General features: G+C 62.1%; 47 protein-coding genes, 1 tRNA gene and 1 pseudogene (1 of these 49 running past the window's edge). 23 read left to right on the forward strand and 26 right to left on the reverse strand.

From position 1 onward, the window contains the following. Positions 1 to 6: 6 nt before the first annotated feature. The 4 genes from X265_RS22930 to X265_RS22945 all read right to left on the reverse strand — a co-directional run bounded on the left by X265_RS22930 (position 7) and on the right by X265_RS22945 (position 4,691). Complete coding sequence (locus X265_RS22930) at positions 7 to 1,212, reverse strand: MFS transporter (protein WP_128966855.1); 1,206 nt, start codon at positions 1,210 to 1,212, stop codon at positions 7 to 9. Between the two features lie 146 nt (positions 1,213 to 1,358). After that, positions 1,359 to 2,186 (reverse strand): 3-oxoadipate:acetyl-CoA acetyltransferase, encoded by an 828-nt coding sequence (locus X265_RS22935; protein WP_128966856.1) that lies wholly within the window; start codon positions 2,184 to 2,186, stop codon positions 1,359 to 1,361. Positions 2,187 to 2,304: 118 nt separating this feature from the next. Then, positions 2,305 to 3,702 (reverse strand): MFS transporter, encoded by a 1,398-nt coding sequence (locus X265_RS22940; protein ID WP_128966857.1) that lies wholly within the window; start codon positions 3,700 to 3,702, stop codon positions 2,305 to 2,307. Between the two features lie 260 nt (positions 3,703 to 3,962). Further along, positions 3,963 to 4,691, reverse strand: a complete 729-nt coding sequence (locus X265_RS22945) for an NUDIX hydrolase (RefSeq protein WP_128966858.1) — start codon at positions 4,689 to 4,691, stop codon at positions 3,963 to 3,965. A gap of 99 nt (positions 4,692 to 4,790) precedes the next feature. Here X265_RS22945 and X265_RS22950 point away from each other — a divergent pair, with 99 nt between their 5' ends. Next, entirely contained in the window at positions 4,791 to 5,834 is a 1,044-nt protein-coding gene (locus tag X265_RS22950; protein ID WP_128966859.1) for an SPFH domain-containing protein, read from the forward strand. Next, positions 5,818 to 6,753: a diacylglycerol kinase catalytic domain-containing protein gene (locus tag X265_RS22955; protein ID WP_128966860.1), complete on the forward strand. Its 936-nt coding sequence runs from the start codon at positions 5,818 to 5,820 to the stop codon at positions 6,751 to 6,753. The genes X265_RS22950 and X265_RS22955 overlap by 17 nt, the downstream gene beginning before the upstream one ends. Positions 6,754 to 6,758: 5 nt before the next feature. Here the strand turns inward: X265_RS22955 and X265_RS22960 are convergent, their stop codons facing one another. From X265_RS22960 to X265_RS22970, 3 genes are read right to left on the reverse strand one after another with little or no spacing between them, the layout of a single operon-like run. After that, on the reverse strand, positions 6,759 to 6,962 hold the full coding sequence (locus X265_RS22960; protein ID WP_128969370.1) for a hypothetical protein: 204 nt from the start codon (positions 6,960 to 6,962) through the stop codon (positions 6,759 to 6,761). A gap of 10 nt (positions 6,963 to 6,972) precedes the next feature. Further along, the gene (locus X265_RS22965; RefSeq protein ID WP_164938746.1) at positions 6,973 to 8,310 is read right to left on the reverse strand and encodes a PQQ-dependent sugar dehydrogenase; all 1,338 of its coding nucleotides are present in this window, start codon (positions 8,308 to 8,310) and stop codon (positions 6,973 to 6,975) included. After that, a complete protein-coding gene (locus tag X265_RS22970) occupies positions 8,307 to 8,759 on the reverse strand; it encodes a DUF2231 domain-containing protein (protein ID WP_128966861.1) in 453 nt (150 codons plus the stop codon). The genes X265_RS22965 and X265_RS22970 overlap by 4 nt, the downstream gene beginning before the upstream one ends. A 156-nt stretch (positions 8,760 to 8,915) precedes the next feature. On the opposite strand from X265_RS22970, the gene X265_RS22975 reads away from it, so the two are divergent. Further along, positions 8,916 to 9,779: a formate/nitrite transporter family protein gene (locus tag X265_RS22975; protein ID WP_128966862.1), complete on the forward strand. Its 864-nt coding sequence runs from the start codon at positions 8,916 to 8,918 to the stop codon at positions 9,777 to 9,779. A 38-nt stretch (positions 9,780 to 9,817) separates the two neighbouring features. Here the strand turns inward: X265_RS22975 and fcl are convergent, their stop codons facing one another. The 8 genes from fcl to X265_RS23015 all read right to left on the reverse strand — a co-directional run bounded on the left by fcl (position 9,818) and on the right by X265_RS23015 (position 20,189). Continuing rightward, positions 9,818 to 10,771: a GDP-L-fucose synthase gene (gene fcl / locus X265_RS22980; protein WP_128966863.1), complete on the reverse strand. Its 954-nt coding sequence runs from the start codon at positions 10,769 to 10,771 to the stop codon at positions 9,818 to 9,820. Continuing rightward, a complete protein-coding gene (gene gmd / locus X265_RS22985; RefSeq protein WP_128966864.1) occupies positions 10,752 to 11,822 on the reverse strand; it encodes a GDP-mannose 4,6-dehydratase in 1,071 nt (356 codons plus the stop codon). The genes fcl and gmd overlap by 20 nt, the downstream gene beginning before the upstream one ends. Positions 11,823 to 12,031: 209 nt before the next feature. Then, complete coding sequence (locus X265_RS22990; protein WP_128966865.1) at positions 12,032 to 12,979, reverse strand: ABC transporter substrate-binding protein; 948 nt, start codon at positions 12,977 to 12,979, stop codon at positions 12,032 to 12,034. 146 nt (positions 12,980 to 13,125) lie between these two features. Next, positions 13,126 to 14,166, reverse strand: a complete 1,041-nt coding sequence (locus X265_RS22995; protein WP_128966866.1) for an ABC transporter permease subunit — start codon at positions 14,164 to 14,166, stop codon at positions 13,126 to 13,128. Then, positions 14,159 to 15,682, reverse strand: a complete 1,524-nt coding sequence (locus tag X265_RS23000; RefSeq protein WP_128966867.1) for a sugar ABC transporter ATP-binding protein — start codon at positions 15,680 to 15,682, stop codon at positions 14,159 to 14,161. Before X265_RS23000 ends, X265_RS22995 begins: the two co-directional genes overlap by 8 nt. Before the next feature lie 119 nt (positions 15,683 to 15,801). Then, on the reverse strand, positions 15,802 to 17,247 hold the full coding sequence (gene xylB, locus X265_RS23005; protein WP_128966868.1) for a xylulokinase: 1,446 nt from the start codon (positions 17,245 to 17,247) through the stop codon (positions 15,802 to 15,804). A 151-nt stretch (positions 17,248 to 17,398) separates the two neighbouring features. Continuing rightward, positions 17,399 to 17,472: transfer RNA gene (locus X265_RS23010), tRNA-Gly, on the reverse strand. A 323-nt stretch (positions 17,473 to 17,795) separates the two neighbouring features. After that, positions 17,796 to 20,189 carry an ATP-binding protein gene (locus tag X265_RS23015; RefSeq protein ID WP_128966869.1) on the reverse strand — a complete coding sequence of 798 codons (2,394 nt, stop codon included), beginning with the start codon at positions 20,187 to 20,189 and terminating at the stop codon, positions 17,796 to 17,798. A gap of 330 nt (positions 20,190 to 20,519) precedes the next feature. Between X265_RS23015 and X265_RS23020 the strand changes: the two genes are divergently transcribed. Continuing rightward, on the forward strand, positions 20,520 to 21,233 hold the full coding sequence (locus X265_RS23020; RefSeq protein ID WP_128966870.1) for a substrate-binding periplasmic protein: 714 nt from the start codon (positions 20,520 to 20,522) through the stop codon (positions 21,231 to 21,233). 10 nt (positions 21,234 to 21,243) lie between these two features. On the opposite strand, the gene X265_RS23025 is transcribed toward X265_RS23020, so the two are convergent. Then, entirely contained in the window at positions 21,244 to 21,429 is a 186-nt protein-coding gene (locus X265_RS23025; protein ID WP_128966871.1) for a hypothetical protein, read from the reverse strand. A 203-nt stretch (positions 21,430 to 21,632) separates the two neighbouring features. Here X265_RS23025 and X265_RS23030 point away from each other — a divergent pair, with 203 nt between their 5' ends. After that, positions 21,633 to 22,019: a YciI family protein gene (locus X265_RS23030; RefSeq protein WP_128966872.1), complete on the forward strand. Its 387-nt coding sequence runs from the start codon at positions 21,633 to 21,635 to the stop codon at positions 22,017 to 22,019. Between the two features lie 9 nt (positions 22,020 to 22,028). Here the strand turns inward: X265_RS23030 and X265_RS23035 are convergent, their stop codons facing one another. Beyond that, the gene (locus X265_RS23035; protein WP_128966873.1) at positions 22,029 to 22,643 is read right to left on the reverse strand and encodes a TMEM175 family protein; all 615 of its coding nucleotides are present in this window, start codon (positions 22,641 to 22,643) and stop codon (positions 22,029 to 22,031) included. Positions 22,644 to 22,767: 124 nt separating this feature from the next. On the opposite strand from X265_RS23035, the gene X265_RS23040 reads away from it, so the two are divergent. From X265_RS23040 to istB, 7 genes and pseudogenes are all read left to right on the forward strand, one after another. Then, positions 22,768 to 24,825, forward strand: coding sequence for an ATP-dependent helicase (locus tag X265_RS23040; protein WP_128966874.1), 2,058 nt, complete (start codon positions 22,768 to 22,770; stop codon positions 24,823 to 24,825). A gap of 56 nt (positions 24,826 to 24,881) precedes the next feature. Beyond that, positions 24,882 to 25,862, forward strand: a complete 981-nt coding sequence (locus X265_RS23045; protein WP_128966875.1) for an NADPH:quinone oxidoreductase family protein — start codon at positions 24,882 to 24,884, stop codon at positions 25,860 to 25,862. 96 nt (positions 25,863 to 25,958) lie between these two features. Continuing rightward, complete coding sequence (locus tag X265_RS23050; RefSeq protein WP_128966876.1) at positions 25,959 to 26,990, forward strand: LLM class flavin-dependent oxidoreductase; 1,032 nt, start codon at positions 25,959 to 25,961, stop codon at positions 26,988 to 26,990. A gap of 1,017 nt (positions 26,991 to 28,007) precedes the next feature. Next, complete coding sequence (locus tag X265_RS40685) at positions 28,008 to 29,543, forward strand: integrase family protein (RefSeq protein WP_244659392.1); 1,536 nt, start codon at positions 28,008 to 28,010, stop codon at positions 29,541 to 29,543. A 302-nt stretch (positions 29,544 to 29,845) separates the two neighbouring features. Further along, the gene (locus tag X265_RS23060; RefSeq protein WP_128966877.1) at positions 29,846 to 31,015 is read left to right on the forward strand and encodes an ATP-binding protein; all 1,170 of its coding nucleotides are present in this window, start codon (positions 29,846 to 29,848) and stop codon (positions 31,013 to 31,015) included. Between the two features lie 334 nt (positions 31,016 to 31,349). After that, positions 31,350 to 32,840 (forward strand): annotated as a pseudogene (istA, locus tag X265_RS23065) (IS21 family transposase); the annotation flags it as partial. Between the two features lie 8 nt (positions 32,841 to 32,848). Further along, positions 32,849 to 33,712, forward strand: a complete 864-nt coding sequence (istB, locus tag X265_RS23070; RefSeq protein ID WP_128963210.1) for an IS21-like element helper ATPase IstB — start codon at positions 32,849 to 32,851, stop codon at positions 33,710 to 33,712. Between the two features lie 179 nt (positions 33,713 to 33,891). On the opposite strand, the gene X265_RS23075 is transcribed toward istB, so the two are convergent. Next, positions 33,892 to 34,077: a PRC-barrel domain containing protein gene (locus X265_RS23075; RefSeq protein WP_128966878.1), complete on the reverse strand. Its 186-nt coding sequence runs from the start codon at positions 34,075 to 34,077 to the stop codon at positions 33,892 to 33,894. A gap of 200 nt (positions 34,078 to 34,277) precedes the next feature. Here X265_RS23075 and X265_RS23080 point away from each other — a divergent pair, with 200 nt between their 5' ends. After that, a complete protein-coding gene (locus X265_RS23080; RefSeq protein WP_128966879.1) occupies positions 34,278 to 34,565 on the forward strand; it encodes a hypothetical protein in 288 nt (95 codons plus the stop codon). A 128-nt stretch (positions 34,566 to 34,693) separates the two neighbouring features. Here the strand turns inward: X265_RS23080 and X265_RS23085 are convergent, their stop codons facing one another. Further along, on the reverse strand, positions 34,694 to 35,254 hold the full coding sequence (locus tag X265_RS23085) for a ZIP family metal transporter (RefSeq protein WP_244659303.1): 561 nt from the start codon (positions 35,252 to 35,254) through the stop codon (positions 34,694 to 34,696). 276 nt (positions 35,255 to 35,530) lie between these two features. Beyond that, positions 35,531 to 35,950 carry an RNA polymerase sigma factor region1.1 domain-containing protein gene (locus X265_RS23090; RefSeq protein ID WP_128966880.1) on the reverse strand — a complete coding sequence of 140 codons (420 nt, stop codon included), beginning with the start codon at positions 35,948 to 35,950 and terminating at the stop codon, positions 35,531 to 35,533. Between the two features lie 276 nt (positions 35,951 to 36,226). Here X265_RS23090 and X265_RS23095 point away from each other — a divergent pair, with 276 nt between their 5' ends. The 4 genes from X265_RS23095 (at position 36,227) to X265_RS23110 (ending at position 40,817) form a co-directional block, all read left to right on the forward strand. Continuing rightward, the gene (locus X265_RS23095; RefSeq protein ID WP_128966881.1) at positions 36,227 to 36,601 is read left to right on the forward strand and encodes a hypothetical protein; all 375 of its coding nucleotides are present in this window, start codon (positions 36,227 to 36,229) and stop codon (positions 36,599 to 36,601) included. Positions 36,602 to 37,005: 404 nt separating this feature from the next. Next, complete coding sequence (locus X265_RS23100; protein WP_128966882.1) at positions 37,006 to 37,773, forward strand: gluconate 2-dehydrogenase subunit 3 family protein; 768 nt, start codon at positions 37,006 to 37,008, stop codon at positions 37,771 to 37,773. 9 nt (positions 37,774 to 37,782) lie between these two features. Then, positions 37,783 to 39,549, forward strand: coding sequence for a GMC family oxidoreductase (locus X265_RS23105; RefSeq protein WP_128966883.1), 1,767 nt, complete (start codon positions 37,783 to 37,785; stop codon positions 39,547 to 39,549). Between the two features lie 11 nt (positions 39,550 to 39,560). Continuing rightward, positions 39,561 to 40,817: a c-type cytochrome gene (locus X265_RS23110; protein WP_128966884.1), complete on the forward strand. Its 1,257-nt coding sequence runs from the start codon at positions 39,561 to 39,563 to the stop codon at positions 40,815 to 40,817. Positions 40,818 to 41,082: 265 nt separating this feature from the next. On the opposite strand, the gene cax is transcribed toward X265_RS23110, so the two are convergent. Further along, complete coding sequence (gene cax / locus X265_RS23115; RefSeq protein WP_208764255.1) at positions 41,083 to 42,192, reverse strand: calcium/proton exchanger; 1,110 nt, start codon at positions 42,190 to 42,192, stop codon at positions 41,083 to 41,085. Between the two features lie 7 nt (positions 42,193 to 42,199). Further along, positions 42,200 to 43,246, reverse strand: coding sequence for an AI-2E family transporter (locus X265_RS23120; protein WP_128966885.1), 1,047 nt, complete (start codon positions 43,244 to 43,246; stop codon positions 42,200 to 42,202). Positions 43,247 to 43,810: 564 nt separating this feature from the next. On the opposite strand from X265_RS23120, the gene X265_RS23125 reads away from it, so the two are divergent. From X265_RS23125 to X265_RS23135, 3 genes are all read left to right on the forward strand, one after another. After that, entirely contained in the window at positions 43,811 to 44,185 is a 375-nt protein-coding gene (locus X265_RS23125) for a sensory rhodopsin transducer (RefSeq protein WP_128966886.1), read from the forward strand. Positions 44,186 to 44,477: 292 nt separating this feature from the next. After that, positions 44,478 to 45,281: a Crp/Fnr family transcriptional regulator gene (locus X265_RS23130; protein WP_128966887.1), complete on the forward strand. Its 804-nt coding sequence runs from the start codon at positions 44,478 to 44,480 to the stop codon at positions 45,279 to 45,281. Positions 45,282 to 45,477: 196 nt separating this feature from the next. Beyond that, a complete protein-coding gene (locus X265_RS23135; protein ID WP_128966888.1) occupies positions 45,478 to 46,800 on the forward strand; it encodes an MFS transporter in 1,323 nt (440 codons plus the stop codon). 478 nt (positions 46,801 to 47,278) lie between these two features. On the opposite strand, the gene mdoH is transcribed toward X265_RS23135, so the two are convergent. The 3 genes from mdoH to X265_RS23150 form a co-directional block, all read right to left on the reverse strand. After that, complete coding sequence (gene mdoH, locus X265_RS23140) at positions 47,279 to 49,393, reverse strand: glucans biosynthesis glucosyltransferase MdoH (protein WP_128966889.1); 2,115 nt, start codon at positions 49,391 to 49,393, stop codon at positions 47,279 to 47,281. After that, positions 49,381 to 50,760: a glucan biosynthesis protein G gene (locus X265_RS23145; RefSeq protein WP_373291625.1), complete on the reverse strand. Its 1,380-nt coding sequence runs from the start codon at positions 50,758 to 50,760 to the stop codon at positions 49,381 to 49,383. The genes mdoH and X265_RS23145 overlap by 13 nt, the downstream gene beginning before the upstream one ends. A 439-nt stretch (positions 50,761 to 51,199) precedes the next feature. Beyond that, the gene (locus tag X265_RS23150) at positions 51,200 to 51,361 is read right to left on the reverse strand and encodes a DUF2934 domain-containing protein (RefSeq protein WP_128966891.1); all 162 of its coding nucleotides are present in this window, start codon (positions 51,359 to 51,361) and stop codon (positions 51,200 to 51,202) included. A gap of 2,141 nt (positions 51,362 to 53,502) precedes the next feature. Between X265_RS23150 and X265_RS23160 the strand changes: the two genes are divergently transcribed. After that, positions 53,503 to 54,453: a helix-turn-helix domain-containing protein gene (locus X265_RS23160; protein ID WP_128966892.1), complete on the forward strand. Its 951-nt coding sequence runs from the start codon at positions 53,503 to 53,505 to the stop codon at positions 54,451 to 54,453. A 227-nt stretch (positions 54,454 to 54,680) separates the two neighbouring features. Continuing rightward, positions 54,681 to 55,607 (forward strand): catalase family peroxidase, encoded by a 927-nt coding sequence (locus X265_RS23165; protein ID WP_128966893.1) that lies wholly within the window; start codon positions 54,681 to 54,683, stop codon positions 55,605 to 55,607. A gap of 5 nt (positions 55,608 to 55,612) precedes the next feature. On the opposite strand, the gene X265_RS23170 is transcribed toward X265_RS23165, so the two are convergent. Further along, a complete protein-coding gene (locus X265_RS23170; RefSeq protein ID WP_128966894.1) occupies positions 55,613 to 56,542 on the reverse strand; it encodes a helix-turn-helix domain-containing protein in 930 nt (309 codons plus the stop codon). A gap of 449 nt (positions 56,543 to 56,991) precedes the next feature. Here X265_RS23170 and X265_RS23175 point away from each other — a divergent pair, with 449 nt between their 5' ends. Continuing rightward, on the forward strand, positions 56,992 to 57,671 hold the 5' portion of the coding sequence (locus X265_RS23175; protein WP_244659302.1) for a helix-turn-helix transcriptional regulator. 301 nt of this gene lie beyond the right edge of the window; the window shows 680 of its 981 coding nt (coding positions 1-680); it begins with the start codon at positions 56,992 to 56,994; its stop codon lies beyond the right edge, outside the window.

Raw genomic sequence — 57,671 nt, forward strand, 5'->3', positions numbered from 1 at the left:
ATGACCCTAAGTCGCGCCGACCGCGACAGCTCCCGGCCGACGCCGCCCGAGCAGGACCAGGATCAGCACCGTCGCGCAAGAAAACACCAGGGTGAGGCCAAGCGCGCCGCGGCTGCCGAACTGGGTGAGCAGGCCGGCGAGCAGCGGCGGCGAGATCGCCGAGGCCAGGTTGAGCGGCAATGCGATCATCGACATCGCCTTGGCGAATTCAGCCTGATCGTAGAACACGAGCGGGATCGTGGCACGCGCCACCGCCATCGCGCCGCTGCCGGCGCCATAGAGCAGGATGAAGGCCGCAACCGCCCAGGTCGCGCCCTCGCTCAGCATCAGCAGCACCATGGCAATGGGAAGCGCCGCGCCGGCGACGAGGCCTGTGGTGATGCCGTCCCACCGGCCGCCTCCGAGGAAGTCGAGGCCGCGCGCGCTGACCTGGATCACGCCCAGCATCGAGCCGAATGCAAGCGCCTGCGCCGGCGCAAGGCCTTCCGCCCGCAACAGCTCGATCAGGATGGCGCTGATGCCAAAATTGACGAAAGCATTCATCGTGATCACGCAGACGACAAGACCGAAGGTGCTTCTCGGAATTGCAGGCGGCGGCGCAGCCTTGACGGCCTCGCCGTGATCGTCCGTCGCGATCTTCCGGCGCGGCGCAATCAACCCATAGAGCGGAAGGTTGATGGCGAGCATCATCGCCGCATAGACCAGACAGGTGCCGCGCCAACCGAGCAGGCCGCTGAGGAACGAGGTGGTCGGCCAGAAGATGCTGCTGGAGAGGCCGGTCACCAGCATCAAGGCGCCAATGGCATTCTTGGCGCCGCGTCCGACCACTTCGTTCAGCAAGATATAGGCGCCGGTCGACAAGGTGGCGCTGCCGCCCATGCCGAGAATCACCCAGCCGGCGAAATAGAGAACCGGCTCGCGTGCGAAAAACAGGACGACAAACCCCGGCGCAGAAACGACAGTGCCCACCATCATCACCCTGCGCGCACCGTGCCGCGCAAAGGCCTTGGCAAGCCAGGGCGCGCACAGGCCCATGGTGACGTAGAGCACCGAGCTGCCCGCGAACACCGCCGGCAGGCTCATGCCGAGATCGGCCCCGAGGTCGCGGCCGATCACGGCCGGAAGGCCGATCGTACCCCATCCAATCAATTGGGTGATCGCAAGCACCAGCAGGACCCCGATGAGCCTGCTGTCAGATTTCAAGAACCGCATTCCAGCCGTCGCCTGCCCGGCAGGCGCCGATCACGCCTGTGAGCCGCTGTCTTACCCGCAGACTCAGCACGCGGGAACGCCGCGCGCCGAATGGCAGAAGGCATCCGGGAGCATGTCAGGCAGACGTCAGGTGCGCACGAACGTCCCTACCCCGCCATTCCGAGCAGGGATCGCGCTTCGGATGCGGTCGCGACGCGGCGGCCGTGGCGCGTGACGGCTTCAGCGGCGATGGTCACGAGCTCGGCATTGCTGGCGGCAAGGCGCGTCTTGTCGATCCTGATATTGTCCTCGAGCCCGGTGCGAACCGCATCGGCGCCGCGCGCCAGCGCCCAATCCATGACCTCGGCTTGATGGCGCCCGATTCCGGCCGCGGTCCACGTCGCCTTGGGGATCAACCGCCTGAGCTCGGCCAACAGGATGTCGAGCACGTGCTCGTCGGCCGGCATCGCATTCTTGACGCCCATGACGAACTGCACGTGCGGACGCGCATCGATCAGCCCCGCCTCGATCAGGCGGCGGGCGCCGTGCAGATGCGACAAATCGAAGATCTCGATCTCCGGACGGATGCCATTTGCCTTCATACCAGTGGCGAGCGTCTCGACCAGGGCGGCGCTGTTCTCATAAACGATGGTCGGGAAGTTCACCGATCCGGTGGAGAGCGAGGCCATGTCGGGTTTCAGATAGAGCGACGATCCGCGCGCCGAGGGATCGCGGCCGCGCCCGCCGGTCGAGAACTGCACGATCATCCCAGGACAATGCTTCTTGATGCCCTCTTGCACGAGCGCAAAGCGCTCCGGGTCCGACGAAGGCGACTCGTCGTCGTTTCGCACATGGATATGCGCGAGTGTGGCGCCGGCCTCGAAGGCCTGGTGCGTCGATTCGATCTGTTCGGCCGGCGAGATCGGCACCGCCGGATTGTCCTTCTTGCGCGGCACGGAGCCGGTGATGGCGACGGCAACTACAGCGGGGTTCATCCTGCAACCTCATCATGATCGCGCTGACGCGCACGAAACTTCTACCCGGAGACAAACTATACAGCGAACCGCTGCCGCTGCGAACATCATCGCAGCGGCACTGCTCCTCCTGTACAGGTCAGGTCTGAACCGCAGCAGCACTATTCGCCGTGTCTGCGCGCTGCCGCTCGTAGTCGGCTCGTGCCATAGGAACTGCCGCGGGATTGCCGAGATCGTCGATGTGGACCCGATAGGTTTCCCGGGCCGTGACCGCCGCAAGCGCCGCGATAACAGTGATGCCGAAGGCGATCGCCCCCACCGTCATTGGAATGTTGGCCGAGCCGGGAGGCGCCACGGTCGCAAACAGAGCCGGCAGCAGGGCCGTGATGGTCGTCCCGATGTTCTGCGAGATCGCCATTGCCGATACGCGGGTGCGCGTCGGGAACAGCTCCGGATAAAAGCTCGGGAAGATCGCGTTATAGCCCTGATAAACGACGCCCCACATCAACAGCGAGACCAGGATCGCCAGCGGCACGTTCCTGACGCTGATGGCATAGAGATAGAGGAAGGCGAGCAAGCCGGACAGCAGCGCACCGACGATGATCGGAGGCTTGCGACCGATCCTGTCGGAGAGATGGCCGACGAAGGGAATGACGAACACGGCCACCATGTTTCCGAGGACCGGGATCCACAGATAAACGTCCTTGGCAAAGCCGATGCCGTAGGCCGGCTGGACCGCGTAGGCCGCACCGAAGATGGTCGCAACCACCGGGATGACGTTCATCAGCGCCATACAGATGACCCTGAGCATGTCGGGCCAGCTCAGCTTGATCGCCTGGACGACCGGAGCCCGCGGCGTTTCTCCCCGGCTCTCCTCTCGCGCAAACGCAGGCGTCTCGTCGACCTCGCGGCGAATGATGTAGCCTGCGACAATGACGAAGAAGCTGAGCAGGAAGGGAATGCGCCAGCCCCAGCTGTTGAAAGCTTCCGTCGGCATATAGGCCGCCAGCGGCAGAAACACGGCGGCGGCCAAAATCTGCCCGGCTTGCACGCCCTGCAGGGCAAAGCTTGCAAAGAAGCCGCGGCGACCGAACGGCGCATGCTCCAGGATCATCGAGCTCGCGCCGGAGATTTCGCCGGCGACGGCAAAGCCCTGCACCAGGCGCAGGATCACGAGCAGGATCGGCGCAAGAATGCCGACCTGCTGATAAGTCGGCAGGACGCCGACGGCCATGGTCGAGAGCCCCATCAGGAACATGCAGACGAGGAGAATGGTCTTGCGGCCATGGGTGTCGCCCCAATGTCCGAGCACGAAGGCACCGATCGGGCGCGCCACATAGCCGACGCCATAGGTCGCAAGCGATGCGACGATCGCGACAGTTGGATTGTCCGACGGGAAGAAGATCTGCGGGAAGATCAGCGATGCCGCAGTCGCGTAGATGAAGAAATCATAATATTCGAGAGCCGACCCGATCCAGCCGCTTGCGGCAGCCTTCCTGGACTGACTCATGTCATGGGTCGCGCGCGTCGTAGCCATCAGAAAACTTCCTCCCGATCTGTTGTTTGTTGACGTCCCGTTGGCGGGCTTCGTTGAACAATTGGACAGCAATCCCCGGACGCTTCCGCGGAGCTCCGCGCGCGCTTGGCACTGCCGGTCGGTGTCTTGAGTGAGACGACAATAGGCTTTCGCCGGGCTAACACAATTACCCAGTTATGCGATAAACCTAACATGATGTTATGGAGGGGCGTGTAGCGACCATGGCCGCAAACCCGCGGCGGTCACGGCGCCGCGCGATCTTATTCCGGTGGATTGAACGTCCGCACGAAATAGACGGGCTCCCTGCCCTTCTTCAGGCGATAGAGCTGCGCCGGCCGGTTCGGGCCACGCCGCATTTTCGCGACCGGCTCGATCACGTCGGCGGACAGGATCCTGGTGCGGAAGGCGCTCTTCTCGAGCGGACGGTCGAGCACGATCTCGTAGACGCGCTGCAGATCGGGCAGCGTGAATTCCACCGGCATCAGGTAAGCGGGCAGCGAGGTATACTCCACCTTGTTGCGCAGGCGCCGGATCGCGCTGGCCAGGATCTCGCCGTGGTCGAAGGCGAGCTTCTCCTTCAGACTTCCGCCTTGAATCGGACACCAGCGCGCATCGCTGGTGAGCTCACTTGCGTCGGCCGGGATCAGCGCGAAATAGGCGTGTGTCGCCGACCAGCCGCGCGGATCGCGCGTCGCGCTTCCCCAGCTGCCGAGCTGCTCGAGATAAGGGCTGGTGACCCCGGTCTTCTCCTTCAGCTTGCGCACCGCACAGGCCGCCAGATCGCGGTCTTTGGCGACGTCAACGAAACCACCCGGCAGCGCCAGGCCCAGTGGAAACGGTTCGCCTTCTCCCGCCGGACGCTGCACCAACAGCACCTGAAGCTGGTCGTCGAGAATCGCAAAGATCACGACGTCGACCGTGGTCAGGGGCCGCGGGAAATCCAATTGTGTTGATCGTCCAGACCCTTCGGCCAGATCCTTGCCCGCCATCGGCAGCCTCCCCTGTTCGGCCTTGACAGTAGCACAGTTAGTTGTACAGTCCAACTTACTTAGTTGCTCAGACCAACTTACAACCATTTGGAGGCAGCCATGTTCGGCATCCGATTCATCAAGGCCCAGCCCACCACCTATCTGATGAAGTATCGCGCCGGCGCCGTCGTTGCCGAGGGCACCGGCCTCTCCGCGCTGTACTACGCCCCGGTGACCACGCTCGTCGCCGTGCCCGTGGGCAGCCGCGACGCCTCTTTCATTTTCCAGCAGATCGCGCGCGACTTTCAGACGCTGACCGTCCAGGGTCACGTCACCTATCGCGTCAGCGAGCCCAGGAAGGCGGCCTCGATGCTCAACTTCACCCTGAAGCCCGACGGCAAGACCTACGAGACCGACGATCCCGAGAAGCTCCCCGAACGCATCCTCGGCACGGTCGAGGTGCTCGCCCAGCAGGCGATCAAGGAGCTGACGCTGAAGGACGCGCTCCAGGCATCCGACCGCATCGCCGAGATCATCGCGGGAGGTTTGCGGGGACGCGCCGACATAGAGGCTCTCGGCCTCGAAATCCTGGGCGTATCGATCCGCGGCATCAAGCCGACGCCCGATACCGCCAAGGCGCTGGAGGCGCAGGCGCGCGAAGCAATCCTGAAGAATGCGGACGAGGCGATCTTCGCGCGGCGCAACTTCGCCGTCGAACAGGAGCGCGCCATCCGCGAAAGCGAACTCGACACCGAGATCGCAGTCGAGCAGAAGAAGCGCTCGATCCGCGAGACGCAGATGGACGCCGAGGCGAGCGTTGCCGCCAAGCGCAACGAGCTGCGCCAGGCCGGCATGGCTGCGGATATCGTGCTGGAAGGCAAGCGCAAGGACTTCGTCGGCCTGAACGCCGAGAATACCCGCACGCTGGCCGATGCCGAGGCCTATCGCGTCGGCGCGCTGATGAAGATCTTCGAGGGCGTCGACACCCGCGTGATCCAGGCGCTCGCCGCCGCCGGCATGCAGCCGGGTCAGCTGATCGCGCAAGCCTTCTCCGGCATCGCCGAGAAGGCCGAGAAGATCGGCCAGCTCAACGTCTCGCCCGACCTGCTGAGCCAGTTGATCGAGAAGCCGAAGCCGGAGGTCGCCAATGTCCGCCGCCAATGACCGCAAGATCGTGCTGGTGACGCGCAAGACCAGGCTGGAGGACCTGGTCGCGCGTTACCTGACAGCGGCACAGGCGCGTTTCTACGTCGAGCATCTCGGCGCCGACTTCTCCGACTATGAACGCGAGCACGAGGTCTATCAGACGCAGCGGCACGCGACGCTTCAGGTGCTGGAGCAATGGGGGCGCTATCAGGTGATCGAGCGCGGCTTCCTGCCCAACTTCATCTTTGCGCCCGATGACATCGTCGTCGCGCTCGGCCAGGACGGCGTCGTCGCCAACACGATGAAATATCTCGACGGCCATCCGTTGATCGGACTCAATCCCGACCCCGCGCGCTACGACGGAATCCTGCTTCCCTTTGCGCCGCGCGATCTCGCAAAGCTGCTGCCGGAGGTCGCCGCCGACAAGCGCAACAGCCAGGCCGTGACGATGGCGGAGGCCAGGCTTGGCGATGGGCAGGCACTTCATGCCGTCAACGACCTCTTCATCGGCGCCCGCACGCACGTCTCGGCGATCTACGAGATCGCGGCCGGCGGGACGACGGAGCGGCAATCCTCGAGCGGGCTGATCGTCTCGACCGGGCTCGGATCGACCGCCTGGTTCAAGAGCATCGTCACCGGGTCCCTGGCCATCGCCGGAAGCTTTGGTCAGCCCTCCTCGCGCGGCGACTACGACGCCCTGCCCTGGGACGCAGCGGAGCTGCGTTTCGCCGTGCGTGAGCCTTTCCCGAGCCGCTATTCCCAGACCAATCTCATCTGCGGCCGCCTCGTCTCGGAGGAGCGGATGCGCATCCGCTCATTGATGGCGGAGAACGGCGTGATCTTCAGTGACGGCGTGGAAGCCGACCGTCTCGACTTCAATGCCGGCGCCGAGGTGACGATTGGAATCGCCCGGCGGCGCGGCCGGCTGATCGTGTGACGTGGCTAGATTCCGAGCGCGTTCTCGCCCGCCTCACGCCCGGGCACGCTGAGATGAATCTCGTGCCCCTGGCGTAGTGCCAGCGAGGCAGCGGCCACCGCGGATTCAAATGCCGCTTCCTTGGTGGCGTATTTGCTTTTGACGTCACCGTCGTGCAGCACGCCCCACTCGTCCTGGACCGGTACGATCGCGTATTGGGCAAGGCCCATCATCCCTCTCCTATCGTTGCGTGACCTGCGGATGCGCGGCCGTCACCCGCCACACCGTATTGCCGCTGTCATCGGCCACCAGCAGCGCGCCTGATTTGTCGATGGCGACGCCGACAGGCCGGCCGCGCGCATGGTTATCCTTGTTGAGGAAACCGGTGACGACGTCCTGCGCGGGGCCGCTCGGCTTGCCGTCGGTGAACGGCACATACACGACCTTGTAGCCGTTCAGAACCTGCCGGTTCCAGCTGCCATGCTCGCCGACGAAGGCGCCGTGCCGATAGGCATCAGGCAGGCTGCTGCCGCTGGAGAACGCAAGCCCGAGCGGGGCGACGTGCGAGCTCAGTGCATAATCCGGCACGATCGCCTTGGCGACCAGATCCGGCCGCTGCGGCTTGACGCGGGGATCGACGTGCTGGCCGTAATAGCTGTAGGGCCAACCATAGAAGCCGCCATCCTTCACCGAGGTCATGTAGTCAGGCACGAGATCGGGCCCGAGTTCGTCGCGCTCGTTCACCACGGTCCACAGCGTGCCGGTCTGCGGCTCGAAGCTGAGACCGTTCGGATTGCGCAGGCCACTGGCAAAGATCCGCCAGCGGCCGCTGGCGCGATCGACCTCGAGGATATCGGCGCGATTGTGCTCGGCCTCCATGCCGTTCTCGGTGATGTTGCTGTTGGAGCCGACGCCCGCATAGAGCTTCGAACCATCGGGGCTCGCCACGAGGCTCTTGGTCCAGTGGTGGTCGATTGGCCCGCCCGGCAGCGGGGTCAGCACCGTGCCCGGCGCAGTGATCTTGGTGTCGCCTTCGGTGTAGGGATATTTGACGATGGCATCGGTATTGGCGACATAGAGATCGTTGCCGACCAGCGCCACGCCGAACGGCGAGTTGAGGTGGTCGAGGAATACGCTCTGCGTATCGGGCACGCCGTCGCCATTGGTATCGCGCAACAATGTGATGCGATTGCTGTCGCCGGTGTCGCCGCCGGAGGTCGCCCAGGATTCGATGAAGCCCATCACGATCTCCTTGGGCCGCTTGATCGCGGCGGCTTTCGGCGCCTTGGACTCGACCACCAGCACGTCGCCGTTGGGCAACACGTAGAGCGAGCGCGGATGCTGCAGGCCGGTCGCGAACGCCTTGGCCTGCAAACCTTGCGCGACATCAGGCGCCTCGTCCTTCTTCCAGCCGACGATGCGGGCGATGTGCATCGGCGGCAACAGATATTGCTTGATATCGGGGAGGACCGGATTGGCGCCGATCTGGGCATTGGGATCGCCGCTGCCGTCATTGCAGCCGGCGAGCAGGCCCAGGAGCGAAACGGACAACAGCGCGCGTGTAGCAAAGGATATCATCGCGCAACTCCCACGCCGTGCCGGTACACCATGGCCCAGCCGAGCCAGCCGGTGACCGGCAGGACAAGCACGGTGAGCACCGAAAGTACGAGCCCCCATGGCCATACCGAAGTCCAGGCGTCGCGCGTGTGAACCAGCGCATTGATGATCGCCAGGATCATCGCCACCACGTTGCCGATCAGATGCGGCCAAGCCGGCGCCTGCGCGCGCACGAGGCGATTGCCAAGGAAGTCGGTCAGGCCGGCGATCGCAGCCAGCACGCCGAAGATGACTCCGACGAGGAGGAGCCAGGCGGAGAAATCCGCCCACATGATCTCGGCGGACACGACATAGGTGATGTCGGTCAAGAGGGCGCCGATGAAGCACGCGATCGGGATCGGCACCAACATCGGATGAATGGGATGACCCGCGATTTGCGCGGTCGAGCGCACGCGCACGATGTCTTGCACTGACGGCCTCGTGTGACTTTTCGTCCTGTCCCTGCGGCCAACTCCTGCTTGCAGTGAAGGTTCCTAGCCTCCCTGCGCTGCACACTCCCACGAGGGTCTAGGAACTGATGGAAATTGGTCGCCTTGAATTCGACCGGCATATTCGGAGACAAACGAGTGGATCAGCCTGACGATGGCGCCTCCTTCAATCCAGCCTCCAAGCTCGACGGCGTCTCGCAACGCCAGACCGAGCAGATCGAATCCCAGAGCCGGCCAAACGCCGCCCTGATCCATGAGACGATCCGCGCCGAGGGCGAACAGGAGCTGGAGCGGCGATGGTGGGCGATCCTGCTGTCCGGCCTCGCTGCTGGCCTTTCGATGGGATTGTCGCTGATCGTGCAGGGCGAGTTTCACGCACTGATCTCGGACGAGGCTACGCGCCGCCTAGTCGATCCACTTGGCTACACCGTCGGTTTCCTGGTCGTGGTGCTGGGACGGCAGCAGCTCTTCACCGAGAACACGCTGACACCGATCCTGCCGCTGTTGCACAACCGGAACCTCGGCACCTTGGGCAGCGTGCTCAAGCTGTGGGCTCTCGTTCTGGTTTCCAACATCACCGGAACCTGGGCAGTTGGATCCGTGCTCGCCCATACCAGCATCTTCGAGCCGCGCATCGTGGACGGCTTCGTCGATCTCAGCCGCCACACCGTCGAGGGGACGTTCACCACGACTCTGGTTCGCGGGATCTTTGCCGGTTGGCTGATCGCCCTGATGGCATGGCTGCTTCCAGCCACCAAGGGATCGCGCGCGCACATCGTCGTGGTGATGACCTATGTGGTCGCGCTCGGCCAGTTCGCGCACATCGTCGCGGGCTCGGTCGAATGCGCCTTCCTGGTGCAAAGCGGCCGGGCGTCATTGGCCCAATATGCCCTGGATTTCTTCCTGCCGACCCTGCTCGGCAACATCCTGGGTGGAACGACCCTCGTCGCTCTGCTGAACTACGGACAGGTCGCCGCCGAAATCGAAGACCACAGGCAATAGATCGAGCAGATAGATTGCTTCTTGAAGGGCTCACGCTATCAGGCAGGCAGCGGCTTTGCCGCAAGGTAGGCCGCATAAGCGAGCCTTAATCCATCGTGAAGCGACGTCGTCGCCCGCCAGCCGAGCTTGTCGAGGCGGCTGATGTCGAGCAGCTTGCGCGGCGTGCCGTCGGGACGCGAGGGGTCGAAGGAGATCTCGCCGCGATAGCCGACGATCTCGGCGACCACGCGCGCGAACTCGGCAATGGCGATGTCCTCGCCGGTGCCGATGTTGATCAGCTCGCTGCCGGAGTAGGTCCTCATCAGGTGCACGCAGGCATCGGCCATGTCGTCGACATAGAGGAACTCGCGCCGGGGCGTGCCGGTGCCCCAGACCGCGACGGTCCTGGCGCCCGATAGCTTCGCCTCGTGAAAGCGCCGGATCAGCGCCGCGACCACATGGCTCAATTCAGGGTGATAATTGTCGCCAGGGCCGTAGAGATTGGTCGGCATCACGCTGATGAAGTCGCTGCCATATTGGCTGCGATAGGCCTCCGCCATCTTGATGCCGGCGATCTTGGCGATGGCATAAGGCTCGTTGGTCGGCTCCAGCGGACCTGACAGCACGGCATCCTCGCGCAGCGGCTGCGGCGCCAGCTTCGGATAGATGCAGGACGAGCCGAGGAACATCAGCTTCTCGGCCCGGTTCAGATGCGCGGCGTGGATCACGTTGGCGGCGATCGCGATGTTGTCGTAGATGAACTCGGCGCGCAGCGTGTTGTTGGCGACGATGCCGCCGACCTTGGCGGCGGCGAGGAAGATCACCTGCGGCCGCATCTTCGCGAACCAGTCGAACACGGCCGCCTGGTTGCAGAGATCGACCTCGCGCCGCTCGACGGTGACGAGATCTACGTTCTCCCGCGCCAGCCGGCGCACAATGGCGCTGCCGACCATGCCGCGATGGCCGGCGACGTAGACGCTCTTGCCCTTCAGCTCAAACGGTACGCTTGCCATTCGCAATGTCCCGTTTGGCCTCGGCCAAGTCGCCCGCCATCATCTCTTCGACGAGCTGCGCAAAGCTCCGCTTCGGTTTCCAGCCGAGCACCTTTTGCGCCTTGCTGGCGTCGCCGACGAGGAGGTCGACCTCGGTTGGGCGGAAATAGGTCGGATCGATCCTCACCACGATCTTGCCGCTCTTGGCATCGACGCCGGTCTCGTCCACACCCTTGCCGCGCCATTCGATGCGGCGGCCGACCTGGGCAAAGGACAGTTCGACCAGCTCGCGGACCGAGCGCGTTTCGCCGGTGGCGAGCACGAAATCGTCGGGCTTGTCGGCCTGCAGGATCATGTGCATGCCCTCGACATAGTCCTTGGCATGGCCCCAATCGCGCTTGGCCTCGAGATTGCCGAGATAGAGCGTCTGCTCCAGCCCAAGCTCGATCCGGGCCACACCGCGGGTGATCTTGCGGGTGACGAAGGTCTCGCCGCGGATCGGGCTCTCATGGTTGAACAGGATGCCGTTGCTCGCAAACATGCCGTAGGCTTCGCGGTAGTTCACCGTGATCCAGTAGCCATAGAGCTTGGCGACGCCATAAGGCGAGCGCGGATAGAACGGCGTGGTCTCCTTCTGCGGGATCTCCTGCACGAGGCCGTAGAGCTCGGAGGTCGAGGCCTGGTAGAACCGCGTCTCCTTCTCCATGCCGAGGATGCGGATCGCCTCCAAAAGGCGCAGCACGCCGATGGCATCGGCGTTGGCGGTGTATTCCGGACTCTCGAAGCTGACGGCGACATGGCTCTGCGCGGCGAGATTGTAGATCTCGGTCGGGCGGATCTGCTGCACCAGGCGGATCAGGTTGGTCGAATCCGTCATGTCGCCGTAATGCATCAGGAACGGCACGTTGCCGACATGCGGGTCCTGGTAGAGGTGATCGACGCGCGCGGTGTTGAACGAGGACGAGCGCCGCTTGATGCCATGCACGACATAGCCGAGCGACAGCAAATGCTCGGCGAGATAAGCCCCGTCCTGCCCGGTCACACCGGTGATGAGAGCGACGCGCTCAGCCATATTCACAAATGCTCCCAAAGTGCCCCAGCGGCTTGTGTCAAGCTCCGGGCAAAACCTGTCCCTTCTCTGACATATCGTCCGGCGGGGTCAACCCACTACGACTCTAATTCTTTTTCCGAGCATTCCCGCGTTGAAGCGAGCGATCCAACAAGCGTCAGGCAAAGGGGGCGGCGACCCATCAGAGGGATCGCCGCCCTTCGCAGTCTGCCCTACTGCGAACGATCCGAGGTCCAGCCTTTGTAGTCCTTGATATTGTCGCGGGTCACGAGCTTCGACGGCAGCAGCTCGACGGTCGAGGCCGGCTTCTGCCCGTTGAGGATGCCGACGCCGATCTGCACGGCGCGCCGCGCCATGAAGAACGGATCCTGCGAGGCTGACGCCTGGATCTGCGGCGATGCCGGATCCTTGAGTGACGCCTCGATGTCAGGCGCACCGTCGACCGAGGTGATGATGATGCCGCTGCGGTTTTGCTGTTTCGCCGCAAGATCGGTGCCGATCGCCTGCGGATCGTTGATGGCGAAGATGGCGTCGATCTTGGCGAAGCGCGTCAGATAGCCTTGCGCAACGGTAAGACCGCCTTCGCGCGAGCCCTTGCCGTCCTGATCGCTGGACAGAACCTTGATGCCCGGATTCTTCCCAAAGACGTTCTTGCAGCCGGTGACGCGGTCGATCACCGCGGAGACCTGCGGTCCGTTCTCGATGATGACGTCGCCTTTGCCGCCGAGCTTGTCGACGATGTACTGACAGGAGATCTCGCCGGCCTGGACGTTGTTGGTGGTCACGGTGGCATCGGCGCCCTCGGCCGCGGTGTCGACCGCGACGACGACGATGCCCGCCGCCTGGGCCTTCTTGATCGCAGGCCCGATCGCCTTGGGATCGCCGGGGTTGAGCAGGATCAGGTCGACGCCGGCGGCGATGAAATTGTCGATTTGCGTCACCTGCTTGCCGAGGTCGTATTCGAAGCCGACGGTGGTGATCTTCACGTTGGGATTGGTCTTCTTGGCCTCGAACTCGGCGCCCTTCGATAGCGCCACGAAGAACGGATTGCCCATCGACCCCAACGAGACGCCGATCGATTTGAGCTCCTTGGCAGAGGACGGCGCGGTGGTCAGGGCGAGCGCCATCGCGGCGCCGGCGAGCGAGATCGTCTTCAACATTTGCTTCCTCCCTGGTCTGTCTTCAAACCCGGCACGGCAGACCAGTTGCCGCAACGGATTTCGCATGACGTCATGATCCCTTCGGGTTCTGACGGAGCCTTCTCAAGTTCTGGCGGAGCCCTTTTCAGGTTCTGGCGGAGCCTCTTTTAGGTTCTGGCGGAGCCTTGCAGCCGATAGCGGTCGAGCGCCACCGCGCCGATGATCACCAGGCCCTTGATCACATATTGCCAGATGTCGGAGACGCCGACGAGGATCAGGCCGTTCGAGAGCACGGCGATGATCAGCGCGCCGATCAGCGTCCCCCAGATCGAACCGATGCCGCCGACGAAAGACGTGCCGCCGAGGATGACTGCGGTGATGGCGTCGAGTTCGTAGCTTTGGCCGAGCTGCAAGCCGTTGGCCGCATAGAGCCGCGCCGCCTGCATGGCGCCGCCTAGTCCCGCCAGCAAGCCCGACACGCCATAGACGAAAATCAGGACGGCCCAGACCTTGATGCCGGCAAGCCGCGCCGCGCTTTCATTGCCGCCGACCGCATAGATGTGCACGCCGAGCACGGTCCGGCGCAGCACGAGCCACGAGACAAAGATGACGAGCAGAGCGATCACCGAGAGCCACGGGATCGATGCGACGCCGGGCACGAGCGTCAGCGAACCGTTGCCGATGAAAGCGTAGGGAATGGACGGATTGAAAACCGTGGTGTCGGCGCCGAGCAGCCGCGCCAGGCCGCGCACGGCGGTGAGCGAGCCCAGCGTGACGATGAAGGGTGGCAGGCGCAAGAGCGCGATCAGCGCGCCGTTGACGACGCCGAATCCGAGGCCGGTGAGGACGGCGACCGGCAGCCACAGCGCGCCCAGTTCCGGCAGTTTCGAAATTGTCAGGCCCGCCATCGCCGAGGCCGCCAGGATCGAGCCGACCGACAGGTCGATGCCGCCGGTGAGAATGACAAAGGTCATGCCGGCAGCGAGCACGGTATTGACGGCCGCCTGCTGGAGGACGATGCCGAGATTCTGACCGGTGAAGAAACGGCCCTCGGACAGAAAATGGAAACCGATGCAGAGGATCAACAGCACCGGCAGCATGCCGAGTGCGCTGATCAGGACCCTCACCCGCTGGCGTTTGGTCTCCGCGGCAGCACCATTGGTCCGCGTCAGTGCGGGCTGGGCCTTCGAGGCAGCATTGTCAGGCATCGAGATGCTCCATCCCAGTGGCAAGCGCCATGATGTCTTCCTGTGTCAATGGCGAAGCCGGGCCGCGTACGACCTCACCCGCGATGAGCCCTGACCGCATCACCAGGACGCGGTCGCAGATGCCGATGATTTCAGGCAGATCGGACGAGATGACGAGGATCGCGGTGCCGACCTTGGCGAGATTGTCGATGATCGAATAGATCTCCGATTTGGCGCCGACGTCGACGCCGCGCGTCGGCTCATCCAGGATCAGGACCTTTGGCGCAATGGCGAGAAGCCGCGACAACAGCAGCTTCTGCTGGTTGCCGCCGGAGAGACCACCTGCGGGCGCGCCGACATTGGCGGCGCGGATGCTGAGCCCTACGAAAGCCCTGTCCGCGCGCTCGCGCGCCTTGTCGCGGTCCAGGAACCAGCCGAGCTTGGCATCGCGCCCCAGCACCGCGAGATTGATGTTGTCCAGGCACGACATGTCGAGAAACAGACCGAGCGCCTTCCGGTCCTCGGTCAGATAGGCAATGCCCGCCTCGAGCGCTTCGCCGGGCGTGCGGATGTCGATTGGCTGGCCCTCGAGTTCCAGACGGCCCGAGATCTTCGGGGCGGCGCCGATGATCAGTTGCGCAAGCTCGGTGCGGCCGGCCCCGATCAGGCCGGCAAGCCCCACCACCTCGCCCGCGTGCACCGTGAGCGAGCAGCCCTTGACGCGCCGCCCGTCGGCCATGTCGATCGCGGTGAGCACGGGATGTCCCTTCCCGGCATTGGGATCATGGTCCTTCTTGTAGAAAGACGAGACGTCGCGCCCGACCATCATGCGGACGATGGCGTCGGCGCGGATGTCCTGCTTGTCGAGCGAGCCGACCAGACGGCCGTCGCGCAGCACGGTCACGCGGTCGCCGAGCGCATAGACCTCGTCCATGCGGTGCGAGATGTAGATGATGGCGAGTCCCTCGGCGCGGAGCTGACGGATCAGCGCAAACAACCGCTCGCTCTCGCCGGCTGACAGCGCGGTGGTCGGCTCGTCCATGATCAGGATTTTCGATCGCGCGTGCAGCGCGCGCGCGATCTCGACAAGCTGACGCTGGCCCATCGAGAGATGGGCCACCAAGGTCGACGGCAGGAAGTCCGCCCCCAGCCGCTCCAGGATCGGACCAACGCCCTCGCGCATGGCGCCCCGTGCCAGCAAACCTGAACGCGAGATCTCGCGGCCGAGATAAATATTCTCCGCAACGCTCAAATTGGGGGCCAAAGACAGTTCCTGATAGATGATCGAGATGCCGGCGGCACGGCCGCCGAGCGGACCTTCGATCCGCACCGGCTTGCCCTCGATGCGGATTTCTCCACCCGGATCCGGCCGGTAGGCACCCGACAGGATCTTCATGAGGGTCGATTTGCCCGCCCCGTTCTCGCCCATCAAGGCGTGAACCTCGCCGGCATAGACCGTCAGGTCAACCGCGCGCAGCGCCTTGATGCCGAAAAAGGATTTTGAAACTCCCCGCATCTCGAGGATCGGATCGCTCATCGTGCCTCCCCCGCACAATGCATTTCCATGTCCGCCTTTCGTTTGCGGTCCGCACATTAAACAAAAGGCCGCAGCACAGGGCAACAGCGAACAGACAGAAATGCAGACGCAAAGCGATGCTAGTGGCGCGGCCGATACAGTTCGCGCCAGGCGGGACGCCGCGCCGCATACGCGTTAACCAGCGCGCGATCAGGCTCGAGAGTTTCGACGCGGCGCGGTGGCGTGCAGACGGATTCGATTGCCTCACCGGTGACAGCAAGCCGCCCCAATCTTGCCGCACCGAACGCGGCGCCAGTTTCCCCGTCGGCGAAACGATGGATCGGAATATTCAGGATGTTGGCAAGCACTGCCAGCCAGAACCGCGATCGCGACCCGCCGCCGATGACGTCAGCTTCCGTCACCGCGATGCCGGCATCACCGAGCGCGTCCCGGCAATCGGCGAGCGCGAAGGCAACGCCTTCCAGCACGGCCTGCACGATCGCCGTGCGATCGGTGCCGTGGCTCAAACCGTCGAGCATGCCGCGCACGATGGGATCGTCGTGAGGTGTTCGCTCGCCCGCGAGATAAGGCAAAAAGTTTACCGGAGACGGCGCCTGCGGGCTCGCTCCCAACGGCGCCAGCAGCTCGGCTTCAGAGACCCCGAACAGGCGCGCGGCCCAGGCCAGACAGGAGGCCGCCGAGAGGATCGCACCGGCCTCAATCCACATGCCGGGGATGGCGTGGCAGAATGTGTGGACCACACGGTCGGGATTGGCGGCGATGTGGTCGCTCGGCGCCAGCAACGCGCCAGAGGTCCCCAGCGAGATGAACGCCGTGCCCGGCTTGATCGCGCCGATACCGATGGCACCTGCGGGATTGTCGCCGGCGCCGCCCGCGATCATCGGCCGCCGAACCATGCCCCAGCGCTGCGCTAGCTCGCCGCGCAGCCTGGCCGCAGGCGCGCACCCTTCGACCAGGCGCGGCATGTGCGCGCGCGACAGGCCGGTCGCGGCCAACGCCGCATCCGACCAATCTCGGCGCGCAGCGTCGAGCCACAGCGATCCGGAAGCGTCCGAGACGTCCTCGATCGCCTCGCCTGACAGCACCAGGCGGAGATACGCCTTGGGCATCAGGACGCGTCGCGTTGCCGCAAAGATCTCGGGCTCGTGCGTGGCGATCCAGAGCAGCTTGGGCGCCGTGAAACCGGGCATCGCCTTGTTGCCGGTCGTCGCACGCAAGGCAGGCCAGCGCTGCTCCAGAAGGCGGCACTCCGCGGCGGAGCGCCCGTCATTCCAGAGAATGCAAGGCCGGAGCGGCGTGTCGCTCGCATCGAGCAGCGTCGCACCATGCATCTGGCCGGACAACCCGATGCCTTCGACCGCCGCCAGCTCTTGTCCGTGCGACGCCCTCAAGGCGTCGAGCGTCGCAAAGGTCGCCGCGATCCACTGCGCAGGATCCTGCTCGAAATAGCCCGATCGCGGCGAGTCGATCGTCAATGCCCGGCTCTCGCTTGCAATCACGCGCTGGACGCCGTCGACGAGAACCGTCTTGACCGCGGAGGTGCCGAGATCGATGCCGAGATACATGGCGGAAGTCTCCGAGGTTCAGCGGCACCGGCGACGCGATGCACTCATCTTCATCCCGTGAGTCGCCCCCCCGGGTGAAGCAAGCTGACCGCAGATATTGCGTGATGAAAACCCTGCCGCAAGCAACGGGATGCGAGGGCACTGAGACGGCTGGAGCGGGTGAAGGGAATCGAACCCTCGTATTCAGCTTGGAAGGCTGCTGCTCTACCATTGAGCTACACCCGCGACAGGGGCTCCCTAACACGGCCGGGCGGCGGTCTCAACTGCTGCGGACCGGCCTTTCCCGCTTCGCGGATGGGCTTATTCCCGCTTTCGGGCACGCCCCCTTAACGGCGAGGCGGTCTGGCCCTATATTGAGTGTCCCGAAACCAACGAAAGGAGGTGATCCAGTGTCTTATCTCAAGCGCTGTCACCTCGCTGGGATCGCCCGCTAAGCACTATTGAGGCTTGGCATCGGGGCGGTTCCAGCCCTGGACCAGCGAGCAAGAAATCGGGCGCGACGGGGTTCTCCCGCCGCGCCTTTTCTTTGCTCCGGTATCGCGCGCCGCTCAGGCGGGCCCCTCGCCCGCGAGCATCTCCCGGATCTTCTGCGACAGGTCCGCCTTCCTGTAGGGCTTGCGAAGCAGCGCCACGCCGGGATCGAGATGCCCCTCGTGGACAATGGTGTTGTCGGTATAACCTGACGTGTAGAGCACCCGCACGTCCGGCCGGCGGAGCCTGATAGCCTCGGCCAATTCCCGCCCGTTCATGCCGCCGGGCATGATGATGTCGGTGAACAGGAGATCGAAAGTCGCGCCCTGATCGACCAGCGCAAGCGCGGCTGCGCCGTCGCCGGCGGTGAGCGTGCGATAGCCGAGGCTGCCGAGCTGGGCGATGACGTAGCCCTGCACCAGCGGATCGTCCTCCACCACGAGGATGGTCTCGTGCCCGCGCGCCGGCGCCTGGGCCTGAACCGGCCCGGACCTCGCCGCCGCCCCGCCCGCCGATTGCGGCAGGAACAACCGCACCACCGTGCCGCGCCCCTCCTCGCTCTCGATCGCGACGGTGCCGCCGGTCTGCTTGGCGAAACCGTAGACCATGCTGAGGCCGAGCCCGGTGCCGCGGCCGACCCCCTTGGTGGTGAAGAACGGCTCGAACACGCGATCGCGAATGTCGGCCGGAATGCCGCGGCCGGTGTCGGAGATGGCCAGCATGACGTAGGAGCCGGAATCGCCGTCGCCGCTGCCGCCGAGCTCCCGGTTTGCGGTCTCGAGCGTGAGCCTGCCGCCATCCGGCATCGCATCGCGGGCATTGACGGCGAGATTGACGATCGCCGACGAAAGCTGCGACGGGTCGGCCATCGCCGGCCACGCATCGTCGGCAAGCCGGGTCACGATCTCGACGTGCTCGCCGAGGATCGGCCGCAACAGCTTCGCCGTCTCGACCACGAGGGCATTGACGTCGATCTCGCGCGGCTCCAGCGGCTGGCGCCGCGCGAAGGTCAGGAGCTGCGAGGTGATCTCGGCGCCGCGCGAGGCCGCATCGTCGATCAGCTGGGCGATCGCTGCGAGCTGGGGCTTGTCCGCAAGCTCCTCCTTGATGATCTCGATGGTCCCGGTGATGACGGTCAGCACGTTGTTGAAGTCGTGCGCGACGCCGCCGGTGAGCTGGCCGATCGCGTCCATCTTCTGGGACTGGCGAAGCCGCTCCTCGGTCTCGTGCTGCGCGGTGAGATCGGTGGCCGAGCCGCGATAGCCCAGGAAGCGGCCGTCGGCGTCGAAGACAGGCTTGCCGTTGACGCTAAAATGATGCATCCGCCCGGTGGTGTCGCGCCCACGATACTCGAACTTCCGGAACGGCTCGTGACGGTCGAGCGTCGCCATGTGCGCGCGCCACTTCTCGGACTCGGTCTCGCGGTCGAGCGCGGTATCGATGCGCCGCGTGCCGATCCGTATCTTGGGATCCATGCCGAAGGCGATCACCCGGTCGGAGAGGTAGGTGAAGCAGTGGTCCGGCCCGGTCTCCCAGAACCAATCGGATGCGGTCTCCGCATAATCGCGGAAACGCTCCTCGCTCGCGCGTGCGTCCGCTTCGGCTCGCCGGCGGATGGTCAGGTCGCGCTCGAGATTGGCATTGGCCTCGCGCAACTCGCCATAGGCCCGCTCGAGGTTCGTGCACATGGCGTTGAAAGCCTCGATCACCTTGTCCAGTTCGTCGGGGTGGTGGGGCGGCCGTCGCTCCAGATGCAACGGCGGCGGCGGCCTCGCCAGGCTGTATTTGCTGACGAACTCGGCGATGGCGACCAGATGCCGCGTCACCAGAAAATGGAACATGTAGATGATGAACAGCGAGACGACGAACGTTTTTGCCGCCTGGGTTGCCAGGATGACCAGCGCGCGGTGCAGCAATTGCTGGTAGACATCGCTCAGCGTCGCCTCGACATGGAGCACGCCGATGGTACGCGCGCTCCCTTGCACGGTATAGGTCAGCGGATAGTCGCGCGTCACGACCGAGCGGCTCCTTCGCTCACCAACGGCGACACGGATGGGATTGGGGCGATCGGCAATCTCGCGGACCTCGGCGGCGCGGATATCGGGCAACCGCAGGATGCCGTCGAGCTGGAGCTTGAGCTGGTTCTGGTCGAGATTCCACAGACTCTCGCCGAGGCTCGCGGTGGTGCTGCGGCCGACCTCCTCGAGCCGCGTCTCGATCAGACCGACTTCGCGATCGTAGTCCAGATAGAGCTGGAGTGCGGTCAGCGTCAGGGTCACGATCGAGGAGAACAGCAGTACGGCGGCAAGCAGGCGCGGCCCGATGCCGCTGCGCGACCAGTTGAAGATCCGCGACAGCAGCGCCGCGAGCATCGTGGGCGTGAAGGTGGCTCCGATGCCGGTCAGATGCTTCGCAGCCGCCGGCGCAACAGCACGGCCGCGATCGGGATTCTTCTCACCTGCGTTGCCCATGCATCCCATCCCCGAATATGGCGACACCCTCTCCGGCCAGCCGGTCAACCACGCACAATTCGGCGGTTTGATACTCCCTCAGCGCGCGATGCGCGCTGCAATCCTGTCGGCCCTTGGGCGCTCTGAGGTCGGCGGGGTCATATCTTGCGCCCAGCAGCAGGATATCAGCGCAAACTACCATCTCGCGTGCTAGAATGACATCGGTGAAAATCCGGAGTCGCTCGCATGCGGGCGACTCGGTGGCCTTTGTGACTCCGCGCGGCTGCCATCTTCGGTAGATCGCTCGAACATCCGAAGCCAGTGGTAGCGAGCACCGACCAGAGAGGGGCCATGTGGCGGATACTCGTCATCTGCCTGTCGCTGTGCATAGCAGGCTCGTCTTCCGCGCAGTCGGTGATCCGCCTGGCGCGGATCGCCGACATCCCGGATCAATATGTCGGCGGCGAGATGCTGCGGGCCGTCTACGCCAAGCTGAACATCAGGCTCGAATTCGAGGACGTGCCCGGCAAGCGGGCGCTGGCGCTGTCGAGCGCCGGCGAGGTCGACGGCGAAATCCAGCGGATCGGAACGCTGTCTCGCGACTATCCGACGCTGCTGCAGGTCACGCCGGCGATCAACTACATCGAACCCGCGGTGTTCACCACCAGGCTCCATTTCGACGTGGATGGCTGGAATTCGATCAGGACCTACAGCATCGGCATCGTCCGCGGTGTCGGCTCGTCGGAAGCCGGCACGCGCGGCATGGACCGCGTCACGGCAACCACGAGCCTCGAGAGCCTGATCAAGATGCTCGATGCCGATCGTTTCGACGTGATGGTCACCGATCTCTTCAGCGGGCTGGCCGCGGTCCGCAAGCTCAATCTTCAGACCAGGATCTATCCGCTCTCCCCGCCGCTCGAGCGCATCAGCATCTACCATTATTTGCACGAGCGCCACCGCGACCTCGTGCCGAAGGTTGGACAGGTGATCGCGCAGATGGAAGCCAGCGGCGAGCTCGCGGCACTACGCGAGGCGCTCGTCAAGCAGGTCCTGAGCACGCGGTGATGAGGCCAACTCAGAAACCGAATATGGCGAGCACCGACGGGCGCTTGCCGCGGCGGCTTTCGACGATGCGCTCCCCGCCGCTCTCGGCGGAGTTGCCGTAATAGCGGTGATGGCCCGCCTGATCATGCAGATCGGCTGGCTCCGACTTCCCCGCCCGCCGTGCATCGCAAATGATCTTGATGGTATGACCCGACATTGCCGCCTCCGATGAGATTCGACCGTTCTTGTGGCCATCAGTCGCCGCGTCTTCGGACCGCGTTCACCGGCGAAGGCGGCAATCGGGTTTCATGATGGTTTCGTCGCGCAGGCACGATGCATTATTTTGGTGTTTCGGGATTGTCGGCATCGGCCGCGATCATACGTCCTTCGGGCTGCGCGCCCCAAACAAGCGAGGTGAAGATGCTCTACGCGATCCTGGCCTACCACGTGGAAGACGAGCTTCTGGCGTGGACGCCGCAGGAGGACGCCGCTGTCGTGGCCAAAGTCATCGAGGTTCAGGCGCCCCTGAGGGCCAGCGGACACCTCGGACCGGCCGCCCGCCTGGATGGCACGAGAAAGGCCCGCACCTTACGCGGCCCCGGTGGCGGCATCGTGCTGGACGGCCCATTTGCGGAGACCAAAGAACAGCTTCTCGGCTTCCATCTCGTCGAATACGACACCGATGAAGAGGCGATCGCGGCGGCGCGGAAGCTGCGTGCGGTCAATCCGAGTGCGGTCTACGAGATCCGCCCGGTCAAGCTTTACGTGCCTGCCGATGGGTTCGGTGCGACAGCAGCTGACAAGTGAGGATGAAGCCTACGGATTCGGTTCGCCCAACGGTCCATAGAAGCGCCGGATCAGCAGCCCGCCGAAGGCAATGAACCACAGGAAGGGCGCGACCTGGGGCGCAAAGCTCGCGACGATCGTGCCCGGAATGAACACGAGCAGCGGAAACAGGGAGGCAATGGTCTCACGCCCCCAGCCGCCCAGGATCGTCCACCACAGCCAGGCATTGAGGCCGGCAATGGCAGTGAGGTGCAGACCGTAGAGCACGGCAACGGCGCTGCTCACGGTGTAATTGATGTACAGGCCGTTTGTGACCGGCAACAGCACGATCGAGAGCAGGAACAGCAGATTGAGGATCACGACCCCGCGGCTCCCCACGGGTTGACGCGCCAGCCGCCGGTGATGGCTGATCCAGAACAGACCGGCGATGATGAAGCTGAGCGCAAAACCCGCGAGCTTGCCGGAATAGACTTTGGCAAGGTCGCTCCAGTCGGGCACGCTGGCGAACACCGCAGCCTTGGGCAGGTCGTAGGCCAGAAGCGTCATGGCAACACCAAAGATGGTATTGCTGAGCGACTCCAGCCGCCGCATTTCAAACTGTTCGGGCCTGGACTCAGGCTTGGACCCGGGCTTGGGCTCGGTCATGCCGGTGTGCTCCAGGGCTGGAACTTTGGGCCGCCTTTTCCCTAGGTGTTCTCAGCGGTTTCGTCCAGCCGCATTGCGATTCGCGAGCGGATCGCCGATTCTCGGTCTTTCACCGGGGCGATTCGTGGCAACCTATCTGGACACGCTCAATGCGGAGCAGCGCCGCGCCGTGGAGCATGGCGTGGCCGAAGGCACGACCGTGGGCGCCCCCCTGCTCGTCATTGCCGGCGCGGGCTCCGGCAAGACCAACACGCTCGCGCATCGCGTCGCGCACCTGATCGTCGCGGGCGCGGATCCCCGCCGCATCCTGCTGATGACCTTTTCGCGCCGTGCGGCCGCCGAGATGGCCGGACGCGTCGAGCGCATCGCGCGCAAGGTACTGGGCGAGAACAATGCCGCGATCATGCGCGATGCGCTGACCTGGGCCGGCACGTTCCACGGCATCGGCGCCCGGCTGCTGCGCGAACATGCCGAGCGGATCGGCGTCGATCCCGCCTTTACCATCCACGACCGCGAGGATTCCGCCGACCTGATGAACCTGGTGCGGCACGAACGCGGCCTGTCGAAGACCGAGAGCCGCTTTCCGGCCAAGGGCACCTGCCTGTCGGTCTATTCCCGCTGCGTCAACGCCGAGATGGAGATCGAGAAGGTGTTAGGGGCGCATTATCCCTGGTGCACCGGCTGGGCCGCCGAGCTGAAAGGGCTGTTCGCCGCTTACGTCGAGGCCAAGCAGGCCCAGCACGTGCTCGATTACGACGATCTGCTGCTCTACTGGTCGCAGATGATGAGCGACCCGCTCATTGCAGAAGAGATCGGCGGCCGCTTCGACCACGTGCTGGTCGACGAATATCAGGACACCAACCGCCTGCAATCCTCGATCCTCCTGGCGCTGAAGCCCGACGGGCGCGGGCTCACCGTCGTCGGCGACGATGCGCAGTCGATCTATTCGTTTCGCGCGGCCACCGTCCGCAACATCCTGGATTTTCCGCAAAGCTTTTCGCCGCGCGCGGAGATGATCACGCTCGACCGCAATTACCGCTCGACGCAGGCGGTGCTGGCAGCGGCCAACGGCGTCATCGGCCTCGCGCGCGAGCGCTTCACCAAGAACCTGTGGACCGATCGCACCTCCGGACAGAAGCCGCAGCTCGTCACCGTGCACGACGAGGCCGACCAGGCGCGCTACATCGTCGAGGCCGTGCTGGCGAACCGGGAGCAAGGCGCGCTGCTCAAGCACCAGGCGGTGCTGTTCCGGACCTCCTCGCACTCCGGCCCGCTCGAAATCGAGCTGACACGCCGCAACATTCCCTTCGTCAAGTTCGGCGGGCTGAAATTCCTCGACGCCGCGCACGTCAAGGACGTGCTGGCGCTGCTGCGCTTTGCCGAGAACCCGCGCGACCGCGTCGCCGGCTTCCGCATCCTGCATCTGTTGCCGGGCATCGGCCCCGCCACCGCGCAGCGCGTGCTCGACCAGATGGCCGAAAGTCCCAACCCGCTCCATGCGCTGAGCCAACTTCCCGTGCCGCCGCGCACCGGCACCGATTGGACGGAGTTCGTCCGCACCGTCGAGAACCTGCGCTACTCGGAATGGCCTGCGGATCTCGAGCGCGTGCGGCTCTGGTACGAGCCGCATCTCGACCGCATCCACGAGGATTCCGAGACGCGCCGCGCCGATCTGATGCAGCTCGAGCAGATCGCGAGCGGCTATGCCTCGCGCGAGAAATTCCTGACCGAGCTCACGCTCGACCCGCCGGACGCGACCAGCGACAAGTCGGGCCCGCCCTTGCGCGACGAGGACTATCTGATCCTCTCGACCATCCACTCCGCCAAGGGACAGGAGTGGAAGTCGGTATTCCTGCTCAACGTCGTCGACGGCTGCATGCCCTCCGATCTCGGTGCCGGCACCAGCGCCGAAATCGAGGAGGAGCGCCGCCTGCTCTATGTCGCGATGACGCGTGCCAAGGACGATCTGCATCTCGTCGTTCCCCAGCGCTTCTTCGTCCACGGCCAGGCCGCCAAGGGCGACCGTCACGTCTATGCCTCGCGCACGCGCTTCATCCCGGAGCAGCTCGTCTATCTGTTCGAGCGCGCCGCCTGGCCGAAGGTCGCGGCCGGCGCGCCGCGCGCTCCGTCACAGGGTCCGAAGATCGACATCGGCGCACGGATGCGGGGGATGTGGCGGTAGACGCAAGAAACCGGTCTCGGGATCTGCCACGATGCCTGCAACACCAGAGGTCCGAGATGAAAGCCGTCGTCGTCGAACAATATGCGCCTATCGATCAGATCGAGCTGAAGGACGTTCCGTCTCCGCTTTTGGAGCCCGGCCAGTTGCGCATCCGGGTGGAGGCGGCGGGGATCGGCTTTGTCGACGGTTTGAAAATCGAGGGGCGGTATCAGACCAGGGATCCCCTGCCTTTCATTCCCGGCACCGAATTCGCAGGCATCGTGGCCGAAGCGCCAGGCAGCCCGGGCGGCTATGAAGCCGGGATGCGCGTGATGGGCATGACGCGGTCGGGTGCGCTCGCCCAGGAAATCGTCGTCCAGCCTGAGGCGGTTTATCCCTTGCCGGACGGCGTCGCGGCCGAGGTCGCCGCCTCGTTTCGCGCCAATTATCTGACGGCGCTCTACGCGCTGAGCGCCCGCGCCATGTTGTGCGAGGGCGAGCAGTTGCTCGTGCTGGGAGCAGCCGGCGGCACCGGCACCGCGGCCGTGCAGATCGGCAAGCTGCTCGGCGCTCGGGTCATCGCAGCCGCATCGACGCCGGAGAAGCGCGAATTCGCGCGCAGGCACGGCGCGGACGCAGTGATCGATTATACGCAAGCAGACTGGCGTGACACGTTCAAGCAGTTGACGGACGGACACGGTGCCGACGTCATCTTCGACCCCGTCGGCGGCGACATCTCGCTGCAGGCGTTTCGCTCCATCGCCTGGCGCGGGCGCCATCTCGTGGTCGGCTTTGCCGGCGGTGCGATTCCCGCGCTGCCGTTCAATCTGCCGTTGCTAAAAGGCGGCGCCCTGCTCGGCGTCGATCTCGCTCAAATCCCCACACGCGAGCCCGATTTGCAGAAGCGCTTGATGGCGCAGTTGACGGGCTGGCTCGCCGACGGCCGGCTGCAGCCCGTGGTCGGCCACGTCTTCGCGCTCGAGGATTTCCGCGAGGCGTTCAGGACGATGCAGACGCGTGCCGCGCTCGGCAAGATGGTCGTGCGGATCGCGCCGTAGGCCTCACAAACGGAAACCGAGCATTTCCGAATGCCGCCTTGTCGCATGGACGCGGTCCATTAAATCTGGTCGATCCTCCCCACAGAGATCTGATTGATGACCGCACCGCTCGAATTCGGACTGGATACTTTTGGCGACGTCACGAAGGACGCCTCAGGCAGCATGCTTCCGCATGCGCAGGTGATCCGCAATGTCGTCGACGAGGCGGTGCTGGCCGACGAGATCGGCCTCGACTTCATCGGGCTCGGCGAACATCACCGTTCTGATTTTGCGATCTCCTCGCCCGAGACGGTGCTGGCGGCCATCGCGTCGCGCACCAGGCGCATCCATCTCGGCTCGGCCGTGACGGTGCTGAGCTCGGACGATCCCATCCGCGTGTTCCAGCGGTTTGCGACCCTGGACGCGCTCTCAGGCGGCCGTGCCGAGGTGATCCTCGGCCGCGGCTCGTTTACGGAATCCTTTCCGCTGTTCGGCTTCGACCTGCGCAAATACGAGGAGCTGTTCGAGGAGAAGCTCGACCTGTTCGCCGCGTTGCTGTCGCAGAAGCCCGTGACGTGGCAGGGCAAGCTGCGTCCGGCGCTGAAGGATCAGCTGGTCTATCCGCCGGTCGAGCACGGCCCGCTCAAGACCTGGATCGGCGTCGGCGGCAGCCCGCAATCGGTGGTGCGCGCCGCGCATTACGATCTGCCCCTGATGCTCGCGATCATAGGCGGCGACCCGACGCGGTTTGCCCCTTACGTCGATCTCTATCACCGCGCCTTCAAGGAGTTTGGCCGCCCCGCCCAGCAGATCGGCGCGCACTCGCCCGGCTATGTCGCCGAAACCGACGAGCAGGCGCGCGAGGAGCTGTGGCCGGATTACAAGGCGATGCGCGACCGCATCGGTCGCGAGCGCGGCTGGCCTCCGATGGGCCGCGATGAATTCGTCAGCGAGGCCGAGCACGGCTCGCTCTATGTCGGCTCGCCGGAGACGGTCGCACGCAAGATCGCCAAGACCGCGAAGGCGCTCGGGATTGCGCGGTTTCAGTTGAAGTATTCGGCCGGACCGTTGCCGCACGAGAAGCTGATGAAGAGTATCGAGCTCTACGGGCGGAAGGTGGTGCCGATGGTGCGGGAGATGTTGGGGTGAGATACTCGCGCGCACCTTGGTCGGTCTTCGCCCTTGGTTTCGCCGGACACCACGCGCCGCTCTTCAGACATCACGTGGCTGCGCCACGCGTAGCCCGAAGGGCGAAGCGTGGTGGGAAGGCAAGGCTCGAACCTGAAGCCATGAGGCGGCTGATTTATAGTCAAAAACCCCCGCATGGTTCGAGAGACAGGCACTACTATTTACAGTCAGAACCGTCACCCAGTTCATGGACCTTATCGGCCAATTCGCGCGCCTCCATTGTGAGCGAGCCGCTGGAGGCTGCCCCCAATACTGAGAAGCCCTTATCTAAGTGATGAAGGGCCCTAGCGACTGACCCGCGCGTCGCATCGACTACCTCCGTTCGTCATCCGATGATGGTCATGGATCGATGAAAGGCGCCATGCTCTCGTTCGGGCTTTCTCATCAGAAAGCGGGGAAAACTTCAAAGTTGAAACGGGAGGTCCCACCTGAGGCGGTCTTGTAGATCTTTCTGGTTCTACATCTTGTGCGGATGCTGGCCGGCTTCCGTCCGAGTATTGCCATGGAATGCTAACCACGGCCCCCGCGACTCCCCCGGTAAGCGCAATGCCAATCAGTCGCCCAAAGACTACCCAGCGGCGGAAGCCACCTACGTTCCAATCGGCCTCACGGAAAGCGCAGCATCGTGCTCAGAACACCCCAGTTTGCGCTTCCGAATCAGGAAGATTGTGCCTTCGCTGGGAAGCGCGTCATCTCTAAGTTATTGAAAAAATTGGTGGGGGAGGCAGGACTCGAACCTGCGAAGCCATGAGGCGGCTGATTTACAGTTACCCTGGGTCATCAAAATCATCCCCTCCAAATGCAACGATAGGGCAGTGTTTTGCGAAACACTGCCCCAAAGATTCAATGACTTAACCTAGAATCAGCTCCCTCCCCCACTATCGACAGGCCTCATCTTGACTCTGGGTCAACTTGGACATTTTTTGACCCAGGACTGACCCAGCTTTGATCAAAGCTGCTGTTGACCCGGAGTGAAGAGTGCCAGAGTTACTCACCCTCAAAACCGTAAACGCCGCCCTGCGGCATCAGCGGGATGGCAGAAAGCGGTACGACAAGACCGACTCGAAGAGCCATGGATTGCAGCTCCGCGTGAAGCCCACATCAGTCCGTTGGTCAGTACGAGTGATGCTCCACGGCAATCAAAAGCGCTACGACCTCGGCCCGGTTGTCGATGGCGACGAAAGCGTCGGCGGCTTGTGCTTGGAGGACGCTCGCGCCAGAGCCAACACGGTCAGTGAGATGGCCCGCAAAGGGCACAACCCCGAATCCTTCCTCGGCGCCTGTGCGGCCGGGATTTCCGTTGAAACGCACCTGAAGCGCGAGGCGGCCCGTCCAAAACCGTCCTGGTCCTGGCAGCAGGCCAAGAAGGAGTTCCTGGCCGATGTCGCACGCGCGAACCGGGAGGCCACCCACGTGGACTACCGCAAGAAACTCCAACCAGGGGAGCTATCTCGGTTCGACGATCGCATGGTCAATACGATCACGCGGAACGAAATGGCGGAAGCTATAGCTGCGGTCCACGCGCGCGGAGCCGAAGCAATGTCGGAAGGCATGGTGCGGACCATTAAACGCTTTTGGAATTGGCTTGCCGAACCTGTGCGTCAAGACAAGACTAACGTGGCCGATGGGGTGATGACAAAGCTGCAAGCTCCTCAACGTACTCGAGTTGAAATCGGCGAGGAGTTGTTCGATCCAGAGGACGAACGGGGTGACACGCCCCCGGAGATCGAGTTGGGTCGAGCGCTGGTAATTGCGCGTCAAGGGTACTTCCCTAAGCGCATTTCCCTGGGCATTGAGCTTATGCTCGGAACGTGCCAGCGGCGCCGGGCGATCACTGGTGCTAATGAGTCACGCTTCCGAAGTTATATGGAAGCCGAAGCTGAACAGGCCTGGTACGTACCGCCGTATTTCCGCAAGAGCGGAACCAAGCGCGGCAATCGCTCGCATCTCGTACCATGTGTCGGTTTTGCGGCCCGAGCCGTCGATCAGCTTGGTCGAATGCTCGTTTATGACGCCAACTACAATGGCTGGTTATTTCCCGCCGACAAGCGCACCCAGTCAGAACGACCACATGCCGAAGCTGGGCTCTTCAACGACTACTTTTCCATTATGCCAGGCGTGAATTCCTCTCCCCACGGCGTGAGGTACGCCTTCGCCACCTACGGAGAACGAGACCTGGGGTTTCGAAAGGGAGAAGGGTCTCTCATTTTGGACCATCTGGAGGGGGTCGAACCTAACGACGTAACTGGGCAATTCTACTCGTCCGATCCACAAATAGGACGAAAGCGCGAAATGATGCGAGCCTGGGTTGATTGGTGTGACCATTGGGCCATTCGAGCAGCCGAGGAAGATCCCCTTCTTTTAGATCGGGCATACATGGCGGAGATGTTCTATCGCGCCCGATACGGAGAAGAGCGGCTTGAACGCCGGATTGCATACCGCAAGAAGCGGGGTTGGCCTCTGTGGGATGCTGCCTGCGATAAGACGATAGCTCTTTCGCAAGCGGCTGGTTGAGTTCGGCACGAAATGGCGTGCAGCCGATTGCAGCCGTGGGCAAAGTACGTCCCCTTAAGGTACGTCTCCTAATCTGAAGCACGAAAAGGCCCCGTCAGCGATGGCGGGGGCTTTTCGTTTCGGATGTCGCGGGTCGCGGCGAACGTCAATCGATCGGACCTATGTCCTCTTTACCTCGACGTGGGCAAAGTTGGTCCCAGGGTGCAGCGTCCGCCGCGCAATTCCTTTTTGTTCGCGACTATGGGACATTTATACCTCGTTACCATAGTTTATGCTTCCGCTCATATTCGGACCTAGAGGAAATGGCAGCTGGCTTCGTCTTTCATCGGCCAGAGCTTGCCCGCCGGATGGCCGACATTGCGCTTGGAACCGATCCCCTCGCAGGCAACTCAGGCCTTTTCCTTGCCGCACCACGCCGCACCGGGAAAAGCACACTCCTGAAGGCCGACCTTGTGCCCGAGCTCGAAAGTCGTGGCGCCCTTCCGGTTTACGTGGACCTTTGGGCGGATCGTAGCCGGGATCCAGGCGAAGTAATCGCCGAGAAGATCAGGGCGACGATTCAGGATCACGAGTCGGGCATTTTGAAAGTGGCGCGCAAGTCTGGCATGTCGAAGATCGGCATCGGCTCTTGGCTTGCCGTCGATATCGAAAAGATCGGGAGGCCCGGCGGAGCTACGATGGCCGACGCCATCGCCTACCTGAACAAGCGAGCTGGCCGTCCAATCGTATTAATCGTTGACGAAGCCCAACACGCGCTGACTTCTCAGACCAGCGTGACAGCGATGTTCAGTCTGAAATCCGCAAGGGACGCCCTCAACATCGGAGTAGATAGCTCCGATGTTGGCAATGTCCGATTGGGGTTGGTCTTCACCGGCTCCCATCGCGACAAGCTGGCTTCGCTCGTGATTGGAAAGAACCAGCCGTTCTTCGGAGCGTCGGTCACCGACTTCCCTTTGTTGGGCGCCGACTTTGCCGCGGCCTATGCGGATTTCGTAAACACTCGACTCGCAGGGGATCGCCAGATCGATAAAAAGGTGGTCGCGCGGGCGTTCGAGATCGTCGCGTTCCGGCCCGAACTCCTCCAAGCGGCAGTCCGTGAATACGTAACGGGCTCCATCGGAGTGAATGGATCATCGCCTTCCCTCCTCGAACAGGCATACGTCGTCAGAGAGCGCTATTGGCAGGAATTCGATTCTCAATGGACGTCCATGACGCCGCTGCAGAGGGCCGTTCTGCGTCGCATCATCGATCAGGGCGAAAATTATAGGCCGTTCGATGCCGATTCTTTAGCCGCATACTCCGAGAATGCGAACCAGCAAGTCACCGTCCCCGACGCTCAAAGCGCCCTAGACGCGTTGCGGGAGAAAGGACTTGTGATCCGCATGGAGCGAGGTCGATATGCTCTGGATGATACATCGCTCATCGACTGGCTCGCCGACAGGACGACCTACTCTACGCCTCGTCCGAGCTAGTTGATAACCTAACTTCTCAATCGTAGTGGTGCGCTCTCAACGCCCTGATCTGGACGTCCCTTCGCGAGTGCCGTCTCGAGAACACATGGCACGTCATAGGGGACATACTTTGCGCGGCACTTCCGGATTCCGTTGGTCCGCCCCCGATTTGGAATGTGCGATTCCAAGCACTTACAGGGGCCCTGGGGGACGTGCTTTGGGCGTCGCCGAACCGAGCTGCTGTCGTTCGGCCTGCAATATTGACCCCCTAAGCCGGGGGATCGGCGTCCAAAATTGACCCCCTACAGATTGGTCTGTTGCGTTGCCTGCTTTGGAACGAAGCAGGTGGTGGGGGATGCTGATCGTGGAGACGATTGCCCGGATCCGGCGCGAGCACTTCATCAAGGGCAAGACGATCAAGGAGATCGCCCGTGACCTGAAGGTATCGCGGAACACGGTTCGGAAGGTGCTGAGGTCGGGAGAGACCTCCTTCGAGTACGAGCGGCAGGTGCAGCCGCGGCCAAAGCTGGGACGATGGGCAGCAGAGCTTGATGGATTGCTGGCGGCGAACGCGGCTAAATCGGCTCGCGAACAGCTGACGTTGATCCGGATCTTCGAAGAGCTGCGCGGCCGCGGCTATGACGGCGGTTACGATGCGGTGCGGCGTTACGCCAGGCGGTGGAGCAAAGAACGCGGGCAATCGACCGCGGCCGCTTATGTCCCGCTGAGCTTTGCCCCAGGCGAAGCCTACCAGTTCGACTGGAGCCACGAGGTGGTCTTGCTGAGCGGCACCACGGTGATGGTGAAGGCCGCCCATGTCCGGCTCTGTCACAGCCGCATGCTGTTCGTGCGGGCCTATCCGCGGGAGACGCAGGAGATGGTGTTCGACGCCCACGACCGGGCGTTCGCCCTGTTCAAAGGCACCTGCACCCGCGGCATCTATGACAACATGAAGACCGCCGTGGAGACGATCTTCGTCGGTAAAGGGCGTCTCTACAATCGCCGCTTCCTGCAGATGTGCAGTCACTATCTGGTCGATCCGGTCGCCTGCACGCCAGCGTCGGGCTGGGAGAAGGGGCAGGTCGAGAACCAGGTCGGGCTGGTGCGAGAACGCTTCTTCACGCCGCGGCTGCGGTTCAAAAACCTCGACGAGTTAAACGCCTGGCTGCTCGACAAATGCATCGCCTACGCCAAGGCTCATCGCCATCCGGAGCTGGTCGATCAGACGATCTGGGACGTGTTCGAAGCCGAACGCCCCAATCTCGTTCCCTATGCCGGCCGCTTCGACGGCTTCCATGCGGTGACGGCATCGGTCTCGAAGACCTGCCTGGTGCGCTTCGACAACAACAAGTACTCGGTCGCAGCCAGCGCAGTCGGACGCCCCGTCGAGGTTCAAGCCTATGCCGATCGCATCGTGATCCGTCAGGATGGACGCATCGTTGCCGAGCACCCGCGATCCTTTGGCCGCGGCGATACCGTCTACGACCCCTGGCATTATGTGCCGGTGCTCGCCCGCAAACCCGGCGCCTTGCGTAATGGTGCTCCCTTCAAAGACTGGGTGCTGCCGGCCGCGATCGAGCGGATCCGGCGCAAGCTTGCCAGCACCGACGATGGCAATCGGCAGATGGTCGACATCCTCAACGCGGTGCTGACTGACGGTCTGCCCGCGGTGGAAGCGGCCTGTGCCGAAGCGCTCAGTCACAGCGTCCATTCCGCCGATGTCGTGCTCAATATCCTGGCCCGTCAACGCGAACCCGCCCCACCGGCCAACATCATGACGCCGGCCGCACTGACGCTCCGTCATGCACCGATCGCCGATTGTGCTCGCTACGACAACCTCCGGAGGACCATCTGATGGAACGAACCCAAATCTTCGACCTCATGGGCGAACTCAAGCTCTACGGCATGAAGGCTGCCTTCGACGAGATCATGGCGACTGCCGTCAAGCGCCAGCACGAACCTCAGCGCATTGTCGGCGACCTGCTCAACGCCGAGATCAACGAGAAGCAAGCCAGGTCGATCAAATACCAGCTCACCATTGCCAAGCTGCCGCTCGCCAAGGACATCGCCGACTTCCAGTTCGACGGCACGCCGATCAATCAGACTCTCGTCAATGATGTCGCTGGCGGCGGCTTCATCGCCCAACAACGCAACGTCGTGCTGGTTGGCGGCACTGGCACAGGCAAAACCCACCTGGCCATCGCCATCGCCAGAAGCTGCATCCGATCCGGTGCCCGCGGCCGCTTCTTCAACGTAGTCGACCTCGTCAATCGCCTCGAGACCGAGACCCGCAACGGACGGCAAGGACGGCTCGCCGAGCATCTGACCCGGATGGACTTCATCGTGCTGGATGAACTCGGCTATTTGCCCTTCGCGCAGTCCGGTGGCCAGCTTCTCTTCCACCTCGTCAGCCGGCTCTATGAGCGCGCCTCCGTCATCGTGACCACCAATCTCGCCTTCGGCGAATGGCCGAGCGTGTTCGGCGACGCCAAAATGACCACCGCGCTGCTCGACCGATTGACCCATCACTGCGACATCGTCGAGACCGGCAACGATAGCTGGCGGTTCAAGAGTCGAGACGACGATCACGCCACCCGCGCTCGTCTCGCCTCCGCTATCCCGGCCAGCTCCGACGAGACGAGCGCTACCAGCAAAACCCGCCGCACGAAGGGGTCAAAATTGGACGCCGATGAGGGGTCAAATTTGCAGGCCGATTGACAGTCACCTCCACGATAGTGGACACTTTGCCGAACGACTCCCCCCTGTAGGGTCAACCAGCACCCGGTGCATCCGTTTCTAGGCGGCGCGGCTCGCTCGGGCGGCTTCAATCCCGGCGATCGCTGGTCGATATCGGGCGCCGGCCGGGGGCAAAAGCCGCGCCGACCAACAGCCCGCGGTCATCTCTCGATGTTCTTAATCATTGAGATGGGCCATCGACCATCATGTCCAACTATGGATATGCGCAGTCCATGAATATCGTCGAGAGAAAGGTGCTCGATCGAACCTGCCTTGCCGTCCGTCAAAATGACGGTGCGTCCGATCAGCTCTTCCTCCGCTTCATTCAGCTCGGCAAGGATCCTCATAGCTCGCCGAGCACCCGTTACCGATGCGCTCATTTGGTAAGAATGGGCACAACGGGTCGGCGTTCCACAAATGCACCATAGCAAGTTGTCATTGAAACCTTGTCGCCGGGCCCCCGTTGGCACTTATGGATGACCGCTTACACCGAGACCGCGTCTCAAGATCTTCTCCTACTCCAGCCGCCGAGTTCAATCCGCACGGAGTGATTGAGACCACCGAGCAGCTCCGCATCGCAATCGATCAGGGGTATGCCGGGGACAAGGTGGACGCGATTGACCCGGCAGCGGCGCCGCTTGGCACCGACGACGAAGCGGGAGGAACGTCGGACACGCCTGCTCAAGTCCGACTGGCAGCGGCACAGGAGTTACGCGCCAGGGCCGACGAGGATGGTCAAAGAACATCGGGCATTGGCTCTGCATGGTGGCTTATCGGATTTGTCGTCTTCACCGGATTAGCGATCGTCGCATCCCTAGTCTGGGTCATGTCATAATACAAGCTGCGCAAGACCCTTCGAGTTGCGTTTGCTCGTCCAGCAGATGCGAAACGCTTGCGTTGAGCTTTTACTAATTGAACGCTCGCGCTTCACATTTTGTTCGCCGTCAGCGGCCCACGTTGGCTCTAATTTCCTGTCTCAGATAGCGAAAACGCCACCAGAAGCCCGATCACCACGAGTACGCCGGTTAGCTTCTGTTCCTCCCCAATTGCTTCGGGGATCATAGTGTTTACGAGCATAGTAAGCAGTGCCCCCGCAGCGACTGCATTGACACCGGCTATGAGTTGCGGAGACGCTCCGCGCAGGAATGCGGCTCCAACCAGTGAACTCAGGCCGGAAAGTAAAGCGATGGAAAGCCACAATCCGAAGATATAGCCCGCACTTCGGCCCGCGTTACGCATGCCAACTGCACTCGAAAGCCCTTCTGGGAAATTGGACAGAAAGATCGCTGCGAACATTGCAACGCTTACGCCTTTTCCACCGAGCAGCGACAATCCGAGCACAACGCTTTCAGGTATTCCGTCCAAGAGAGAGCCAATTGCGATCGCGATGCCGCCGCCCTTGCCTGCTTGCTCCTGTTGATGGTCCGACTGCTTACGGTGGTGCCCCCCCCACGTGCCGACACGAGATAATCGGCTGCCGCTTATGCTATCGAACCAAAGAGCGCTCCCACCACAATCGGCCATATGCCTCCTTCCTGGTAGCCATATTCGAGCAAATCGTAAGCTACGGCCGAGATCAGCACACCGCATCCAAACGACATGATGGAAGCATTGGCCCATCTGGGCATTGTTGCAAGGTAGGCGAGCGCGGCCCCCAGCACTAACGATGACGCTCCGAGCAAACCCCAGAGGCCGGCACTCAACCATACGGGCACTTAGCATCTCCGACGAGGTTCGATCCAGCGTTGACCGATGAACCGGAAGGGCATCCAGTACAGCGAAGCAATGTCGTTTTCGCACTCACCTCAAGACCCACACGAGAACTGCGATTACGGCGCAGACAATCAGGCCAGCCACGAAGACGGAAAGCGTGGCGAACCTGCGCTGAGCCGACGGAGCGCTCTGAAGGCGTTGTTGGGGGATATCCCGGCGCGGGTAATCCAGTGCGCCGCTGTCCGCCTTCAAACTGCGCACCCGCCGGCTCGGTGCTGCGGCCTCTCGAACTTCCGGCGCGGAGCGCGGTGGCGGGGCCAGCAAATCCGGATTCAGCGTGACCTCAACGCCCTGATCTTCCAAGTAGGCGATGGTCCTTGCTAGCTCTTCGTCAGACATCCGGTCGATCGGAAGAGCTTCTCGGAGATCCTGCGTAGCCAGTTCCCCTTGGCGCCGCCCTAACTCGACGAGCCTAGCTAGAGAGCCGTTCGCCCATGACAGATGCATGTTGCTCCTCCTCGATCCGCCCCGTCGCAGCGCTTAGCCGGTTCAGCCATTATCAACGCAAACGGTAGATGGCGGTTCGTTGCCTTTGTGCGCTAGAGGACTGAATCCAATCGCTTTGGCCGCGGCGTACCAACCCGCTGGCCCGCGCAGCCAAAGCTCAACTGCGGCTCTGTTCGCTGTCGTACCAGCTCTCGCTCGATCTGCCGCCGTACCGTCGGAACGCTACGCCGCCTCTGTCGCTATATCCGCGTCTACTCCTCAAGAAAGGACCTGCACATGAAGAGAATGCTCGTAGCGGCCTCTGCGCTCGCCGCCGTTTCCCTGGCAACGCCAGCTCTTGCTCAGAGCGCAACGACAACTTCGCCCCAAGCCTCATCGCAGCCGTCCAACGGCTCAAAGCAAGATCTCGCCGCCGCGCAGCAGATTCAGCGGGATCTGAAGAACGCCGGCTTCACGGACGTGAAGGTTGTGGCCGAGTCCTTCGTCGTTCAGGCGAAGTCGAAGGACGGAAATCCGGTCGTGATGACCATCGGTCCGCACGGCATGTCCGTGTTCGAGGCAATGAACGCAAACGCTTCGGGCTCAAGTTCAGGAAGCTCGTCACAAGGCACGACCGGTTCGAGCTCGTCGCACCAAGGCACATCCAAGTAGGGTGAGCCGGCCTGGTCTTGAGGCTGGCCACATTCGGAAGGAGCGTGACATGAGGCGACTGGCGTGGCGGAGGGCTCAGCGGCCGGCAAAGCGCCGGCGCCGGACCTGTGACGAGCCGGTCGCCCCGCTTCCGCATCGATTGAAGCAACTTGCCGAGCGAGCCAGGCGTGACGCTGCAGAGCTCCCGCCTGGCAAGGAACGAGAGGACTTTCTGCTCAAGGCAACCCAGGCAGATAATGTCCTGGAGTTTGTACGCTTGCTGCGGCGTTGAGCTTCGGCAAGCGCCCGGGGCCGGCGTGGCTGTGCGCAATCGTACCGACTTTCGAGCCTCGCCAGACGTCGCGCGCGAACCGGGGGCATCCCAAGTTGTTGATGCGGCCATAACACGAGATGGGTGCCTAGCGATGCAGAGGTCAGAACAAGGGGGAAATTCCAGGCTCAGCCGGCGCCACCTACTCACCGCAGGACTGGCGGCGGGCTCCTCGCTGGCGCTTCCTTCGGGCAGCTCGAGAGCCGACACAATCTCGCAGCAAATGCCCTGGGCGCCGGGAGAGGCCGACAACCCTACGCCAGTGTCCGGCGGCGGGTATCAGTACCTCACGCACGACGAAGTTGCTTGGCTCGATGCAGCTGTCTCCCGATTGATACCAAAGGATGAGCTTGGGCCTGGCGCGGAAGAACTCGGGGTGACCCTCTTTATTGACCGTCAGCTCGCGGGTGCCTATGGACGGGCCGAGCGGTGGTATATGGGGGGCCCCTGGGGAAAAGGTACAGACACTCAGGGTTACCAGTCCAGGATGACGCCTGCGCAATTGTACCGAGTGGGTATCAAAGCCGTCGACGCGTATTGTCGAAGTGAGTTCGGCGGCAAACCCTTCGCGGAGCTTGACGCCGAACAGCAGGACGAAGTGCTGGGAGCACTCGAGCACGGAAAAGCCAAGCTTCAACAGATCGACGCCAAGACATTTTTCAAACAGCTTCTCCTTAACACCCAAGAAGGATATTTCGCCGATCCCTTGTACGGCGGAAACAAGGACATGGCCGCCTGGAAGATGATCGGCTTTCCGGGAGCTCGCTATGATTATCGGGATTTCGTCAGCAAGCATGGCCAGCCCTACCCTTTGCCGCCTGTCTCGATTTACGGGCGGTCCGAGTGGATCCGGAAAGGATAGGGGTTGCCGATGGCTACGAAGCTTCCTACCGTCGATGCGCTTCTCGTCGGTTTTGGATGGACCGGAGCCATCCTCGGTCAGGAACTGACCGATGCCGGGTTGAATGTGCTGGCACTCGAGCGAGGCGGCTGGCGCGATACAGCGACCGACTTTGCCACATCCTTCATCCAAGACGAACTTCGGTTCTACTACCGGCACGAGCTCTTCCAAGAGCCGGCCCGTGAGACACTGAGTTTTAGAAACTCAACAATTGAAGTCGCTCTTCCCATGCGACAACTCGGCTCCTTTCTTCCGGCCTCGGGCGTGGGTGGAGCAGGAATTCATTGGAACGGGCAGAACTGGCGTTTCCTGCCGAGCGATTTCCTGACGCGCAGCCACAATACTGAACGCTACGGTGCTGCCGCTATCCCGGACACGATGACAGTGCAGGATTGGGGCGTCACCTACGACGATCTTGAGCCCTATTACGATAGATGGGAGCATCTCTGCGGCATCTCGGGCAAAGCGGGTAACATTAAGGGTCAGATTCAACCGGGCGGAAACCCGTTCGAGGGCCCCAGAAGCAGGGACTTTCCCAATCCGCCGATGGAGATGACATACGGCCCAACACTGTTCGCACAGGCCGCCAGAGACATCGGGTTGAAGCCCTTCCCTGCTCCCTCGGCGAACATGTCTCGCGCCTACACCAATCCTCTGGGCGTGCAACTGGGCCCATGTACGTATTGCGGTTTCTGCGAGAAGTTTGGCTGTGGCAACTACTCTAAGGCAAGCCCGCAGACCACGATCTTGCCAGTTCTGCTTCGAAAGAAGAACTTTACGCTCAAGACCGAATGCGAGGTCATCAAGATCAACTTGGACAGCGACAAGAAACGGGCGGTCAGCGTCACCTATATCGACACGCAGGGTGAGGAATACGAGCAGCCTGCCGAGTTGATCATCCTGAGCGCCTTCGTCCTTCACAACGTGCATTTGCTCCTGCTGTCCGGGATCGGCACGCCCTACGACCCGAACACCGGAAGGGGAACGCTCGGCAAGAACTACGCATATCAGATCGTCTCCAGCGTCGACGTATTCTACGACGACAAGATCTTGAACCCGTTTATCGGCGCGGGCGCGCTCGGCATGGTCGTCGACGAATTCAATGGGGACAATTTCGATCACACCAATCTGGGCTTCATTGGCGGCGGCTATATCGCCTGCTGGAACACGAATGGTCGGCCCATCGAGACCCACCTTGTTCCAGACGGTACTCCCAAATGGGGCGCCACGTGGAAGAAGGCCGTCGTAGAAAACTACCTGAAATCGATGTCGCTCGCCACCCACGGCTCGGTCATGAGCCATCGGGGAAATTACCTCGATCTGGATCCGACTTACCGCGATTTCCTTGGTCGGCCGCTGATGCGAATGACCTTCGATTTCACGGAGAACGAGCACAAGATGTCGGACTTCCTGACGGGGAAGACCACGGAGATCGCCCGAGCACTGAAAGCGCGGGAAATCAGAAGCAACCCGCGAAAGGGCCATTACGACATCACGCCGTACCAGACCACGCATAACACGGGGGGAGCCATCATGGGCTCAAATCCGCAGGAGAGCGTACTCAACAGGTACCTGCAACACTGGGATGTCTCAAACCTCTTTGTGATGGGCTCATCGGCGTTTCCGCAGAACGCGGGGTACAACCCCACGGGCACGGTTGCGGCGCTGGCACTCTGGTCGGCAAACGCAATCAAGACGCAATATCTGAAAACTCCGGGACCGTTGGTCCAGCCATGAGGAGACGGAACATGTCCCTTGCGGTCCACAGAGTGGCATGGCCTCTTTCCTGCTGTATTCTCGCGCTGAGCCTGTTCTCGTTGCCCGTCCAGAGCGAGCAGTTTTCATTCGGTCAAGTCGAGCGCGGGCGCTATCTGGCGACGGCAGGAGATTGCGAAGCCTGCCACACGACCCCAGGCGGCAAGCCATTTGCCGGCGGCCGCGCAATCCCGACCCCATTCGGAACGATCTATTCGGCCAACATCACCCCAGACCGCAAGACTGGCATCGGCGATTGGTCCGATGATCAGTTCTATCGCGCGCTCCATCAGGGCATTGCTGCCGACGGGAGCTACCTCTACCCTGCCTTTCCATACCCGTGGTACACGAAGGTCACGCGCGAGGATTCCGATGCGCTCAAGGCATTCCTGAGCTCGCTTGAGCCCATCAGCAATTCACCACCGCCGAACAAGCTTGATTGGCCGCTCAATGACCGCGTGGTGATGAAGGGCTGGAACGAACTGTTCTTCCACGAGGGGACCTTCAAACCAAACAGCCAAAAATCGCCCCAATGGAATCGGGGCGCGTACCTGGTCGAAGGGCTCGGCCACTGCGGAGCCTGCCACACTCCGACCAACGTGCTCGGCGCTGCTAAGACAGCCTCGGCCCTCCACGGCGGCACACTGCAGGACTGGTTCGCCCCGAATCTCACTGGAGACGTGAGATCCGGTCTCGGCAGCTGGAGCGTCGATGAGATCACCACCTTCCTGAAGACCGGACGCAACTCGCGAACCGTGGCCTACGGCCCGATGTCCGAAGTCATTACATTCTCGACCTCCAAGCTGAACGACGATGATCTGAAGGCGATCGCAACGTACCTCAAGGATGTCCCGAAAGGCGAAGGCTCCGAAGACAACGCAACCAAGCCGGCCGAAGCGTCTTTAAAAGCGGGCAGAGCCCTCTACGTCGACAATTGCTCAGGCTGTCACCATATCAACGGCGAGGGTGTGCCCGCCATGTTCCCCCGCCTGCAAGGTAATAGCACTGTCCAGGACCGCGATCCGACCACGATCGTAAGGCTCATTCTGAACGGCGCGCATGCCGCAACCACCGATGCGCGCCCCACCCAAGTATCGATGCCGGCGTTCGATTGGAAGCTTTCGGATCAACAGGTCGCGGACCTCGCGACTTACGTCAGGAGCGCCTGGGGTAATTCTGCAGCTCCCGTACCCGCCTCCAAAGTAAAGGATCTGCGCAGTCTGGCAGCCGGCGATCGCAGCGAAAAATGACGTCTCTAGCTTAGGAAAGCAATATGAACCGTGTGAAGAGTTCTTGGGCCATCATTTCCGCCGTGATTCTAGCGTCGACGGCAGCCGCCTATGCAGCGAAGGATAAATCCAAGAGACACCTGGGATCGCTGCACATCAGGCCACCCAGGGCGCGTTCAAGCGTGACCGCAAGATCACGAGGCACATCCTCCGGAGTGAGCACGAAGAGCGCGCGGACGGGTCCCGTCGCTTGCGCTGATCTGTCGTCTCGCTCGTGATGCGAATGTCAGGCCGGCCTGATGAAGAAGAAGCCAAGCCCGATTAGAACATAGACGCCCACGAGCAGCAGGCCCTCGAACCAGGTCGTCTCCCCGTCCCGGGCGACGGCGTTGACGATGAACGCGGTACTGGCAATCGCAAACAGATGCAGCGGGTTCACGAAGACGAGGGTCATCGGCTTTGCCATGAATGCCGAGATGAATACCAGCAGGGGCACGACCACGAGCACAAGCTGGATCGCGGATCCTATGCAAATGTTCAACGCAAGCGCCATTTGGTCTCGATGGGCAAACCACCCTGCTGCAAAAATGTCCCCGCTGGTGCCGACGAGCGCCAATACAATCACTCCAAGGAATTCTGGCGTCATTCTCAGGATCGCCGCAGTCGGGATCAGCACATCGGAGATGAATTCCGATTCCAGAGCGATGACCACAGTGCATGTGACGATGACCCCAAGCGATACGCCGAGCCCCCACGTCGGGGCGGCATCGGCCTCCTCGTCCGCAAAGACGTCGCGATGGGTGACCAACGTATATCCGAGATTTCCCGCGTAGAGCAACAGCAGCACGATCGACGCGCCTAGGCTCAACTCCTCGTCGGTGATGCGAACGTCGCGCAGATGGCCCTGTCGAGCCGTATAGTCGAAGATGGCCGGCAGCAACAATGCGATCACTGACAGGATCAGGAGAGTTGAAAGAAGGCCGGCTTTCGCTGGCTTCAATGTTTGCCGCTGCCGAGAGAGGCCGCCTATCAGGATGGCAATTCCCAACCCAAGAAGGCTCGTGCCTATGATCGAGCCCGTGATCTGGGCCTGAACAACCGCCATGTGGCCGCTCGCAACGACGAACAGCCCCAGCACGAGTTCAGCAACGCTGCCCAGCGTAACCATGATGAGGCCGCCGACCGTTGCACCTGCGTGTCTCGCCAATTGCTCCGTCCCGCGGCGGATCCACTCCGCGAGAACCGCTACCGCGGCGGCGCTGGTCACAAATCGCAACCACGGAGGCGCTCCAATGAACGTCAGCACTAACGAGACCGGCACCAGCGCAAGCAAGGACATGAGTGCCATTGAAGGTCGGGCATGTTCGGTTGCAGCGCATGTCTTGCCCACCACCATAAATGCCTCAATTACCATCCGGGATAGCGTCTATCAGGCGAGACCCGCCGTTGTGAGTGGTCGGCTTGCCCTCCCGCTGCTCGTCAGGCGCGGTTCCCTCAAAGACGGCATAGATCATAACGCTTATCGGAGCCGCGAACACCACTCCGGGCAGTCCGAAGAAGCTGCCCACCGCCAGAATACCGAACAGCATGATCGCAGGAGGAATTGCGACGAGCCGCCGCTGTATGATGGGGAGCAGGACGCTCCCCTCGATCTGCTGAATGGCAATGTAGGCCAGTATGGTCCAGACCAGAGGCGAGCCCCCCTGAGCGGTAGCGACAAGTAGCGCTGGAGCCGCGGCAATGAAGGGACCTAGGTACGGAATAAACTCAGCAAGTCCGGCGATGACACCCAACGCCAGTGGCGACGGCAATCCGATCAGCCAGGCCGCGAACGTGGTGAGCATGCTCACGATCAGCATCTGCACTGCCTGTCCGACGCTCCAGAGCTCGAGCGACTGCACGATGTGCTGTATCGTGGCTTCGACAGTCCTTCTGGATCTTCGAGGCACCACGTTGCGGAGTTCAAGGCGATAGACGGCGGGCTGAGCCGCGATATATGCACCCATCGCGATCATGACCACTAACGAGGCCAGGACGTTGGCGCTGACGCTGACAATGCTGCCGGCCCAGCTGGTGAGGGACAGCTGGCTGGTATCGATATGCTTCAGCAGCGCAGCGCCCCACGTCGAATGCTGCAGCGCGGTTCCGATGCCTTTGGCTGCGATATCCGCGCGCTCGATCACATCTACCATTTCGCCCGAGAGAGTCGTGCCGAACATGTACGCGGCTGCGCCGACCAGGGCGAATACAGCGATCAACGTCAATCCGATCGTTGCAGCTCGCGGAATTCCGCACCAGCGCAGCGGCTTGCTGACGATATCGAGCAAGATAGCCAGGAGCAGCGCGCCGACCGCTACCAGCAGGACCAAACGAAAGTACCACAGCAGGAATGGAATCGTCGCGATTCCCACCGTGATCGCGACGCGTTTTGCAAATTCGGCAGTATCCATCGGCCGGTCCGCTCGAGTTCTGATTATGACATGTTTCTCGTCAGGCAGGCCGGGGCAGGAGGGACGGCCAAGCCGGTCGACCAATTCGGCTACGAGCACGCATGCTGGCCGGCGCCCTCGCCCGGTGCCGCAAGGAGGTTGCGGCGGCAGTCAGGCAACCAGAGACGTATGCCGCAAGCTCATGCATCGCTCATCCTAATTCAGTACGGATGCAACGATGGGTAACCAACTTGCGTTCCGAGGAGTCGAGATATGACTAGGCGTCAGACCGTCGCACGTCCGCTCAAACAGCGTCTGCGCACTGAAGAAGCAACTCCGTCCAGTACCGTACACTCCGAAAGAATATGTCGGCCGCGGCAATCGCATCGCTGCGCTAAATACGCGCCAATCCTGCAACGCTTGCAAGAACCGCACGTTGAGTTTGAACTAAGTTACTCACTCGAGCCGGCATAATAGGTATGAGCGCGAGCGCGGCAACACTCAATAATTGGGAAGGACGTTCCGTAATCCCGCCATCGAGACGGCTGCTCACGTCCTTGGCACTCACCCGATCGGAGAATTGATATGCGAGACCTCGGTTGCACCCTTTGGGCTATTCCGGAAGGTTACATTCCAAGCGACGGCGTAAGCGACGCCTATGATCTTGTCTCTCATGAAGCAGCTTGCTTTCTGAACACGGGAGACACTGATGCAGAAGTCAGGATCACCCTCTTCTTCGAAACCCGCGAGCCGGTCGGGCCCTATCTGGTGAGAGTGCCCGCTAGACGCACGCTGCACATGCGCTTTAATGATCTGACCGACCCAGCACCGGTCCCTCGTGACACGAGCTATGCCTCACTCATCGAGGCTAGTTCGCCGATCGTGGTTCAGCATACAAGGCTCGATTCTCGGCAACCGGCAATGGCCCTGCTTACCACGGTCGCCTTTCCGGCAACTTAGCAGCAGAGCCGCTCCCGGGCGTAACTCAGAGTCTGGAGCTAATTTCTGTCACTTATTCTGTCGCTCACCTTGAGCGTAACCGCGCGCCGTCGAAGCAAGAGCCCTTGGTCGCCCGGACCTGGGCGGACGGAGCTCGAACTCGCTGCAGAGGGGCCCACCGCCAACATTTCGGTCTCCTTCCGCTGCGTCGCAATTGGAACCCAACATGATCCCTGGAATTAGATTAGTCCGATAAACGGGCTCCCGGTTACTTCAACGTGCGGCTCACTGAGATTAGAGGACAGTGGTTCTGATGTACGGCGGGCGCAAAGGAGTCGGCTCGCAAGGAGGAGCTCCAATCGCACCTGACAAGGCCGCGGGTACAAACAGGCTTCTGAAGCGCATTCCGGATGAAGAGCTCGCTCTTGTTTCATCGATGGCCGACACCGTCGAACTAAGATCGCGTCAGGTTTTGCATCATTGGCGTTTGCCGATGGAGCACATCTATTTTATTTGCGGTGGTCTTGTTTCCGTTTCGGCCAAGGTCGACGAGTCTCGCTTCGTCGAGGCTTGGCTAATCGGATCTGAGGGTATGGTGGGCGCCCCCTTCGTTCTCGCACCCGACGAAGCGAGCCCACCGCACCGGCGAGTCGTTCAAGTCGGAGGAACCGCGCTGCGAATATCCTCCGCGGAATTCATTTCCGCTCTCAAAGACTTACCCGTGCTTCGTGAATTGATCCTGCGGTACATTAACCTGGTCCTGTTCCAGACATCTCAATGCGGTGCCTGCAATTCGCTCCATTCTGTGAAGCAGCGATTGGCGCGCTGGCTGCTTATGGGCATGTCAGCTTTGGACTGCAACGAATTGCCGCTCACACATGCCGTTCTGGGGCAGTTGCTCGGTATTCGTCGGGCTAGCGTGAGTGAATGTCTGGAGGCCCTGGAGAGTCACGGCATGATCCAAAACGTTCGCGCTGCAATCAGGATCGTAGATAAAGCGACCCTGGAGCGGACCGCCTGCTCCTGCTATGGATTGATACAGCGCGAGTATGACCGACAGATAGCGAGGTTTGGTATCTCGCCCCGCTCTCCTGCCGAACGTATTTCCTGTGATTAACTCAGTTGGCACATCTTGGCGCGAGATATGCCCGCTCCCGAGCCTCCTGGAACAACCGAAGCGACCGCCACGGCTCGCCGTGGCACAATTGCAACGACTTGGATGTGGGCCAGGTCGGTCTGTGGAAGATCGCGCAACGCAGATAAGCCAGGAACGTGCGTCAAAACTGTGAGTTTTTCCTGAGAGGACGTTTCACATGCCGCAAAACCTCCAGGCCAGAACAATCGCCAAAGTCACCAGACGCCTCGTGCCGTTTCTCGTCGTTTGCTATTTTGTTGCTTATCTAGATCGGGTGAATGTCGGGTTTGCCGCGCTCACCATGAACGCGGATCTCGGCTTGTCACAGACGGCCTTCGGGTTCGGAGCCGGCATCTTCTTTATCGCCTATTTCATCTTCGAAGTGCCATCCAACCTGTTGCTCGAACGTCTAGGTGCGCGCACATGGATCGCCCGCATCATGCTCAGCTGGGGTATCCTGTCTGGGTTGATGGCATGCCTTCCCTGGATCTCGCGCGTTTCCGGACTTGGCAATGAGAACAGCTTCTATCTCTTGCGCGTGTTGCTCGGTGCGGCGGAGGCTGGCTTCTTTCCAGGAATCATCTTTTATCTCACTCTTTGGTTCCCGGCGGAATACCGCGCTAGGATCGTCGGCTATTTCATGGCCGCCATTCCACTCTCGACAGTGATCGGCGCGCCGGTTTCAGGGCTCCTGCTCTATCTTCACGGCGGCTTCGGCCTTGCCGGCTGGCAATGGCTTTTTCTCATCGAAGCGATACCTGCGATGGCCCTAGCCGTGGTCGTGTTCTTCTATTTAACCGATCGCCCGCAAGACGCAGGCTGGTTGGCAAGTGACGAACGCGAGTGGCTCAGCCAGCGACTTCTGGCCGAACGTCGCAGCCGGGAGGCCGTTCGCATGTACACGGTGGCCGAAGTCCTATTTGATCGGCGCGTAATCGCTCTTAGTCTAATCTACTTTGGTGCAGTGGCGACCAATTACGGACTCAGCTTCTTCCTGCCCCAAATTGTCAAGGCATTCGGGCTCAACACGTTTCTGACCACCCTTGTCTCTGCAGTCCCGTACGTTGTTGGCGTGATCGCCATGATCTGGTGGGGAAGGCGCTCGGATTGGGCTGCGGAGCGGCGCTATCATGCCGCGATCCCCCTGTTCATAGCGTCTGCCGGACTCGTAGGAGCTGCTTTTTTGGGTGATCCAAGCCTGAAAATGCTCGCATTCTGTTTTGCCGGATTTGGCATCTTCGCCTGCCTGCCGGTGTTCTGGACATTGCCGACCGCCTTCTTGTCTGGAGCCGCGGCCGCCGCCGGCATTGCCGTGATCAACTCCATCGGCAATCTCGCGGGGTTTGCCGGCCCATTCGCGATGGGCTGGCTCCGAGACCACACGGGCAGCTATAGAGACGGGCTTCTGCTGCTCGCCGGTCTCGGCATAATCGCAATGGGGATTGTACTCGGAATTTCGCATGACGATACACTCGAGCGGTCGCCATCATCGGCTCCGTAATGGAGACCTGCTCGGCCTTTTGCGCACCAGACCTTCGCTACCGGTGCGTCGATGTCTTCTCCCGTTCGCTTCGTCGAGCATGCGGAGGTACCGAGAAATTACTCCAGGGCGCTACGCTCCCAAGCAGATCGCAATCCAGATCGCGGAGATGCCCGGGGCTGTAGTAGTATGCAAGCAGCAACTGCATTGCTCGTCGAGCGGGACGTGCTCGCGCGCCATCCGTTGGCAGAATATCGTCGCGAGTGCGGCTATCGCGTCGTGGAAGCAACTGACCACGACGAGGCGCGTGAATGCTTCGAGAGCGGGAATCCTTTATCAATGTGGCGTTGATCGACGTAGGCGGCCCCACCGGTTCCGGGTTTGCTCTTTCCGCGTGGATACGGAGCAACCACCCATCCGTGAAGACAAGGCTGGGCGCGACGGTCGGGAAGGTCCTAGCGCTCGCAGTAGACCTTGGGGCCCGGCCCGTCGTGCGCGTTCATCGTTTCCGCAACACGGTGGAGAGCGCCGAGCCGTCATTCAAGGTCGCGAAGACCTCCCGCGGCGACAGGTGGGCAGCCGCTTGTTCGAAGCTATCACTTGCATCGATCTTGGCGCGACCGACCGCCAGGTTGGCGTCGATCATGTCGGGCCGTACGGCGCGAGCAGGCGGCAACTGCGCGAGGTGGAAGGCCAAGAGAGCGGCGTCTTCGCGCAGCTCCACCAACGCGGGTTTGATGCCGATCTCCGCCCCCGCGCTCAATTCGTTGGCCCGGCGCAGCACCGCAGGCGCCTCTCGCTCTTCAGGGGTGCCAAACAGTTTGCCGCAAGCGGGGCTGGCTGTCAGCGCGCCTATTGGAACGGCGAACACAAGCCCCAGGATAACGGGTGACATCCAGAGCAGAAGTGGCAGCGAAACGGCGTACGCGCTTGCGGCCATCGCGACCCCGCACAACGTCGGAATGCCGTACTTCCGATAGAGCTCGCGGCGCTCAACCGTACCGTCGTCGCGTCTTTGCGTCTGCCAGCCCGCATCACGGCCCGCCAGAATCTCCACGACCGCGATCGACTGAAAGATCATCATCACAGGCGCCATCAACGCCGACACCACGATCTCTGCAATAACTCCAGCGGAGACACGCAACGCGCCGCCGAATTGCCTGCGCACCGATCGCCGCGTCCAGAGGAGGACCAGGCTAAGCAGCTTGGGCAACAGCAACAGACCCATGGTGGCACCGAACACCCAGATGGCGAGCACGGGGTCCTGAGCGGGCCAGGTCGGAAAGAGCGAGAAACCCTTCGGAAAATACTCGGGACGCACGAAGCGGGCCTGCAGGGAGATCAGCATCCCCAGCAGCAGGAAGAGCAGCCACAGCGGCGCCGTCAGGTAGGCTCCTATGCCGACCATGAAATGCAGCCGCGATACCCAGTGGAGACCACGAGCGGGCACCACGGCGAGATGCTGAAGATTGCCCTGACACCAACGGCGGTCGCGCGCGGCGAAATCGAGCAGCGAAGGTGGCACCTCTTCGTAGCTTCCGCTGAGCGTCGGCAGCATATAGATGCCCCAACCAGCCCGCCGCATCAGCGCTGCCTCGACAAAATCGTGGCTGAGGATGTGTCCCCCAAACGGCTTGCGCCCCCGAAGTTGCGGCAGCGCCGCCGCTTCGGCGAACGCCTTCACGCGGATGATCGCGTTGTGCCCCCAGTAGTTGCCTTCCGAGCCGTGCCACCATGCGACCCCGGCGGCAATCATCGGGCCGTACAGACGGCCCGCGAATTGTTGGACCCGGCTGAACAGACTTCGCGCGTTGACGATCATGGGCAGTGTCTGGACAAGGCCGGCGGTCGGGTTGATCTCCATCGCACGGACCAGTCGGACGATGGTCTGTCCGCTCATGAGACTGTCGGCATCGAGGACGATCATGAAGTCGTAAACGGCGCCGAACCGCGTGATCCACTCTGAGATGTTGCCGGCTTTGCGCGCCGTATTGTCGGCGCGGTGGCGATAGTACAGCCGAGGTATTCCGACCGCCCGCCGCAACGCGAGCAGCGCTTTTTCTTCGGCGACCCAGATGTCCGGATCGGTGCTGTCGCTCAGAACGTACCAGTCGAACAGTTCCCCGTGCGAGGTCGCCTCCAAGGAGTCGATGATCGCATGAAGCCGCGCCGTCAATCGGTGCGGGTCTTCGTTGTAGGTGGGAAGCAGCATGGCGGTGCGGCTTGCGATCGAAGGTAGCTCCGCATTTACCGCGTCCGGACGATGGGCCAGCAGCACGAAGAAACCAGCAAGTGCGGACGCGAACGAGAAAGCCACCCAGGCGAGCAGAACGAGGAACAGCGCCAACACCATGGCTTCGAGGACCGTGACGCCGCCAACCTCCAACACGCGATACATCTCGTAGCCGCCGGCGCCCGTGAGCGCCGCCGTCGAGAGCAGGATCAAGCCGCGCCGCCAAGCCATCGCGGGGGCAACCGCCGCAGGAACGCGGTCGGGTACCCGGTTCTTTGCGAGGTCGCTAGGAGCCATCGGAAGGGGCGTCTCGCGCGGCAGCAGTCGCTGCGTCGCGATATCGCCGGCGACCGGCTGGGGCGCCGTGTTCAGGGAGCCCATCGGTAGACCCAGACTTCCGACAAGGGCTTGTCGCCCTCGGTCAGAAGCGCCCGCAGCTCGATCGGCTCGCCTTTCACCTGGCATTGGAAGCTCAGCCGCCAGCCGCCGGTGTGGGGATTAGGCTGCGTGACGAGGTTCTTCACCTCGGACTTCTCCGCGGTAACGACACCTTTGACGCCGGCAGGATCGATGCCCTTCAGGTTCTCACCGACCAGATCGAGGACGAAGAGGCGGGCGTCCTCGCCCCGCGCCCCTATCCCACTTCGCGTAAAGCGGGCCAGCGAATGCGGCTTTGGGCTATCCGGCCCCCAGTGAAGCCGATAGGTGTAGTTGTGCTCGCCCTTGGCTTGCAGTGGGGTCTTCGGCCGCCAGAATGCGGCGATGTTATCGTGGACTTCCTCCTTGGTCGGGATTTCGAACAGCATCACGCCGCCCTCCCCCCAATCCCCGATCGGCTCCACCCAGAGACTGGGCCGTTTTTCGAAGCTGGATTCGATGTCTTGATAGGCGAAGAAGTTTCTCTCCCGCTGCATCAACCCGAACCCGCGCGGATTGAGATCCTGAAAGGTGCTGATCTGGAGATCGCGCGGGTTATTGAGCGGGCGCCAAAGGCTTTCGCCCTTTCCGTTAAAGACCGCAAGGCCATCGGAATCGTGGACGGACGGACGGAAATCGTCGACCGCGTTGCGGTCGTTCGGGCCGAAGAAGAACATGCTGGTCATCGGCGCGAGCCCGGCCCGCGGCACTTCGATGCGCGGATAGACCGACATCTCGACGTCGAACACCGTGGTGTCCCCGGGGCGCACGGTGAATCGATAGCTCGCAGCGCAGCTTTTGCTGTCGAGCAGAGCATGGATCACCAACGAAGTCGCGCCAGGCGCCGGCCGCTCGAGCCAGAATGCCTTGAAGAGCGGAAATTCCTCGCCCTTGGCTTCCCCCGTATCGATCGAAAGTCCCCGGGCGGAAAGCCCGTACGTCTGCCCCTTGGCCACGGCGCGGAAATAGCTCGCGCCCAGAAAGACGCAGACCTCGTCGTAATAGTCGGGGCGGTTCATAGGCGCGTGTATGCGGAAGCCTGCGAACCCGAGATCGCTGTCCTCGAACGGGGGGACCTTATCGCCGAAGGAAAAGTCCGCCTTGCGGTACTTAAGCTCGATCGCTTTTCCGTCCGCGACCTCGAAGATGTTCACTCTATTATTGTAGAAGAAGCCGCGATGGAAGAACTGCGCTTCGAATGGAAGATTCTTGCCACGCCAGAGCGCGCGCTCGGGCAGAAAGCGGATCGAACGGTACTGATCGTAGTCGAGGTCCTTCAATGCGCTCGGCAGCTTCTCGTCCGGCGCCTCGTACGGCTTGCCCGCGAGCATACGGGCCAGGTCCCTCACAGTTGACGGCACGAAGACGTCGTCTGACGCCGCCGCGAAGCCGCTGCGCGAAGCGAGCAGCAACGCTGGCAGCACAGCCGACCCTTGAACAAGCTGGCGTCGGTTCACACGCTCTCCTACTCGCTGCTTCTGCCGCGCCCAAGCAACGACCGCAGCGCCCGCGAGTTCCACTGGAGGGCATCAGCTTAGGTCAAAAGCTGCCGATGGATGGTCCGATGACATAGGGCGACCTGCCCTGCCCCTGCCGCGCCACATGCCATTCCTATCGGCAACCCGATGAGCTGAATTACCACGGCGATCATGACAAATGAGATGCGGACGTTTCGACCTATGACCTTTGCGGGCACTGTCCTGCTTCGTCCCACTGGGCCAACAATGTTGATCGATCCGCGTTCGGGGCAGCGGAAACTTTCCAGCTGAGCTACTTGCCTTCCAACGGCATCTCGCCAACCTGTCTTCGCTCGGCGAGGAGCTCCTTCTCGGCCTCGTACCAAAACGTATCCATTTCCCCGGGTGGTTCGCCGGCCTCTTGCCAAAGTCGGTACGCGCGATTGCGGATATCTTCCTCACTCAGCTCGGCCATTGCTTCCATCCTTTCAGAAGCAAAGCCTCACGAGGCGCGCGAGTTCCTTCATGGACGGCTCAAATAGATCGGATGGTTGAACGACCCTGACCTTCGACATTCGCAGCTGAAGGATCAAGCTTTTCACGCTCCGGGCGACGTCATCGGGTCCCTCAAGCGAGAGGAAATGTGCCGGAAGCCGACAGGCCTCGTTTCCTAGCCCAGATGCTGCGATAGCATTCGATGGCGGAGAAATCAGCCTCTATTCCGAGCCCAGGATTCTGGTTCAGTTCAATCGTGCGGTCCCTGACATTGACGATCAGGCCACAGAGCATCGCGCAAGGGATTATCATTGGCGTCGACCTCGACCCAGCCATCACCGCCGACCGCCGCGAGGAGATGCGCAGACGCAAGCAGTCCGATGCCTCCGCCGAGATAGTGCGGACAGAACGTCTTCCCTTTCTCAGGGTCTCGCGGGCGAGTTCTCCGCATTCGGTAAGCCCGCCCCTTTTGCCATGTCGGGCTGAACCACGCCGAGCACATCTTCTTGGAGGGCCAGCTCGAAATCGGCAACAGTGAGAAGTTTTCGCCGGCGACAATCGCGCGCAGCGCCGCCAGATTAGCGAGATCGGTCTCGATGCCGAACGGTGTCGATCAAAACGGGTCGGGAATAAGGATGAAGGTACCGTCAGCCAATCCGACAAAGGCGAACACGGCCCACCGATAGTCGACGATAAGTGTCGACAGGACTTATTTTGAGCTTCAGCGAGTTAGATCGAAGTTTTGAGCAAATTCGGATAGCTGCGAGCAGCTCCGAATTATTCCCACTCTATCATCTCGAACGAAGCTTCGTCCTTGATTTGCAAGCACAAATTTCTAAACCTGACGGACAAATGCCGACGGTGTACCCGCCGCATTTTTTTGGTCTTGAATTCACAGGAAAATTTGCCGCCCTCTGAGGATTGGCCCCCTTCAAGAATTATCGGAGCCAATCGCGACATTGGAAGCCCAAGAAGTCGGAACGGCCTTCTCTGCGCTTTCGCGGGGATCTAGCCGATACCGTCAGCGGTCGGTTCGGAACGTGCAATTGACGGGGCCGGTTTTCGGCCACTATTTCGCCCCCAAAAAGCTCCGGACCCGTACGCGCCGATTGGCCCTTGAGTCCGACTGAGCTCATCTCAAAGCAATGACTGACTGCCGCTCGGGCCATTGAGACCAAGCTGCTGGTATACGGCTTGGAACGTTGCGCCCAGCGACCGTCCCAAGCGGCGCCGTGCTAGCTACGGGCTAGTCCCGCAAGCGCCAGTCCTGCCAATCTGCGGAGGGATTCTATCCCAAGTGAATGCCGCGAGGTGCAATGCTTTACAGCAATCGCTCTCTAGGTACGGCAATCGCTCTCGCGTGGCCAAGGCTCCGTTCCGCTAGATCATCACGGTCCATACATCCAACGGAACCGAGGAAAGATGATCTCGAGAGGCACCGTTAGATCCGACTTGATCGCACCGGCTTATGCGAGATCGTCAGGAGTGTCCGGTTTTGCTCGCAAAATGGTTGAGCAGGTCTCGGAAATCACGGGCGCAGTCCATAACCTGGTCTTGGATGTACGCGATAGCTACCGTCCTGAGCTGCACTATATGCGCGGCCGCGGCCCGAAATGGCGCGCCAAACAACCGCCTTTCGACGGCATGCCTTAGCAATGTCCCAAAGACCACGGCAATTCCTCAGAGTCAGAAGAAAACCCCACGAGCTGCGCTGCTCCGCATCCGCTCTCTCCTCAATAGCAGCGGTGCGTTTTGGACCGCGTGCCAAGTCGCTGCCGTGGCGAAGACCAAGCTGCTCCCACCCGCGGTAGAGCACCAGATCCCCAAACTAACACCCGCTATATCGTCGGTTGGGAGCGGTCCACTCAATGCCGGGGATCGGGCCGCGCCGCGACAACACGAAGCTCAATACGTACTCAGAAAGTCAGAGCTGTTGCCTTTCAGCAATAGGAGTTAGCGCAAGCGTTGATGCCCGTACTGAACAGAGCTTCAACTCACGCGATGGGGGCTTGCAGCAGGAACAGACAAAGCATGATCGATTTAGGAAAGACCTCGAACCGTACCGCGCCTAGAACGCCTCCAACGGTCAGACTAGGCCGTTTCACCGGCGAGTATCAATCCATGAGCAATTCTGGCTTGCGAGATATTTCGCTGAGTCAGCGAGACACATCCCGGGCACAGCAGCGCGACCTGCCGGTCGGCACGCGTCCTCACGCCGATGCAGAAATGACGCGCGTGCTCAAGACAGCGCCACTCCGCATGGCTTCAGACCCGTCGAACGGCATTATCGCCTACTGGAGACATGACGCCGTGCACGACGTCGTCGGCCCCATGGCCGACCACGTCCTCATGGCTTTCCCTTCAGGGTCACTTCGCTTCGAGCGCCGCTCCGGAAAGTCCGTGGTAACGGGAACGACGCATCGCGGAGCTGTGACGGTAATTCCCGCCGGCTCGTCGTCCCGGTGGGATATTCCAGAGCCATTGAATGTCGTCCATCTCTACCTCCCGCAGGCCACGCTCCAGCGCGTCGCCATTGAGGCCGGAATGGCTGCTCCCGCCGATCTCGTGGAAAGATCGGCCCATCCCGACCCCGTTACATCCCGCCTGCTCCTGAGTGCGGCGGATGTGCTCGAAGGCAGCGCCGCCCTGGATGCCCTGTTCAGGCAGCAGATCACAGATCTTCTGGCCACGCGTCTTTTGGCTGCGCACAGCGGCTCGCCACCCTCGTTCCAGCCGACCCTCGGCGGGCTGTCACCGGCGATACTGCGCCGGGCCATCGAACGCCTGCGCTCCGACACTGACGCAGACGTCTCGCTAGCCGCGCTCGCCGCAGATGCTGGGCTATCGCGCTTCCACTTCTGCCGTGCCTTCAAGGAAAGTACCGGACTCTCGCCGCATGCTTGGTTGCGCCAGCACCACCTTGAGCAGGCCATGAACATGCTGCGCGAGACCGACGACTCGATCGCGTCGATTGCGGCAGCGCTCGGCTATTCTTCGCAAGCGGCCTTCGCTGCGGCGTTCGGAAAGCTGACCGGCGAGACCCCAAGTGTTTGGCGACGACGGATGCGGTGAAGACGCCGAATTGCCTCGCGCATGAGCAGCAATAGCTCTGGAATCGCGTCAATCGCTCTGGGGCGGCGGCGCGGCTGATCCGCTACATGACCCCATTGCTCGCGGCTTCGATCGTGGTGTGGATCACAGGCCTCGAGCAGGATCGGACAAGTCACGGCCGATTCAGGAAAGACAGCGGACCCTCGCAACGTCCGAAACGAGACCCGAGATCAGGCCGAAGATCACGAATGCCCCAGTTCCTGAGCCGCACCGCCACGGCCGCGTCGATTGTCGAGGCCCTGAAGGCGGAGGCTGGCACCCCGCCAAAGGCACGCGCAAGCTTTGCCAAGGGCCGGTGTGTGCGTGGTACTTATACCCCGTCGGACCAGGCCAGCGAGATCACGAAATCCCGGAGTTTTACCAAGCCATCTCGTGTGTTGGCGCGCTTCTCTGTGGGCGGCGGTCATCCGAAGGTGGCGGAGACGGACAAGCTCGTGCTGCGCGGTTTCGCCTTCCGGCTCGGCAGTGACAACCAGCGCTCGGAGATTTTCACCCAGAACGCGCCGGTGCATTTTGCGAGGACGCTCGACCAGATGTTGGCCTTCCTCAAGGCACGCGTTCCCGGACCGGACGGCAGGATCGATGCAGCGAAGGTCAAGGCCTTCTCCGCTGCCAATCCCGAAACGTTGCTACAGGCAAACTATCTTGCCGCGCGCCCGTTGCCAGGAAGTTTCGCGGGCACGACCTATTGGGGCGTGCACGCCTTTCCCGCGACGAACTCAAAAGGCGAGACGCGTTTCATCAAACTCAAGGTCGAGCCGGTCGGCGGAGAGGTTTCATTGACCGATGACGAAGCCAGGGGAAAGTCTGCTGACTTCCTGAGCGACGATCTCGATCAGCGGATTGCGGCACGCGACATCAGGTTCAGTGTGATGGCACTGCTCGATCGCAACGGCGATCCCGTCATGGACGTCACCGTCCGATGGCCGGATGAAGACGAACGCGAAGCGGTGCGGCTGGGAACGATCGTTATCACGGGTGTCGAAGGCAACGAGGCCTGCGACGAGGCGAACTTCAATCCGGCAAATCTCGCCGAAGGTATCGGTCATCCCCCGGACGAGATCTTCGCGGCGCGCCGCGCCGCCTACGCCATCTCGCAGACTATGCGAGGCTAGGCCGACTACGTTTCCCTTTCCGTGGCGCCATGCTTGTCGCGGCGCCAAGCGCCCGGACTGACGCCGACCACCGAAGAAAAGACCCGTGTAAAGTGGCTTTGATTGGCAAACCCCGCCGAGATCGCGATCTCGGACAGCGGCAGGTCGCGAATGGTCAGCAACTGCTTGGCCGACTTGACGCGCTGATGCAGCAGCCACTGGTGCGGCGGCAGGCCGGTGGAGATGCGGAATGCCCGGGAAAAATGGCTGACCGAAAGGTCGAATTCGGCGGCGATCTGCTGCAGTGAAAGGCTTCCGCCGAGGTCGGACTCCAGCCGTTCGCAGGCCCGCTTCATTTGCCAAGGCGCAAGACCGCCGCGGGCAAGCTCGGTGTTGCGCCTTAGTCCGCCGTAGGTCTGGGCAACGTGGGCCGTCAGCGCAAGCATCGTGTGGTCGAGGAAGAGCTGATTGACTTCACTCGGTCGATGCAGCGCATCCAACAGCGCAGTGCCGAGATGACGGACGACTGAATCGTGGTGGCCGATGCCCGGTTCGTAGGCGAGTTCGCCAATGCGTGGCGCGCCGCTCTGCTTGGCGATGTCCTCGAGTGCCGACCGCGGCAAATAGAAAAACAGCGAGTGGAAAGGCTTGTCGATGACGTAGCGCGGATCGCGCTTCAAGTCGTATAGGTAGGTTGCTCCGCCCCGGACGTCCGTCTTGATGACGCACCGGCCGCGTTCCCAGCATTCGCAGTCGGGGTAGTCACGAAGCTTCAGACTGACGAGATAGGCATCCTCGGAAGGCAAGGCTCCGCAGAGACCAGGCACGGGATTGTCATCCCGCGTCTCGACAACCGCGAGTTCGGCGCTGCGCAGCGAACGCGTAATCAGCGAGGGCGCGTCCTTCAAGTTCAAGGGCTCCCCGATTCTTCGTCCGTAGATGCCCGGCTGTGTCATTCGAGTGGATTCCGTAAGTGGAGGCGGACCGCGGCTCAACTCGTCGCTCGCGCGGTCGCTTTTTTCCATTATCCGGCATGGGCAGGCGGTGGTCCAGTACCGTGGAGATGCGCACAACCATTATGACAAACCTGTGGCAATGCGATTTTTCGGCGCGATTTCAACGTTTAGGGCGTTTGGAATGCAACTCGGCGCCACCTCGACCGGGGCACTAACTGCATCGTGATCCCAGCACAAAATGTCGCACCGCGAGCTTTGAGCAGAATCGGACAAAGCACGACGGCTTCAGGAAAGACCCCGTAGTTCTACGAACCTAGAAGGTCCACCGAAAAGCCGCGGCGCTTAGCGGCAATCCGTTCGGCAGACAAGAGGCGACGACTTCACGCCAGCCCGACAAGGTGGGTCCGGCGGCGCGAGTGCATGCCTTTCCGCAAAGTGGACACGCCTTCATGAGCAAACCCATCTCGGGCAATTCTGCGCAGAAGACTTTGCACATTGCATCCGACGCGTATCCGGATTCTTCGCCGATTGCCGACCGCCGTACTGCGGATAAGGAGATGGCACGCGTCCTACAAACTCAACCACTCCGCATTGCGTTGGAATCATCCGGCGCGATCGCCCATTGGCAACATGATCCCGTGCACGACATCGTCAAGCCAATGGCCGACCATGTCGTTATGACTTACCCTGTAGGCGTGCAGCGATTGGAGCGACGCACCGGACGATCCGTTGCGACTAGGACGGCGCGCCCCGGGGTTGTGACGGTCATTCCGGCGGGCTCAAGCGCCCGATGGGACGTCACGCCAGCCAGTTCAACCGATCGACCCCGCATTCACCCGCCTCTGAGCCTCATTCAGCTCTACCTTCCGCACACAACGCTTGCACGCGTTGCCAGCGAAGCCGACACTACTCCTCGGGACCTTTTGGAGCGAATTGCGTATCCAGACCCGATTACATCGCGATTGCTGACGAGTGCAGCAGATGTTCTCGAAGGCAACATGACTCTGGATGCGCTGTTCAGGCAACGATTGACAGACCTCCTGGCCACGCGCCTGCTGGCTGCACACACTGGCTCGCCAATGACGTTGCAGCCGGCCGTGGGTGGGCTGTCCCCGAAAGTCTTGCTCCG

The sequence above is a fragment of the Bradyrhizobium guangdongense genome, assembly GCF_004114975.1.
Taxonomy (GTDB): domain Bacteria; phylum Pseudomonadota; class Alphaproteobacteria; order Rhizobiales; family Xanthobacteraceae; genus Bradyrhizobium; species Bradyrhizobium guangdongense.

What these genes read in the sequence shown, in the direction of transcription:
- X265_RS23020 (WP_128966870.1), top strand. Translation starts at nt 20,520, where the DNA reads ATGTGGCGGATACTCGTCATCTGCCTGTCGCTGTGCATAGCAGGCTCG.
- X265_RS23075 (WP_128966878.1), bottom strand. Translation starts at nt 34,077, where the DNA reads ATGAGGATCCTTGCCGAGCTGAATGAAGCGGAGGAAGAGCTGATCGGA.
- X265_RS22955 (WP_128966860.1), top strand. Translation starts at nt 5,818, where the DNA reads ATGTCCGCCGCCAATGACCGCAAGATCGTGCTGGTGACGCGCAAGACC.
- X265_RS23145 (WP_373291625.1), bottom strand. Translation starts at nt 50,760, where the DNA reads ATGCTCGCGGGCAAGCCGTACGAGGCGCCGGACGAGAAGCTGCCGAGC.
- X265_RS22990 (WP_128966865.1), bottom strand. Translation starts at nt 12,979, where the DNA reads ATGTTGAAGACGATCTCGCTCGCCGGCGCCGCGATGGCGCTCGCCCTG.
- X265_RS23015 (WP_128966869.1), bottom strand. Translation starts at nt 20,189, where the DNA reads ATGGGCAACGCAGGTGAGAAGAATCCCGATCGCGGCCGTGCTGTTGCG.
- X265_RS23090 (WP_128966880.1), bottom strand. Translation starts at nt 35,950, where the DNA reads ATGCATCTGTCATGGGCGAACGGCTCTCTAGCTAGGCTCGTCGAGTTA.
- X265_RS23105 (WP_128966883.1), top strand. Translation starts at nt 37,783, where the DNA reads ATGGCTACGAAGCTTCCTACCGTCGATGCGCTTCTCGTCGGTTTTGGA.
- X265_RS23100 (WP_128966882.1), top strand. Translation starts at nt 37,006, where the DNA reads ATGCAGAGGTCAGAACAAGGGGGAAATTCCAGGCTCAGCCGGCGCCAC.
- X265_RS22960 (WP_128969370.1), bottom strand. Translation starts at nt 6,962, where the DNA reads ATGGGCCTTGCCCAATACGCGATCGTACCGGTCCAGGACGAGTGGGGC.
- X265_RS23120 (WP_128966885.1), bottom strand. Translation starts at nt 43,246, where the DNA reads ATGGATACTGCCGAATTTGCAAAACGCGTCGCGATCACGGTGGGAATC.
- X265_RS23050 (WP_128966876.1), top strand. Translation starts at nt 25,959, where the DNA reads ATGACCGCACCGCTCGAATTCGGACTGGATACTTTTGGCGACGTCACG.
- X265_RS23110 (WP_128966884.1), top strand. Translation starts at nt 39,561, where the DNA reads ATGTCCCTTGCGGTCCACAGAGTGGCATGGCCTCTTTCCTGCTGTATT.
- gmd (WP_128966864.1), bottom strand. Translation starts at nt 11,822, where the DNA reads ATGGCTGAGCGCGTCGCTCTCATCACCGGTGTGACCGGGCAGGACGGG.
- cax (WP_208764255.1), bottom strand. Translation starts at nt 42,192, where the DNA reads ATGGTGGTGGGCAAGACATGCGCTGCAACCGAACATGCCCGACCTTCA.
- X265_RS23160 (WP_128966892.1), top strand. Translation starts at nt 53,503, where the DNA reads ATGAGCAATTCTGGCTTGCGAGATATTTCGCTGAGTCAGCGAGACACA.
- X265_RS23130 (WP_128966887.1), top strand. Translation starts at nt 44,478, where the DNA reads ATGTACGGCGGGCGCAAAGGAGTCGGCTCGCAAGGAGGAGCTCCAATC.
- X265_RS23035 (WP_128966873.1), bottom strand. Translation starts at nt 22,643, where the DNA reads ATGACCGAGCCCAAGCCCGGGTCCAAGCCTGAGTCCAGGCCCGAACAG.
- X265_RS22995 (WP_128966866.1), bottom strand. Translation starts at nt 14,166, where the DNA reads ATGCCTGACAATGCTGCCTCGAAGGCCCAGCCCGCACTGACGCGGACC.
- X265_RS23095 (WP_128966881.1), top strand. Translation starts at nt 36,227, where the DNA reads ATGAAGAGAATGCTCGTAGCGGCCTCTGCGCTCGCCGCCGTTTCCCTG.
- X265_RS23170 (WP_128966894.1), bottom strand. Translation starts at nt 56,542, where the DNA reads ATGACACAGCCGGGCATCTACGGACGAAGAATCGGGGAGCCCTTGAAC.
- X265_RS23045 (WP_128966875.1), top strand. Translation starts at nt 24,882, where the DNA reads ATGAAAGCCGTCGTCGTCGAACAATATGCGCCTATCGATCAGATCGAG.
- X265_RS22945 (WP_128966858.1), bottom strand. Translation starts at nt 4,691, where the DNA reads ATGGCGGGCAAGGATCTGGCCGAAGGGTCTGGACGATCAACACAATTG.
- mdoH (WP_128966889.1), bottom strand. Translation starts at nt 49,393, where the DNA reads ATGGGCTCCCTGAACACGGCGCCCCAGCCGGTCGCCGGCGATATCGCG.
- X265_RS23125 (WP_128966886.1), top strand. Translation starts at nt 43,811, where the DNA reads ATGCGAGACCTCGGTTGCACCCTTTGGGCTATTCCGGAAGGTTACATT.
- istB (WP_128963210.1), top strand. Translation starts at nt 32,849, where the DNA reads ATGGAACGAACCCAAATCTTCGACCTCATGGGCGAACTCAAGCTCTAC.
- X265_RS23025 (WP_128966871.1), bottom strand. Translation starts at nt 21,429, where the DNA reads ATGTCGGGTCATACCATCAAGATCATTTGCGATGCACGGCGGGCGGGG.
- X265_RS23000 (WP_128966867.1), bottom strand. Translation starts at nt 15,682, where the DNA reads ATGAGCGATCCGATCCTCGAGATGCGGGGAGTTTCAAAATCCTTTTTC.
- X265_RS22935 (WP_128966856.1), bottom strand. Translation starts at nt 2,186, where the DNA reads ATGAACCCCGCTGTAGTTGCCGTCGCCATCACCGGCTCCGTGCCGCGC.
- X265_RS23085 (WP_244659303.1), bottom strand. Translation starts at nt 35,254, where the DNA reads ATGGCCGATTGTGGTGGGAGCGCTCTTTGGTTCGATAGCATAAGCGGC.
- X265_RS23060 (WP_128966877.1), top strand. Translation starts at nt 29,846, where the DNA reads ATGGCAGCTGGCTTCGTCTTTCATCGGCCAGAGCTTGCCCGCCGGATG.
- X265_RS23030 (WP_128966872.1), top strand. Translation starts at nt 21,633, where the DNA reads ATGCTCTACGCGATCCTGGCCTACCACGTGGAAGACGAGCTTCTGGCG.
- fcl (WP_128966863.1), bottom strand. Translation starts at nt 10,771, where the DNA reads ATGGCAAGCGTACCGTTTGAGCTGAAGGGCAAGAGCGTCTACGTCGCC.
- xylB (WP_128966868.1), bottom strand. Translation starts at nt 17,247, where the DNA reads ATGTATCTCGGCATCGATCTCGGCACCTCCGCGGTCAAGACGGTTCTC.
- X265_RS23165 (WP_128966893.1), top strand. Translation starts at nt 54,681, where the DNA reads ATGCCCCAGTTCCTGAGCCGCACCGCCACGGCCGCGTCGATTGTCGAG.
- X265_RS22950 (WP_128966859.1), top strand. Translation starts at nt 4,791, where the DNA reads ATGTTCGGCATCCGATTCATCAAGGCCCAGCCCACCACCTATCTGATG.
- X265_RS22965 (WP_164938746.1), bottom strand. Translation starts at nt 8,310, where the DNA reads ATGATATCCTTTGCTACACGCGCGCTGTTGTCCGTTTCGCTCCTGGGC.
- X265_RS23135 (WP_128966888.1), top strand. Translation starts at nt 45,478, where the DNA reads ATGCCGCAAAACCTCCAGGCCAGAACAATCGCCAAAGTCACCAGACGC.
- X265_RS23150 (WP_128966891.1), bottom strand. Translation starts at nt 51,361, where the DNA reads ATGGCCGAGCTGAGTGAGGAAGATATCCGCAATCGCGCGTACCGACTT.
- X265_RS22940 (WP_128966857.1), bottom strand. Translation starts at nt 3,702, where the DNA reads ATGGCTACGACGCGCGCGACCCATGACATGAGTCAGTCCAGGAAGGCT.
- X265_RS22930 (WP_128966855.1), bottom strand. Translation starts at nt 1,212, where the DNA reads ATGCGGTTCTTGAAATCTGACAGCAGGCTCATCGGGGTCCTGCTGGTG.